At 51.0% G+C, this 57,671-nt stretch carries 47 protein-coding genes, 2 pseudogenes and 1 other annotated feature (2 of these 50 cut by a window edge); of the genes and pseudogenes, 37 read left to right on the forward strand and 12 right to left on the reverse strand.

Features of this window, described 5'->3' with window-relative positions:
* Positions 1 to 429 carry the end of an inorganic phosphate transporter gene (locus L6H98_RS26200; RefSeq protein ID WP_236420634.1) on the forward strand. Its footprint begins 570 nt before the window's first position, so only the last 429 of its 999 coding nucleotides appear in the window; its start codon lies off the left edge, out of view; its stop codon occupies positions 427 to 429.
* Between the two features lie 316 nt (positions 430 to 745).
* Positions 746 to 1,705, forward strand: coding sequence for a magnesium/cobalt transporter CorA (corA, locus tag L6H98_RS26205; protein WP_236420635.1), 960 nt, complete (start codon positions 746 to 748; stop codon positions 1,703 to 1,705).
* A 174-nt stretch (positions 1,706 to 1,879) separates the two neighbouring features.
* Here the strand turns inward: corA and L6H98_RS26210 are convergent, their stop codons facing one another.
* Complete coding sequence (locus L6H98_RS26210; RefSeq protein WP_236420636.1) at positions 1,880 to 2,965, reverse strand: DNA alkylation repair protein; 1,086 nt, start codon at positions 2,963 to 2,965, stop codon at positions 1,880 to 1,882.
* 165 nt (positions 2,966 to 3,130) lie between these two features.
* On the reverse strand, positions 3,131 to 3,742 hold the full coding sequence (locus tag L6H98_RS26215; protein ID WP_236420637.1) for a tyrosine protein kinase: 612 nt from the start codon (positions 3,740 to 3,742) through the stop codon (positions 3,131 to 3,133).
* Between the two features lie 456 nt (positions 3,743 to 4,198).
* On the opposite strand from L6H98_RS26215, the gene L6H98_RS26220 reads away from it, so the two are divergent.
* The gene (locus L6H98_RS26220; protein WP_017690665.1) at positions 4,199 to 4,489 is read left to right on the forward strand and encodes a YerC/YecD family TrpR-related protein; all 291 of its coding nucleotides are present in this window, start codon (positions 4,199 to 4,201) and stop codon (positions 4,487 to 4,489) included.
* A 4-nt stretch (positions 4,490 to 4,493) separates the two neighbouring features.
* Positions 4,494 to 5,273, forward strand: coding sequence for a CbiX/SirB N-terminal domain-containing protein (locus L6H98_RS26225; RefSeq protein ID WP_236420638.1), 780 nt, complete (start codon positions 4,494 to 4,496; stop codon positions 5,271 to 5,273).
* A 173-nt stretch (positions 5,274 to 5,446) separates the two neighbouring features.
* On the opposite strand, the pseudogene L6H98_RS26230 reads toward L6H98_RS26225, so the two are convergent.
* Positions 5,447 to 6,149: pseudogene (locus L6H98_RS26230) on the reverse strand (NPP1 family protein).
* A 485-nt stretch (positions 6,150 to 6,634) separates the two neighbouring features.
* On the opposite strand from L6H98_RS26230, the gene L6H98_RS26235 reads away from it, so the two are divergent.
* From L6H98_RS26235 to L6H98_RS26250, 4 genes are all read left to right on the forward strand, one after another.
* Entirely contained in the window at positions 6,635 to 7,516 is an 882-nt protein-coding gene (locus L6H98_RS26235) for a diacylglycerol kinase (protein ID WP_236420639.1), read from the forward strand.
* Between the two features lie 247 nt (positions 7,517 to 7,763).
* Positions 7,764 to 7,907, forward strand: a complete 144-nt coding sequence (locus L6H98_RS26240) for a hypothetical protein (RefSeq protein WP_236420640.1) — start codon at positions 7,764 to 7,766, stop codon at positions 7,905 to 7,907.
* Positions 7,908 to 8,305: 398 nt separating this feature from the next.
* The gene (gene rlmD / locus L6H98_RS26245) at positions 8,306 to 9,931 is read left to right on the forward strand and encodes a 23S rRNA (uracil(1939)-C(5))-methyltransferase RlmD (RefSeq protein WP_236420641.1); all 1,626 of its coding nucleotides are present in this window, start codon (positions 8,306 to 8,308) and stop codon (positions 9,929 to 9,931) included.
* Positions 9,932 to 10,283: 352 nt separating this feature from the next.
* Positions 10,284 to 14,732 carry an endo-1,4-beta-xylanase gene (locus L6H98_RS26250; RefSeq protein ID WP_236420642.1) on the forward strand — a complete coding sequence of 1,483 codons (4,449 nt, stop codon included), beginning with the start codon at positions 10,284 to 10,286 and terminating at the stop codon, positions 14,730 to 14,732.
* A gap of 35 nt (positions 14,733 to 14,767) precedes the next feature.
* Here L6H98_RS26250 and L6H98_RS31440 read toward each other — a convergent pair.
* Positions 14,768 to 14,875: pseudogene (locus L6H98_RS31440) on the reverse strand (IS3 family transposase); the annotation flags it as partial.
* 570 nt (positions 14,876 to 15,445) lie between these two features.
* Between L6H98_RS31440 and cysD the strand changes: the two are divergent.
* Together cysD and L6H98_RS26260 are read left to right on the forward strand one after the other, a co-directional pair.
* Positions 15,446 to 16,345 carry a sulfate adenylyltransferase subunit CysD gene (gene cysD, locus L6H98_RS26255; RefSeq protein WP_236420643.1) on the forward strand — a complete coding sequence of 300 codons (900 nt, stop codon included), beginning with the start codon at positions 15,446 to 15,448 and terminating at the stop codon, positions 16,343 to 16,345.
* Position 16,346: 1 nt separating this feature from the next.
* Entirely contained in the window at positions 16,347 to 18,020 is a 1,674-nt protein-coding gene (locus L6H98_RS26260) for a GTP-binding protein (protein WP_236420644.1), read from the forward strand.
* Positions 18,021 to 18,215: 195 nt separating this feature from the next.
* On the opposite strand, the gene L6H98_RS26265 is transcribed toward L6H98_RS26260, so the two are convergent.
* Entirely contained in the window at positions 18,216 to 18,422 is a 207-nt protein-coding gene (locus L6H98_RS26265; RefSeq protein WP_236420645.1) for a DUF2536 family protein, read from the reverse strand.
* Positions 18,423 to 18,667: 245 nt separating this feature from the next.
* Here L6H98_RS26265 and L6H98_RS26270 point away from each other — a divergent pair, with 245 nt between their 5' ends.
* The 3 genes from L6H98_RS26270 to L6H98_RS26280 all read left to right on the forward strand — a co-directional run bounded on the left by L6H98_RS26270 (position 18,668) and on the right by L6H98_RS26280 (position 21,097).
* Positions 18,668 to 19,195 (forward strand): hypothetical protein, encoded by a 528-nt coding sequence (locus tag L6H98_RS26270; protein WP_236420646.1) that lies wholly within the window; start codon positions 18,668 to 18,670, stop codon positions 19,193 to 19,195.
* Between the two features lie 60 nt (positions 19,196 to 19,255).
* The gene (locus L6H98_RS26275) at positions 19,256 to 19,825 is read left to right on the forward strand and encodes a hypothetical protein (RefSeq protein ID WP_236420647.1); all 570 of its coding nucleotides are present in this window, start codon (positions 19,256 to 19,258) and stop codon (positions 19,823 to 19,825) included.
* Positions 19,826 to 20,107: 282 nt separating this feature from the next.
* Positions 20,108 to 21,097: a tRNA-dihydrouridine synthase gene (locus tag L6H98_RS26280; protein WP_236420648.1), complete on the forward strand. Its 990-nt coding sequence runs from the start codon at positions 20,108 to 20,110 to the stop codon at positions 21,095 to 21,097.
* Between the two features lie 232 nt (positions 21,098 to 21,329).
* Here the strand turns inward: L6H98_RS26280 and L6H98_RS31445 are convergent, their stop codons facing one another.
* Positions 21,330 to 21,410, reverse strand: a complete 81-nt coding sequence (locus L6H98_RS31445) for a putative holin-like toxin (protein WP_356724473.1) — start codon at positions 21,408 to 21,410, stop codon at positions 21,330 to 21,332.
* 326 nt (positions 21,411 to 21,736) lie between these two features.
* On the opposite strand from L6H98_RS31445, the gene L6H98_RS26285 reads away from it, so the two are divergent.
* The 3 genes from L6H98_RS26285 to L6H98_RS26295 all read left to right on the forward strand — a co-directional run bounded on the left by L6H98_RS26285 (position 21,737) and on the right by L6H98_RS26295 (position 27,603).
* Complete coding sequence (locus L6H98_RS26285; RefSeq protein WP_236420649.1) at positions 21,737 to 22,897, forward strand: cobalamin-independent methionine synthase II family protein; 1,161 nt, start codon at positions 21,737 to 21,739, stop codon at positions 22,895 to 22,897.
* Positions 22,898 to 23,327: 430 nt separating this feature from the next.
* Positions 23,328 to 26,699, forward strand: a complete 3,372-nt coding sequence (locus L6H98_RS26290) for a HEAT repeat domain-containing protein (protein WP_236420650.1) — start codon at positions 23,328 to 23,330, stop codon at positions 26,697 to 26,699.
* Between the two features lie 94 nt (positions 26,700 to 26,793).
* Positions 26,794 to 27,603 (forward strand): AAA family ATPase, encoded by an 810-nt coding sequence (locus tag L6H98_RS26295; protein WP_236420651.1) that lies wholly within the window; start codon positions 26,794 to 26,796, stop codon positions 27,601 to 27,603.
* A 202-nt stretch (positions 27,604 to 27,805) separates the two neighbouring features.
* Here L6H98_RS26295 and L6H98_RS26300 read toward each other — a convergent pair whose 3' ends face one another.
* Positions 27,806 to 28,351 carry an NAD(P)H-dependent oxidoreductase gene (locus tag L6H98_RS26300; RefSeq protein WP_236420652.1) on the reverse strand — a complete coding sequence of 182 codons (546 nt, stop codon included), beginning with the start codon at positions 28,349 to 28,351 and terminating at the stop codon, positions 27,806 to 27,808.
* Between the two features lie 224 nt (positions 28,352 to 28,575).
* On the opposite strand from L6H98_RS26300, the gene L6H98_RS26305 reads away from it, so the two are divergent.
* Entirely contained in the window at positions 28,576 to 28,977 is a 402-nt protein-coding gene (locus tag L6H98_RS26305; RefSeq protein ID WP_236420653.1) for a helix-turn-helix domain-containing protein, read from the forward strand.
* A 257-nt stretch (positions 28,978 to 29,234) separates the two neighbouring features.
* Positions 29,235 to 30,413, forward strand: coding sequence for a DUF4317 domain-containing protein (locus L6H98_RS26310; RefSeq protein WP_236420654.1), 1,179 nt, complete (start codon positions 29,235 to 29,237; stop codon positions 30,411 to 30,413).
* 91 nt (positions 30,414 to 30,504) lie between these two features.
* Here L6H98_RS26310 and L6H98_RS26315 read toward each other — a convergent pair whose 3' ends face one another.
* The gene (locus L6H98_RS26315; RefSeq protein WP_236420655.1) at positions 30,505 to 32,310 is read right to left on the reverse strand and encodes a flagellin; all 1,806 of its coding nucleotides are present in this window, start codon (positions 32,308 to 32,310) and stop codon (positions 30,505 to 30,507) included.
* 357 nt (positions 32,311 to 32,667) lie between these two features.
* Between L6H98_RS26315 and L6H98_RS26320 the strand changes: the two genes are divergently transcribed.
* The 7 genes from L6H98_RS26320 to L6H98_RS26350 all read left to right on the forward strand — a co-directional run bounded on the left by L6H98_RS26320 (position 32,668) and on the right by L6H98_RS26350 (position 40,064).
* A complete protein-coding gene (locus L6H98_RS26320; protein WP_236420656.1) occupies positions 32,668 to 33,372 on the forward strand; it encodes an ABC transporter ATP-binding protein in 705 nt (234 codons plus the stop codon).
* Complete coding sequence (locus tag L6H98_RS26325) at positions 33,372 to 35,711, forward strand: FtsX-like permease family protein (RefSeq protein ID WP_236420720.1); 2,340 nt, start codon at positions 33,372 to 33,374, stop codon at positions 35,709 to 35,711. The genes L6H98_RS26320 and L6H98_RS26325 overlap by 1 nt, the downstream gene beginning before the upstream one ends.
* Before the next feature lie 112 nt (positions 35,712 to 35,823).
* Complete coding sequence (locus L6H98_RS26330; RefSeq protein ID WP_236420657.1) at positions 35,824 to 36,531, forward strand: DNA alkylation repair protein; 708 nt, start codon at positions 35,824 to 35,826, stop codon at positions 36,529 to 36,531.
* Between the two features lie 99 nt (positions 36,532 to 36,630).
* Entirely contained in the window at positions 36,631 to 37,512 is an 882-nt protein-coding gene (locus L6H98_RS26335) for an aminoglycoside 6-adenylyltransferase (RefSeq protein ID WP_236420658.1), read from the forward strand.
* A gap of 60 nt (positions 37,513 to 37,572) precedes the next feature.
* Positions 37,573 to 37,821 (forward strand) — a binding site (T-box leader).
* Between the two features lie 52 nt (positions 37,822 to 37,873).
* Positions 37,874 to 38,680 carry a class I SAM-dependent methyltransferase gene (locus L6H98_RS26340; RefSeq protein ID WP_236420659.1) on the forward strand — a complete coding sequence of 269 codons (807 nt, stop codon included), beginning with the start codon at positions 37,874 to 37,876 and terminating at the stop codon, positions 38,678 to 38,680.
* A 45-nt stretch (positions 38,681 to 38,725) separates the two neighbouring features.
* Positions 38,726 to 39,169: a GNAT family N-acetyltransferase gene (locus L6H98_RS26345; RefSeq protein WP_236420660.1), complete on the forward strand. Its 444-nt coding sequence runs from the start codon at positions 38,726 to 38,728 to the stop codon at positions 39,167 to 39,169.
* Between the two features lie 40 nt (positions 39,170 to 39,209).
* A complete protein-coding gene (locus L6H98_RS26350) occupies positions 39,210 to 40,064 on the forward strand; it encodes a GNAT family N-acetyltransferase (protein ID WP_236420661.1) in 855 nt (284 codons plus the stop codon).
* A 252-nt stretch (positions 40,065 to 40,316) separates the two neighbouring features.
* On the opposite strand, the gene L6H98_RS26355 is transcribed toward L6H98_RS26350, so the two are convergent.
* Both L6H98_RS26355 and L6H98_RS26360 read right to left on the reverse strand, forming a co-directional pair.
* Complete coding sequence (locus L6H98_RS26355) at positions 40,317 to 41,309, reverse strand: DUF4003 family protein (protein WP_236420662.1); 993 nt, start codon at positions 41,307 to 41,309, stop codon at positions 40,317 to 40,319.
* Positions 41,310 to 41,380: 71 nt separating this feature from the next.
* A complete protein-coding gene (locus L6H98_RS26360) occupies positions 41,381 to 42,322 on the reverse strand; it encodes an AraC family transcriptional regulator (protein ID WP_236420663.1) in 942 nt (313 codons plus the stop codon).
* A 231-nt stretch (positions 42,323 to 42,553) separates the two neighbouring features.
* Between L6H98_RS26360 and L6H98_RS26365 the strand changes: the two genes are divergently transcribed.
* The 3 genes from L6H98_RS26365 (at position 42,554) to L6H98_RS26375 (ending at position 46,609) form a co-directional block, all read left to right on the forward strand.
* Positions 42,554 to 43,576: a glycoside hydrolase family 88 protein gene (locus tag L6H98_RS26365; RefSeq protein WP_236420664.1), complete on the forward strand. Its 1,023-nt coding sequence runs from the start codon at positions 42,554 to 42,556 to the stop codon at positions 43,574 to 43,576.
* Positions 43,577 to 43,588: 12 nt separating this feature from the next.
* A complete protein-coding gene (gene gnpA / locus L6H98_RS26370; protein ID WP_236420665.1) occupies positions 43,589 to 45,790 on the forward strand; it encodes a 1,3-beta-galactosyl-N-acetylhexosamine phosphorylase in 2,202 nt (733 codons plus the stop codon).
* Between the two features lie 87 nt (positions 45,791 to 45,877).
* Positions 45,878 to 46,609: an SMI1/KNR4 family protein gene (locus L6H98_RS26375; RefSeq protein WP_236420666.1), complete on the forward strand. Its 732-nt coding sequence runs from the start codon at positions 45,878 to 45,880 to the stop codon at positions 46,607 to 46,609.
* Between the two features lie 340 nt (positions 46,610 to 46,949).
* Here L6H98_RS26375 and L6H98_RS26380 read toward each other — a convergent pair whose 3' ends face one another.
* Entirely contained in the window at positions 46,950 to 47,345 is a 396-nt protein-coding gene (locus L6H98_RS26380; RefSeq protein WP_236420667.1) for a hypothetical protein, read from the reverse strand.
* 568 nt (positions 47,346 to 47,913) lie between these two features.
* Here L6H98_RS26380 and L6H98_RS26385 point away from each other — a divergent pair.
* The 5 genes from L6H98_RS26385 (at position 47,914) to L6H98_RS26405 (ending at position 54,343) form a co-directional block, all read left to right on the forward strand.
* Positions 47,914 to 49,281 (forward strand): amino acid permease, encoded by a 1,368-nt coding sequence (locus tag L6H98_RS26385; RefSeq protein ID WP_236420668.1) that lies wholly within the window; start codon positions 47,914 to 47,916, stop codon positions 49,279 to 49,281.
* 381 nt (positions 49,282 to 49,662) lie between these two features.
* Positions 49,663 to 50,565: an SDR family oxidoreductase gene (locus L6H98_RS26390; RefSeq protein WP_290371495.1), complete on the forward strand. Its 903-nt coding sequence runs from the start codon at positions 49,663 to 49,665 to the stop codon at positions 50,563 to 50,565.
* 395 nt (positions 50,566 to 50,960) lie between these two features.
* Entirely contained in the window at positions 50,961 to 53,339 is a 2,379-nt protein-coding gene (locus L6H98_RS26395; protein WP_236420669.1) for an NdvB protein, read from the forward strand.
* 203 nt (positions 53,340 to 53,542) lie between these two features.
* On the forward strand, positions 53,543 to 53,962 hold the full coding sequence (locus tag L6H98_RS26400; protein ID WP_236420670.1) for a hypothetical protein: 420 nt from the start codon (positions 53,543 to 53,545) through the stop codon (positions 53,960 to 53,962).
* A gap of 33 nt (positions 53,963 to 53,995) precedes the next feature.
* Positions 53,996 to 54,343, forward strand: coding sequence for a hypothetical protein (locus L6H98_RS26405; RefSeq protein WP_236420671.1), 348 nt, complete (start codon positions 53,996 to 53,998; stop codon positions 54,341 to 54,343).
* Between the two features lie 148 nt (positions 54,344 to 54,491).
* Here L6H98_RS26405 and L6H98_RS26410 read toward each other — a convergent pair whose 3' ends face one another.
* Complete coding sequence (locus L6H98_RS26410) at positions 54,492 to 55,247, reverse strand: GNAT family N-acetyltransferase (protein WP_236420672.1); 756 nt, start codon at positions 55,245 to 55,247, stop codon at positions 54,492 to 54,494.
* Between the two features lie 185 nt (positions 55,248 to 55,432).
* Here L6H98_RS26410 and L6H98_RS26415 point away from each other — a divergent pair, with 185 nt between their 5' ends.
* The 4 genes from L6H98_RS26415 to L6H98_RS26430 form a co-directional block, all read left to right on the forward strand.
* Complete coding sequence (locus L6H98_RS26415) at positions 55,433 to 56,089, forward strand: SprT family zinc-dependent metalloprotease (RefSeq protein ID WP_236420673.1); 657 nt, start codon at positions 55,433 to 55,435, stop codon at positions 56,087 to 56,089.
* A gap of 85 nt (positions 56,090 to 56,174) precedes the next feature.
* Entirely contained in the window at positions 56,175 to 56,561 is a 387-nt protein-coding gene (locus tag L6H98_RS26420) for a DUF1801 domain-containing protein (RefSeq protein ID WP_236420674.1), read from the forward strand.
* Between the two features lie 55 nt (positions 56,562 to 56,616).
* The gene (locus tag L6H98_RS26425) at positions 56,617 to 57,150 is read left to right on the forward strand and encodes an isochorismatase family protein (RefSeq protein WP_236420675.1); all 534 of its coding nucleotides are present in this window, start codon (positions 56,617 to 56,619) and stop codon (positions 57,148 to 57,150) included.
* A gap of 171 nt (positions 57,151 to 57,321) precedes the next feature.
* Positions 57,322 to 57,671 carry the beginning of a glycosyltransferase family 39 protein gene (locus tag L6H98_RS26430; RefSeq protein WP_236420676.1) on the forward strand. 1,240 nt of this gene lie beyond the right edge of the window, so only the first 350 of its 1,590 coding nucleotides appear in the window; the start codon lies at positions 57,322 to 57,324; its stop codon lies beyond the right edge, outside the window.

Here is a 57,671-nt window from a genome sequence, read left to right on the forward strand (position 1 = left end):
ACAAACGATGCACAGAAAGCGATGGGGATTATCACATTTGCACTCGTGGCTGCCAAAGTCCAGGATCACCTGGAGGTTCCGCTTTGGGTCAAAATTTCTGCAGCTACCGCCATGGCCTTGGGTACGTCCATCGGGGGATGGAAAATCATCAAAACGATGGGAACGAAAATTTTCAAAATTGAGCCGATCAACGGTTTTGCTGCCGATTTGTCTGCCGCTTCCGTTATTTTCACCGCAACTTTGCTGCACCTGCCGGTAAGTACGACGCATGCGATTACGTCGGCCATTCTTGGCGTAGGTTCCGCGAAGCGTTTCTCTGCGGTCAAATGGGGCGTGGCCGGGCGCATTGTCGTAACATGGTTCATCACCATCCCGATCTCGGGCCTCCTTGCAGGATTGTTGTACTGGATCATTTTCGACGTCCTTTAAAGGTAGAAGCTGTGAACAAAAATTTCCGCATGCCGCGGAGCGGCTGTTCATAACCGTGTGAATATCGGGATATGTGGACAATTTTTCATCAAAAAGAACGAACGCCTGTGCATGAACGTGTGGACAGGCTGGATATGTGGATAGCCATCCGTGGAATGATAAACCAAAAGCAAATAGATCCTGTGGATACAGGACGCTGTGGATAGAAATGAGAGAAGCCAACAGGGTTGGCTTTTTTTGTTTTGGTTTCGCACGGGACGTGCGGCCGTTCACGTTGTAAAATAACGTCAAGCCTATGAATAAGGACGTGATCAGCATGATTCGTACACTCGCCATTACGCGGGAACACCAGGTCTCCGTTAATCAGCCCCTCACAGACCTTATACTGGAAGACTACGCCTGGGTCTGGGCCGATTTCAGCAAGCCGACGGAAGAGGAGAGCCTTTTGCTGGATACCTATTTTCATTTCCATCCGCTGGCGATCGAGGATTGCTTGCATGTGCTGCAAAGACCCAAGCTCGATTATTACGATAACCTGCAGTTTTTGGTATTGCATGCGCTGAATCCGCAGACGCTCGAGGCCGAGGAAGTGGATCTGTTTTTGGGCTCCAATTTTCTGGTCTCCTATCACCATGGCGAGCTGAAGGAAGTCGATGAAGCATGGCAGCGGATTTTGCAGCATGCCCACGAACGCACCATATGGGCACGGGGGCCGGTTGCAGCGGCGTATACCGTGATGGACAAACTGGTGGATCATTATTTTCCGTCCCTGTTTGCCATCGAAGACGAACTGGCCGAACTGGAAAACCGGGGCGGACAGGAATCGGTGGAAGAACTGATGAACCAGGTGTTCGACCTGCGCAGCCGCCTGCTGAAGCTCAGACGAACGATCGTACCCATGCGCGACTTGCTCTACCGGGTGGTCAACTCCCAGCATGTGCAGCGAACGGGTGAGCATACCGCGTATTTTACCGATATCTATGACCATTTGCTCAAGCTGACCGACATGATCGAGGCAGATCGGGAAATGACGGCAGACTTGCGTGACAGCTACATATCGCTGAATTCCAACCGGATGAACGCCATCATGAAAACACTCACGGTCATTACGACCATTTTCATGCCATTGACGCTGATTGCCGGGATTTATGGCATGAATTTTGCCTATATGCCTGAGCTGCAATGGAAATATGGGTATGGTGCCGTCATGCTGCTGATGTTTGTGCTTGGCGGAAGCATGGTGGCCTGGTTTGTGAAGCGCGGCTGGTTCAAATGAATATCCACATGTGGACAAGTCGAAACGTTCCTCAAAGATATGCAGTGTTGATAAATAAACGGAGTGTTGCCTGCTCCGGCGCGAGAAAGACATCTTCATAGACGAAGATGTCTTTTTTGTCGTCTGGATTTGTCGCGGTTGAGCCGTTTTTGGACGAACGATTACTGTACCACATTATTCGCCCAAGGTAAACGTGGTCGAAGCAGCGGGCTGTCCATTAACGAGGATCGTTAAGGTATGTTCGCCGGGATAGTAGACCCGTGTTGTAATAACCTTGAACGATTGTTTGGTGGCCACGCGGGTTTTTCCAGACGAGTAACTTTTGTCCGAACATTTGAAGCGCTTGGGCGCCTGTTTGCCGTTTGCTTTCATATAACCGATCTCATATTCGATGCGCAGCATCTGGGGCTGTCCGCTATCATTCAATACATGAAAGGAGAAATGAAGCTCATCCCCCACGGCGATGCTGTCCTTGGCAAGCTGCAGCTGTTCGATGCGAACGGCTTCCTGCTCATGGTAACCGAAGAGGGCCAGCGCTTTGGGGTGGCCCTTCTTCAACAGGGAACGGCAGGCATGCCGGACGATCCAATCCGTATGCGGATGCTTCCCGTGCCAGTCGGCGGCCAAAGCGAGAACAAGGTCCGGATGGTCCTTCGAAATGTCGTTCAGGTGATTGGCGACGCTTTTGCGAACGTATAACGATTCGTCCTGCTTCAGAGCGTTCAGAATAGGCAGGGCAGGTGTCGGATCGGCGATGAGCGATCGCAATTTGGAGCCCCAAGGCAGGCGGGGCCGGCTGCCCTCGCTGGCGAGCCTGCGAACATGCTCGTCGGCACTGCTCGTCCATTCCAGCATGCGTTTGAGCGTTTCTTCGGGGTACTTCTCGATAAACGGGCGCACCGCGAACTCCGAACTGGAATAGGGTGTGAATGTCGCAAGGTATTCCATGGACAGTTCGTAATGCTCGGGCGCAAGCCCGTTGACTTCGATGAAATCCGGCACGAACAGGCATTCCACGCCGCGCAAACGGGGGGCTGCCTGTTCGAGCACATGCAGCGCCTCGGCATAGTCGCCCGGCAGCACTTCGGTCATGGACAGGGCAACGCGCCGAATGCGCCCCTTGAATTCCAATTCGTCCCATCCTTCGGCGAATACCAGATCGCGGAAGCGATGCTGGTCCAATGCCGGGGCAAACTGCTTGAGCAGCATGCCTGTCCGTTCAATCAGGGCTGGGGTGTATTTGTCTTTGAATAGTTCCATGGGCCGCCTCCTTTTGCTTACCATCCAGTATAACCTAAAATCGGAGAAATGAGAACATCAGTTCTTTTTTGTTGAGATAGGATGGATTGGGAGAGGCGAGCTGGCGAGGTCCGTGCAGCAAAAGGCATCCCCTTTCCAGGAAAGAGAGATGCCTTGGTATTGTCGTTAACGTTTGCTGCTCTTGGGACGACGTTTAGCGGGATTCGATTTCTGCCGGCGCGTGGTGCCCGATGATTTCTTGCCCGATTTGCGCTTGCGACGGCGGGGCGATGTGTAATCTTCGTAATCTTTTTCCGCGGCTGAACTGTCGTTGGTGGTTTTGCTCTTGCCGAAGGGAAGCATGCCCATGAACAGCTTCACCATCGGGGCCATCTGCTGAATGCTGCCGACGACTTTTTGCATTTTGCCAATGCCGCTTATGATGCCATCGATCCCGCCGAAGCGGTCAATCATTCCTTTGAGCTCGCCAAGGTTGGCCAGCGAAAAGCCGGTGCTGCCGGAAGCCGAAGAGTTTTGCACGGGTACCGCAGGGCCGGAAGATCCGGAACCGCTACCGTAAAACGATTCTCCCGGCGCGTTCTGCCCATAAGGCACGATGCTTGATGCTTCCGCTTGGCCGAATGAAAATTGGGGTTCGACACCCGGATACATGGACTGGGTCTCGCCATCGGTCAACGCACGCTGCGCCGGCGCGTAAGCGGAGGTATTCGCCCGATGATGCTTGGAAGACGGACGCTGCCGTGGCGCTGGCGGACGGTGATAATAATGCTGTGGCATACATGATCACGTTCCTTCTGTTATGGATTTTGAAATTGCGTTCCGGCTCCTTGGCCCCAAGAGACCAAGGGGACTGTCGATGCGGAACTCCCTTTTGCTACAATGTATGTCATTCGCGGAGAGACGGCGTAGGCGGATACCCCGAGAAACGGGATATTTGCGGATTTGGGCGCATGAAGCGCCACAGGGAGAAAAGCGCCGGAAGAGCAGTTTTGACACAAAATTGTAACAAATAGGATGGATGAAATCCTACATAATTCATCGGGAATAAATGGGCCAAAAAAGGGCGAAATCCCGCCTATGGCCTTGTATGTCCACTGAGAGTGGACATTTGTATGTTTGTAAGCGATAACATGTATTTTTTCTCTGTAGTGCGTGAAATCGTTAACGCTTGAAATACCAACTCATGCTGAGTACAATGAAGGTACACAGTAACCGCTAGGGGATGATAATAAAATGCAGCTGAAGAAGCTAAATGATAAAAGTATTGAACAACTATTCGAAGCGATTTTGACGTTGAAGGATATCGAGGAGTGCTACGTCTTCTTTGACGACCTCTGCACCGTAAACGAAATTCAATCTATGTCCCAGCGGCTGGAAGTGGCGCGCATGCTTGGCAAAGGGAACACGTATAACCAAATCGAAGCAGAGACAGGCGCGAGCACGGCCACGATCTCGCGCGTAAAGCGCTGCCTGAATTACGGCAACGACGGTTACAAGATGACGCTGGAACGTTTGGGACGCTAAGACGATGAAACCGGGCGTTCTCATCATCAGCCACGGTTCACAGGAACAGAGCTGGGTGGAATCCGTCGATGAGGCGATCTCCCGGCTGCAGCTGCCTGCGGCGCTGCCTGTTGAAGCCGGTTTTCTTGAACTGGTGGAAGGACGATTGATCCAGGACGGTATCGACCGACTGGAGGCAGCCGGGGCAACGGATCTGTTGGTTGTTCCCCTGTTTGTGTCGTCGGGCAGCACGCATGTAGATGAGATCGAGTATGCCATCGGCGTCAAGCCGGCGCCGGAGCGGGAAACCGATCTGGAGCCGTTTCGGGTCTCGGCAAGGGTACATTTCGGTTATCCGGTCGATAGCGATCCCGACATCGCCGTCATGGTATGGGACAAAGTAAAGCCGTTGTCCCGGCACCCGCAGGAGGAAACGATCCTGCTTGTCGGACATGGGAGCGTGCATGACGGATTCCGCCAGCGCTGGGAAGAAGGAATCTCCTCGCTCGCTGGGCGGGTAAGGGATATCAGCGGCGTAGCGCATGCGGATGTTGCTTTGCTTAATCCGGACAGCGTGCACGCCAAGGCAAAGTACTGGAGCGAGGAGCGGGGATGCCGCGTCATTGTGGCGCCGCTGTTTTTGAGCGCCGGTTATTTTACGATGAAGGCGATTCCCAATCGGCTTAAAGGGCTGGACTGCGCATACAGCGGAGAGACGCTGCTGCCGCATCCGCTGCTTGGCGGGTGGCTGGAACGCCAGATTGGGATTTTGCTGCAACGATGCCAGGAGCATCGGGAGACATGATGGTTCAATGAATGAATGAATGAATGATCGAATGAATGGCAAGCTTTTTGTTTCGCAGGCGACATGGAATAAAGGCTTTTTACGATATACGCATACACAAGGAAAATCCCTGTCCTTCTCAAAGGCAGGGATTTTCCGCGTGCTCAGTATGGCGCGCTTCGGCGGCGAATGAGTCACTTGAACCAGGCTTTGGCCAGGTTGTTCACGAAATTGCTGTCATTCATGGGCACGTTGGCGCTGCCGAAGTCGGTAGTGTTCAGTGCATCTCTTGCTGCGGGGGTCAGGTCGTCCCAGCCGATTAGCGGCTGCTTTCCGCCAATGGTACCGTCCACGCCCAACTCGTGGTTAATGGGCCAAGTGCTGTTATACGTGATCAGGGGGCTGCTGCCGCTCATGCTGGTGCTGCTTGGTGCAACGTTGGTGAATTGGCCGTGGCCCGAATATGCGATGGACAGGACCTTCGGTTCGGGAACGGCGGGATTCGATGCCTTCCCAATCATGCCGATGGCCAAGGCCGGGAGAAGGCGAATCTTTGGGGAAGTACCAGGCATACATGATGGCCCAGACGCCGTTGTACCAAGCCGAGCGGGAGTATACTTGCCCGGTGCTTTGGCTGCACTGCCCATTGGATGCGCCGCTGGTTTGCAATCCGCCGCTGGTGTTGCCTGCTGCATCGACTGCAGGGAAGGGCACGCAGCCATGATACACCTTCAGATAGGGCTGAAAGCGCTTGGCTGCCTGCTGCGTGACGGTTGCCGGCGTCACTTCCGCAAAGCCGACGACCTGGTCGTGGCCGATCACGGCTGCGGATGCGGCAGGGATTACGGTGAAGGCAGCCACCATGGCTGCAAGAAGCAGCAGCGTTATTTTTTTCATGCACATCGCTCCTTCAATCTGCGTTATAATGTAAGATACTGTATTTCTACCGAAATCATAGCAACGATATGTCAATGGAGACGGGTAGTATTTTAAATTTAACGTAAATAAGACCGGGGGCTCAGGTTAAATCGCTGACGAGCGGGCAGAATGGATGATTGATTAAAGGATTTGAAAAAGGACGGTTCGGCCTGATTCATCGGGCTGGAAGAAGGTTTATGGTGTGGAGATACATATCGGATAACGCAGGGAGACGGAGCCTTGAAAGGCTAGGACATCTTAACATTTGATGATATGATATAACATATTGGCTTTGGAATCAGATGGAATTCCTTGTGCATAGATATAAAAAGAATGATATATATTCGAACGGCATGAACGGAAATGTGTTGTTTCGTAAAATATGCGAAGGTACGGAATCTCGTGATGACAACGATGAGGCTGAGATCAGCTTCATGGATTATGTGGAATAGGTGGCGTATGGAATGAAAAGAGCTCGATTAATATACAATCCGACCTCCGGCCGGGAGGAAATGAAGAAACGTCTGGCAGACATTTTGCAGCGTCTGGATGAAGGCGGCATCGAAGCCTCGTGCCATGCGACGACAGGCGAAGGGGATGCGACCCGGGAAGCGGCGCTCGCCGTCGAGCGCGGGTATGACATGATCATTGCCGCAGGTGGGGACGGAACGCTGTACGAGGTCATCAACGGCATGGCCGAACGCGAGAACCGGCCGCCGCTCGGCGTGTTTCCGCTCGGGACGACGAACGATTTTGCGCGTGCGCTGGGCATTCCGAGGCAGTGGGAAGACTATGTCGATCTGGTGGTCAACCAGCAGACGCGTCCGCTCGATCTGGGCAAGGCCAACGACAGGTATTTTATCAATATCGCCGGCGGCGGATCGTTGACGGAACTGACCTACGAGGTACCTAGCCGCTTGAAAACGATGATCGGGCAGCTGGCCTACTACATGAAGGGCATCGAGAAAATGGCGAGCCTGTCGCCCCAGGAGCTCTACATCCGCGCTGAAGGGCAGGAGGATCTGCATGACGAGTTCATGCTGTTCCTCATTACCAACACGAACTCCGTGGGCGGCTTCGAGAAGCTTGCCCCGGGAGCGACGATCGACGACGGGCTGCTGGATGTGATCGCTATTCGCAAATGCAACCTGGCAGACATGATCCGTCTCGTGACGCTGGCGCTGCGCGGGGAACATCTGCACGATAAAAAGGTCGTGCATTTCCAGACGGATTATATGGAAGTGACATCGCCGGGATACGTGCAGCTTAACCTGGACGGTGAGCTTGGCGGCACGCTGCCAGCGACCTTCTCGAACCTGCGCCATCATCTGATGCTGTATCGGTAAAGGTGTTGGCCTCCTTAAGATTATATTTACCTCCCGCCGCCACCGTATCTACACTGGCAATGGCATTATGCCGCATCTAACCCAAATTCGGTCTAACAAGCTTGGGGATAGGGGACAGGGTAGTGGCGGAGTCGGTTGTAGGGTGGAAAGGTGCAGGCGGGACCGTGGTGAGTGGTGCAGGGGTGTGTTGCGAGCAGACCGTGGTGCGAATGTCGCTTGTAGAGGATGCAAAGGATAGTTATGGAGGATGGAAGGTGCCAGCGTGCTTTTTCAGTTGCCGCGTGTGGCAAGGATCGCGTATAATCTCATGGTGCTGCGCGAGTGGAATATGCAAGATATACGCGTAAGTACGCATGAGATTGGCGTGAGAGTACGCATGAAGTACGTGTGAAGACGCATGATGTATGCATTGATGAATGTATGGGGTATGCGTGGCAGGAGAATGGAGTAGGCCTAGTCTCGTTCAAGACAGCCGGGAACGGCTAACTAACCTAGGAAGCTTTATTTTGGCGAAAACGACGTTGTTGCTGCACTAACGAACATCAGTGTCGCTATTCGGACGAAATTGGCTGGAAAACACGGTTGTGACGCGGAATAACGTGTCTAAAGTTCGTTAGAATATCAGAAGACGGTTTTAGGCGTGAATAAGGTGTGTCAGGTTCGTTACCCATTCGAGGACGTGAGATTTGCGTTGGGAATTGCCTTTAGGTTATCGCTGGAATAGTAATGATCGAATCCCTTTGCCTACAAAGGCAGGGTCATATATGGATAGAAAGAAGTGAATGTACGTTGTCAAACAGTAACCGCAGCGGTCGTGGAAAAAGCCGCCGGAATTCGGCTGGCCCGCAAGGTAAAGGAAGCGCAGCAGCGCCCCGCCAGCCGCAGAAAACATCTCGTCAGACTACACGCCAGCAAACGAAGGAGGTGCGGCAACAAGGCGCATCTCTTTCTGCCGTTCGTCCGAAGGGGGGCGCGCGGAGCGCTCCGATCGAAGGACTGCCTGTGAGCAAAAATGAAGAGACCGTCATTGACATCATCGGCATGAACCATGACGGCGAAGGCGTAGGCCGCGCGAACGGGTACATGCTTTTCGTGCAAGGTGCGCTTCCGGGCGAAACCGTGCGCGTAAAGGTGCTCAAAACCAAAAAGCAGTATGGCTACGCCAAACTGCTGGAGATCGTGAAAGCCAGCGCGGATCGCATCGCCGCCCCGTGCCCGATCTACGATCAATGCGGAGGCTGCCAGCTTCAGCATATGAGCTATGCCGGACAGCTGGCATGGAAGCGCCAGCTCGTCATCGACAATTTGCAGCGGATCGGCAAACTGGACGTGCTGGCTGAGGGAGCTGGCGCTGACAGCGAGAGTGAAAGCGGGACAGGCATTCGCGTGCTGCCGACGCTCGGCATGGAGGAACCTTGGCGGTACCGCAACAAGGCACAGGTGCCTATGGGTGCGGTGGAAGGCGGCCTTGTGGGCGGTTTCTATGCCCGTGGCAGTCACCGCATTATCGATATGGAAGCGTGCCTGATCCAGCATGAGCACAACGATGAAGTGGTTGCCAAGGTGAAGGAAATCGGCAGCCATCTCGGCATCAGTGCATACAACGAGGAGACAGGCCGCGGGCTGCTGCGTCATGTCGTGGTCAAAAAGGCATTCCGCACAGGCGAGATGATGCTGGTGCTGGTCACCAACGGACGCGACATCCCGCATCGGGACGAATGGATCGGCAGCATTCGCGAAGCTTTGCCGCAAGTCGCGAGCATTTGCCAGAACATCAACAAAAAACAGACCAACGTCATCTTCGGCGACGAAACCCGCGTCCTGTGGGGCCGTGACGTGATCTATGATTATATCGGCGACGTGCAGTTCGCCATTTCCGCACGCTCGTTCTACCAAGTCAACCCGGTGCAGACCGAAGTGCTCTACGGCAAAACGGTAGAATATGCCGAGTTGACCGGCAAAGAGACCGTCATTGACGCGTACTGCGGCATCGGTACGATCTCCCTGTTCCTGGCGCAGCATGCGGATCAAGTGTACGGCGTTGAGATTGTTCCCGAAGCGATCGAGGATGCACGCAGCAATGCCCGCCTGAACGACATGCGCAACGTCACCTTCGAGGTGGGCGCCTCCGAGGACGTAATTCCGCGCTGGAAAGAGCAAGGCATCGAAGCCGACGTCATCGTCGTCGACCCGCCGCGCAAAGGCTGCGATCCGCGTTTGTTGGATACGATCCTGCAAATGCAGCCGGAACGCGTGGTGTACGTGAGCTGTAATCCGAGCACGCTGGCCCGCGACTTGCGCGTACTGGAGGACGGTGGGTATCGGACGCTTGAGGTGCAGCCGGTGGATATGTTCCCGCATACGGTGCATGTGGAGAGTGTGGCGGTGTTGATATGGAATGAAACAGAGCACTAGAAAGAGAGCAATGTGCGAAAGGCTCTATGCCAGAAGACAGACGCATTAAAAGAAATGAAAGACGCTGGGTAAATTCCTTCCCAGCGTCTTTTTTGTCAGTTTGCTTCCTATGCACGCCAAAAAGATTCACGAATTTACTCCCGCAGCCTGATCTGCGGAACGAAGAGCATCGTCTCGTACCCGTATCAAACTTTGTATAATTCTGAAATAATCTAGGATTCACCTTTAATTTGGAGTAAGATTTCTCTTTCATGAAGTGGTATTATCTGGGGAGAAAGGAGGCTGGTTACAGTAAATTATGTAAGCGCTTTACATGGTTTATGAAAAATTTCGTGTGGGGGGAATGCTTCGAATGAGGAAATCATTTAAGCGGGTCGTTTCCGGGTTGCTTGCAGCGGCTCTGCTTCTTCCAGGCGGCTTGGTTGCTCCGACAATCAGTGCGGCTGATCCAGTGGAATCTAATTCACAAATCGTTTACCAGGAAACGTTCCAGAATGGTCAAGGCAAGGCAGCTCAATCAGGCGGTGCCCAGCTGAGCGCTGTAACTGGCAAGCCGTTTGCCGGAAATGATGATGGAGCTGCTTTAAAAGTGAATAATCGATCCAATAACTGGGACGGCGTGGACCTCGCATTCAGTGACCTTGGTTTGGCGGTTGACAAACAGTATACTGTAACCGCTTCCGTTTATGTTGATGAAGATTCTGACGTACCTGCAGCCGGGAAAGCCGTCCTTGAAATTGTAACCAACAAGGGTGTCGCTGGCTCAGAGGCATACAATGGAATCAGCTCTTCAGATTTTAAAGCAGGAGAAGGTGTTTTACTGTCTGCAGATCTCTCCGTTACCAGTGTGGTCAATACAGCTCTGCGAATCAAGTCTGATGAAGCTGGGAAGGAGGTCCCCTTCTATATCGGGGATATCACGATCACCCAAGTAGCAACACCTGTCCAACCTGCTGTGGTCCTTAACCAAAGCTTTGAAGACGGAAATACCGGAGGCTGGGGCAAGCTGGGTTGGGGATCGAGCGGGGATATTGCGGTCGTTGACGGCGTAGCCTCCGAAGGTACGAAATCTCTGAAGTTCTTCAACCGGGCTGATGAGAAGGCCGTTCCTGCTCTCGTACTTACTGGCAAGATGAAATCCGACCGTAAGTATGATATTTCCCTCAAGGTCAGACTCGGTTCAGGTGAAGGCGAGTACCATCTGGCTTCCAAGGTGGATTCGGAAATATTAGCCGATGATCAGAAGTATCCTTGGCTTATAGGGAATAAGCTTGTAACCGCTTCCGACTGGACGCTATTTGAAACGAAAGGCTACGAAGTCCCTTCTAGAACGAATGAGATCATCATCTATGTTGAACCATCGGGAAATACGTTAACCTCCGATATTTACATTGATGAAGTCATCATCACCGATGTGACCCCTGGTGAAACCGCACCAGAGATTGTGGATAAAACGGGCATCTCTGTAGACTTTGAGAATGGTCTGGATGGATTCAAAGCACGGAACGGCCGTGAAACGGTAGTCCTTTCCCAAGACGATAATCATACACCTGACGGCAAGCAAAGCTTGCTTGTGACGACTACGGCGCAATATGATGCAGCCTTGGTTGGTGCTGCCGGTAAAATGGCAAAGAATCACGAATACGAGCTGTCTGCATGGGTGAAAATGGCGCCTGGCCAAGCACCTACAACACTTCGTATCAGTGTTCAATATGCGGACAGCGGCTTTGCAAACGTTTCACAAAATGCAACCGTTACAGATCAAGAATGGGTACGCCTAACAGGCAAGTATACGCTCACCACTACTCCAAGCGTACTCAACGCTTATATTGAAACGGCAAACAACGACGGGGGCAGCCGTACCTTTTTCTTAGATGACTTTGCTCTAAAATATTTAGGACCTGTAGCAGTCGCGCCTCCGATTCAAGAAAATCTTCCTAATCTTAAGGATGTCTACAAGGATGATTTCCTGATCGGCAACATTGTTAATCCGTCCACCTTTGACGAGACAAGGCTTAAGCTTCTGAAGAAGCATCACAATGTCGTTACGTTTGAGAATGATATGAAGCCGGATTATGCCTATGACAAGGACAGAGAATTCGACTTCACCGCAGAAGATGCCCTTGTCCAAAAAGTACAAGATGCAGGTCTTGACTTGCACGGCCACGTGCTCGTCTGGCATGCGCAGTCACCTACATGGCTTCATACCGCAGCTAACGGCGAACCATTGAGCCGTGATGAAGCTCTGGCCAATCTAAGAACGCATGTTAAAACGGTCGTTGAGCACTTTGGTGACCAAGTCATTTCCTGGGACGTCGTCAACGAAGCCATGAACGATAACCCGCCTAATCCGGAAGACTGGAAAAATGCATTGCGTAATTCCGGCTGGCTGCAAGCCATCGGCCCCGACTTTATTGAGGAGGCATTCCTCGCGGCAAAAGAAGTCATTGACGAAAACGGCTGGGATATCAAGCTTTACTACAACGATTACAACGATGACAACCAGAATAAATCTACAGCCATCTACAGCATGGTGAAAGAGATCAATGAGAAGTACGCCGCCAATCACCCTGGCGAGAAACTGATTGACGGCATCGGCATGCAAGCCCACTATAATCTGGGAACGAGATTGGACAATGTCAAGATGTCGCTGGAGCGTTTCATTTCCTTGGGCGTAGAAGTCAGCGTGACCGAATTGGACATCATGGCAGGCACCAACTCTGCAATCACTGAAAAAGAAGCGAAACAGCAGGCATACTTGTATGCCCAATTGATGGATCTCTATAAGAAAAACAGCGAGCATATTCCGCGTGTCACCTTCTGGGGGTTAAATGACGGCACCAGCTGGAGAGCCGAGCAGAACCCGACCTTGTTCGATAAGAGTTTTCAAGCCAAAGAGGCGTTCTACGGGGTCGTTGATCCGGAGAAGTACCTGGCGGAAAATCCACCTGAAGAGCTTGAATACAAGAAATCAACCGCTCACTACGGGACACCGGCTATCGATGGCTCCGTAGACAGCATATGGAGCAACGCTCCTGAATTGAAACTGGATACGAAGCAAATGGCATGGTCCGGTGCGACGGGAACAGCAAAAGTACTCTGGGATGACGACAATCTGTATGTGCTCGTTCAAGTCAGAGACGATCAACTGAACAAGACCAACCCGAATGCATGGGAGCAGGATTCCGTCGAAGTTTTCGTTGATGAAAATAACGGAAAAACGTCCAGCTTCCAAGACGATGATGGACAATACAGAGTGAATTTTGAGAACGTCGCATCCTTTAATCCCGCGGAAATCGCAGCAGGTTTCGAATCCAAAGTCGCTGTTGCCGGTACCAACTACACCGTTGAAATGAAGATTCCATTCAAAAAGGTTAAACCTGCGAACAATGCCAAAATTGGCTTTGATGCGCAGATTAATGATGCCAAAGACGGCAGCAGAATCAGCGTGAACGCATGGAACGATGCATCCGGTCAAGGCTACCAGGATACTTCCGTATTCGGTGAATTGACGCTGACTGGCAAACCTTCTTCCGGCGGCAGCAACGGTGGAGGCAACAACGGTGGAGGTAACCATGGTGGCAGTGGCGGATCGAGCTCAGGGACTACTCCGCAGCCCCAGCCTCAACCACAGCTGCCAGGGAACGATTCGGTGGTTGTACCGGTAATTAAAGTCGAAAATGAAACAGCCACAGCAACCATTTCGAGCGAGAGCCTGAATAAAGCCATTGAAAAAGCTTCTCCAGGTGAAAATGGCAAGAAACAGGTTGCCATCGAAGTGCCGAAGCAAGCAAATGCACAATCCTATGTTGTGCAATTCCCGACTTCAAACCTGCAAAGCAACAATAATGTTGAGTTTGTGCTTAAGACGGACCATGCAACACTTCAAATTCCGTCCAACATGCTTTCTAATATCACGGAACAAGCAGGCCAAGTCTCTATTCAGATGAACAAAATCTCGGCAGATCGCTTGAGTGCAGATGTTCGCGCTAAAGTGGGCAGCCGTCCGGTGATCGATCTAAGCGTAAAAGCCGGGGACCGTGTTCTGGCCTGGAACAATCCTGCGGCGCCTGTAACGGTATCCGTACCGTACACACCAGCTGCGCAGGAGCTTGTCAATACAGATCAAATCGTGATTCTACGCATTGATAATCAAGGACAGGCAACAGCGATACCAAACGGACGCTATGATGCTAAGTCCGGCTCGGTTGTGTTCAAAACAACTGAATTGAGCACCTATGGGGTGGCATACGTAACCAAGTCTTTTGCCGATGTGCAACATGTCCTCTGGGCAAAACAAGCAGTCGAAGCGATGGCTGCGCGCGATATTATTAAAGGCGTTTCCGATGACAGCTTTGCTCCTGCGGCTTCCATCACAAGAGCAGACTTTATCACCTTGCTTGTTCGAGCGCTTGAATTGAAGGGCTCGGACACGAACACGGCAGCTTTCAGCGATGTACAGCCAAACGCGTACTATGCACAGGCCGTGGCTATTGCCAAAGAATTGGGTATCGCATCCGGATTCGCAGATAATACATTCAAACCAGGCAGCAGCATTTCCCGTCAAGATATGATGGTTCTGACGGCGAAAGCCCTGAAAGCAGCTGGTAAGCAAACTGTCGGCAACGGAAATCTGGTTCCTTATTCCGATGCTGCAAGCATTTCCACTTACGCTGTAGATAGTGTAACATCCCTCGTAGGAAGCGAAATCGTCAACGGCAAAGATGGCAAAATTGCACCAGCCGAACCATTGACCCGCGCTGAAGCAGCGATGATTCTCTACCGGATCTGGAAAATGTAAGTGATTTTAAAGGATATCTCGAAAAATTAGGCAACTCATTGAAGCTGCTGTCTGTACTTTACAGACGGCAGCTTTTTCAAATTCCATTGCCCTCGATTATGATTGTAATACGTCATATCATTTTAAGTTTCTCGTTTTACTTCTTCAATTTGCAGGTTTGGATCGTACGATGAGTTCAAATTTCAGATCTACTGCAACTTTTGGAACCTTCGATGTTTTGCTTCATCCATTTCATAATTTGCAACTACTCGACTTTATGCCAATATGGGGCGAACTGAATCCCGAGAGCCTATATAAACCGCACTAATCATTCACATTAGAGCACTGCGAGTGCAGTACCATCTTCCGATGGCTGTTATCCCCAGATTTTTTGGATTCTCCTTTTCTAAGGGGAAAATCCGGTGATAAGCCTATGCTTCCGATGCAGCTTTCTTTCAGAAAGCTTTTAGCGCACGCTTTGCTTCTCCAGATTGGTTCTGCCTCTCCGTTAACGTGTGTTTGTTTTTTGCGGTTTATATAGAAACCGACTCAAAATCAATCGTTTACGCGATTTTATTTAGGAGGGAGCCGCTACTCGATGCGGAATATCGTTGATCCAATACATAAACATCATAAATTTTACTTTTTTCCACTTTGCAATAAAGATGGAATCTGATAGGATAAGGTTATAAATACGATGGTTTTAGTAAGGATTAAAAGGAGGCCGCCTTGCCATGCAAGAACTAACACATCTGGATCAACTTGAGGCTGAAGCGATATACATTATCAGAGAAGTAGCAGCGGAGTGCGAGAAACCGGTCATGTTGTACTCCATCGGCAAGGACAGCTCGGTCATGCTGCACTTGGCCCTCAAGGCTTTCTACCCCGAGAAGCCGCCGTTCCCGTTCATGCATATCGATACAACCTGGAAGTTTAAGGAGATGATCGAGTTCCGCGACCGAAAGGCGAAGGAGTTCGGTATCGAGATGATCGTGCACTCTAATGAAGAGGCTATTCAACAAGGAATCAACCCCTTCGACCATGGTTCCGCATATACCGACATTATGAAAACCCAAGCCCTGAAGCAGGGATTGGACAAATACGGATTCACGGTTGCGTTCGGCGGGGGAAGACGTGATGAGGAGAAGTCGCGTGCCAAGGAGCGGATCTTCTCGTTCCGGAACAAGAACCACTCGTGGGACCCGAAGAACCAACGTCCGGAGATGTGGAAGCTGTTCAACACGCGAATCAACAAGGGAGAGAGCATTCGAGTCTTTCCGCTGTCCAACTGGACCGAGAAGGATATCTGGCAATACATTCGTCGGGAGAACATCGATATCGTTCCGCTTTACTCCGCGGACGTAAGACCGATCGTTAATCGTGACGGGCATATCATCATGGTGGATGACGAGCGGATGAAGCTTGAGCCTGGAGAGAAGGTAGAGATGAAGAAGATTCGCTTCCGCACGTTAGGTTGCTACCCGCTCACGGGCGGAGTCGAGTCCGATGCCGTTACGCTGGACGAGATCATTGAGGAGACATTGGGTGCGGTATCTTCCGAACGGACCAGTCGGGTTATCGACCAAGAAGCGGCGGGAAGCATGGAACGACGCAAACGGGAGGGCTATTTCTAACATGAAGAGTCTACTTAAATTCATTACCTGCGGAAGTGTGGATGACGGCAAGTCCACGCTGATCGGACATATGCTCTATGACGCCAAGCTGCTGTTCGCCGATCAAGAACGCGCGCTTGAGCTCGATAGCCGACTGGGAAGCCGAGGCGGCAAGATCGACTACTCGTTGCTCCTCGACGGCTTGCTGGCTGAACGCGAACAAGGGATTACGATCGACGTGGCTTATCGTTATTTTACGACGTCTCATCGTTCCTTCATCGTGGCGGACACGCCGGGACACGAAGAGTATACGCGCAACATGGCTGTAGGCGCTTCCTTTGCCGATCTAGCCATCATTCTGGTGGACGCTACCAAAGGCATCATTACCCAGACCAAACGCCATGCCCGGATCTGCGCCCTGATGGGGATCAAGCACCTCGTATTGGCTGTGAACAAGATGGATCTGGTCGGCTTCGACCAGAGGACGTTCGAGGCGATCAAGGAAGAGTTCATCCAAACGACGGCTGAATTGCAAATCAAGAGCATTCAGGTCATTCCCGTGTCCGCTACGGAAGGGGACAATATCACAACCAAGTCGCCGAATGCCCCTTGGTACGAAGGGTTAGCCTTACTGCCGTATTTGGAAAATATAGATATTCATACTGCCGATGATGCGAAGCCTTTCATGATGCCGGTTCAGCGTGTAAGCAGACCGGACCATACGTTCCGTGGGTTCCAGGGCCAGATCGAGGCTGGTAAGATTTCGGTCGGAGACGAACTCATGACTCTGCCAAGTCGGGAGAAAGCAAAGGTTAAACGGATTTTGGTGACGGACCAAGATCGGGATTCGGCTTATGCCGGCCAACCGGTTACGATACAACTGGACCGCGAAGTCGATGTCTCGCGGGGCTGCGTGCTCACGATGGACAATCAAGTTCAAGAAGCGGAAAGCTTCGTATCTACGATCCTGTGGATGGACGATTCCGTCCTGACTCCGGGCAAGCATTATTGGGTAAAGGTCGGAACGAAGACTCTTCCGGGCACTGTAACGGCGATTACCCATAAGATTGACATTAACACGGGCCATACCGTTCCGGCCGATCAAATTGTTAAGAACGAATTGGCCAAGTGTGAATTCACGCTGTCGGATCGCATCGTCTTCGATTCCTTCGAACACAATAAGAGCATCGGAGGTTTTATCCTTATCGATCGTGTCACCAACATGACGTCGGCTTGCGGAGTCATCGATGAAGCGTTGAAGGGAGACAGCCGATTTGCCACACCGGATACGGGGATCACGAGAGAGGTTCGCGCCCAGCAGAAAGGACAATCTCCGCTCACCGTCTGGTTTACTGGCTCGGATACGGCAGCTCTCGCCAAGGAAGTGGAGAAGCGACTAATGTCATCCGGTCACCATACGATGCTGCTTGAGAGCGTCGGGGGAGAATCGTTCCGCCGCACGGCGGAGGTGGCAAAGGTGTTGAACGACGCCGGCCTAATCACACTGGTATCCCATGATTCTATCAGTGCGGGCGAACTTGAGACAGCTCGAGAGATCATCGGGGGCAAAGGATTTATCGAAGTTAACGCGGACGAGATCGGCGGAACGTCCACCCAGGATGCCGCGAAATCCGTGGTTAAACGAGTCGTGCAATCCGTTATCGCTCACAGTCCTTCGAATAGCTACGATATTTAATAAGCATGTCAGATACAGCGGTTGCCGTCAGGCAGCCGCTTGTTGTTTCATCAAGATTCCTTTAGGTGGGGAGAGTGATCTCTGAATTTGCTTTATTCTGGGGAAGGAGATTTGAGCTGTTACAAAAACAATAAAAAAACCGGATTGCTATATTTCGCACAATTCGGTTTTTTTACTGTTCAACGTTCTGGTCCATCAATCTGCTGAAAAATGAACAACTGCACTATACAACATCTTGTCGCGAAGCGAGTCGAACGTCACTTGATGCTGGACCTGCTTCACCCGCAGCAGCAGAGCCTTATTCATTCCGATTCGGTCTTCAATCGCCCGTTCCAGTTCATGGAAGTCATAAGCCTGCAGGCATTCGACTTTGTCTTTGATCATATCCAATGAAATTTCCATATTATCGTTCAGACCTCCTCCATGTCACGATTTGCAGGTACAAAAGCCTGCCGAGCTTTTATTGTAGAGGAGCTTTTCCGGTTCGGCAAGAGTAAACGAAGCAAAGAAAACGATGGAGGCTGTTTGATTTCTATACTGAGGGTACCCAAGCGACAAGGTAGAATTATGCTTGAATAGTAAAAGTCGAATACTCCACCTTATGGTACAATGGACTTGGATCTAATATGAGGGTCGTGACTATAAAAATGATTGATTTTCTTAAGAATAAAGGATTAAAGGCATTTTACGAAATATCGGCGATTGCAAAGCACCCAAATCTGTTATTCTCTAACGATAAAGAACAATACCATTCCGAGGCGCAGTTTAACCTTTATACCATCCAACATTTGAATAAGCTGATTAAAAAGAACAATATATCAATAAAAGAATTACAACAGATTTTTGGCTTTATTGAGACGTCTTGGTCTGATTATTTGAGAAAATATTATCGAGGAAAATCGTTTGTCTATTATCTGTGGGCGGACGATCAGATTCCAGCATTCCGTTTTTCTGTCGTTTCTTATTATGAGGGTATAGAACTCCCCTTCAGATGTAGCTTAAACAAGGTAAATGACATGATTGAGGTTTTATCACTGTATGTCAACAAAGCTCAATTCGATGGAGTGACCACTCTTGAGTTAGATGATGCAGATGAAACGGATGAAGCTGGCCCTTCTTCCGGCTCAGACAACGTTTATACGCTTACGGTGTATTCCAAGAAGATCATTTGTTGAAAAAAAAACGCCTAACAGCCGAGAAATACAGATAATAGGTCTTAGAACATAGGAGGGACCATGTCCTGGAGTAAATTGAAGCAAAATTTGGAGAGTTTCATCTCTCCTGCGTTAAATGGAAGGGTCGAATTTCGGGCAACCAGTTACCGTTATCTACCTGATAAATCCGGAAGTTGTTATCTCACTGTAGATAAAAAGAACGTGCTTAATATGAGTGATGCAGCTAGCTCCATCCGTTGGTATAAGACCGAGCAGGAAATCAAAAGCGATCCAGAACTCTACATCCCGATTAGCGTTGAAGACATTGAAGCGGTCCGAAAAGATGCCAAAGGCACGATTCCCGAGGATCGTCTAAAAGTCATTGCGAGAAGTCGGAAAATTTCAGAGCTTGCTAAAGAGCTTTTAGCCGCGCAGACCGCGTTAAGCAAATCCAATTTTACCGTTACAGCGACGACGTTCTTGTCGACCTCAATCGAGGAAAGCCTGGAGAGCAACGATATTTTACTAAATATTTTGGCTTTGGTGGACAAGCGAGTTGGCAAAAAGCGAATTTTAAATATGTCGGATAAGGTAAAATTAAAACATCCCGCCGTGCAGTATTTTTATGAGCTGCGGCGCAGTACGTTATGACAACAAACGTCTTTCATTGACGAGGCACATCGTGTCATCCATCGGTGGTAAGCAGGGAGGGGCGGCGCCCTTCCTTTTTTTGCGAGTTCATTGGGAGTCTGCTGGTCTCTTAGGTATGATATACTCATTTAGATGTCTACCATATAACATATACCGTGACCGTCGTTTGAACTACGTTGCTAAAGCATGTTATAAGTGAAGATGAAGCAAGGGCATGAAGGGTTAATTTTATTATTTTCGAGGACAAAGAGTTGTCCTGATTTTTATAGAGGGGTTTTTGAGATGACGAACAATTTTTGGCGTGATTTGCCACGGCCTTTTTTTATACTTGCACCGATGGAAGATGTGACGGATGTGGTGTTTCGCCATGTCGTAAGCGCAGCAGCCAGACCGGACGTGTTTTTTACGGAGTTTGCGAATACAGAGAGCTATTGCCACCCGGAGGGGAATAAAAGCGTGCGCGGGCGTTTGACGTTTACAGAAGATGAACAGCCCATGGTCGCCCATATCTGGGGGGATAAGCCGGAATATTTCCGTGAAATGAGTATCGGTATGGCGAAAGAAGGCTTTAAGGGCATCGATATCAATATGGGTTGTCCTGTAGCGAATGTAGCCGAGAATGGAAAGGGGAGCGGCCTGATCTGCCGCCCTGAAACTGCAGCGGAAATCATCCAGGCCGCCAAAGCCGGAGGACTGCCCGTCAGTGTGAAAACAAGGCTTGGCTTCACTGCCGTAGACGAATGGCGCGACTGGTTGACCCATATTTTGAAACAAGACATTGTAAATCTGTCCATTCATCTGCGCACCAGAGAAGAAATGAGCAAAGTCGATGCTCACTGGGAACTGATTCCGGAGATTAAAAAACTTCGTGATGAGGTGGCGCCAGATACACTGCTGACCATTAACGGGGATATTCCTGACCGTCAGACCGGCTTGAAGCTCGCTGAACAATACGGCGTGGATGGCATTATGATTGGACGCGGTATTTTCCAGAATCCGTTTGCTTTTGAGAAAGAGCCGAAGGAACACAGCAGTGAGGAGTTGCTTGGTCTGCTGCGCTTGCATCTGGACCTCTACGATCAATACTCAGCACAGGAGCCGCGTTCGTTCAGCCCTCTTGCCCGCTTCTTTAAAATCTATGTCCGTGGATTTCGAGGCGCAAGCGAACTTAGAAATAGCTTAATGAATGCTAAATCAACCAGTGAGGTACGTGCGCTGCTTGATGAGTTTGGAAGCAAGGATGATGAAGGGGCGGAGGAACGTGGAAATTAAGTCTCCATTTTGAGATACGACGGACGATTATAAAGGCTCCTTCGTTTCATTGATGAGCACATCGAGATTGAATTCCTCTTCCATGATGTTATAATAAGGGAAAGAACAGCTTATAATGCAAAAAGAGCCGTGCTGTAACACGACTCTCCGCGCAATAGCCGCTTTTAAGGGCGGTGGGCTTAACAAGAGGAACACGATCAAGTAGACCGCAACCTTTGCATGGGAGGGCGGTCTACTTGTGTTTATTGGACAGCAGCGCTGCAATCAGCGAACCAAAGGTTAGCATCAGCATCATCGCTTCAAACACTGTCACAAGGCATCACCTCCCTTCAGGGAGATTAGCCGACCGCCCATATCAGCCTTTCTATCGCGTAACGATTATACCAAATATTCCTAGTCATTGAATAGATAAATAGCGCGAGTATAAATGTATTGTAATGTAATAAGAATTAATCAGGGGGATAACAGTGATCGGAAGATGGTACTGCACTCGCAGTGGCCTGATGGGATTTATTATAGATTTATATAGTCCTTTCTCGCTATAGCTTTTAACTATAACTAGTTATGTTTTTTAAGTAATCCTACTAACCCTACTCTGCGTGATATGATAGGCCATATACAACGAGGGGGTTTTTTTACATGACTGATAAGTTCCAGATCGTAGGCAGTTTGTTGCGTCCTGAGGAATTGTTGAAATATAAAACGCAAATTGAGCATCGTGATGATATCCAATATCCGTTCTATGAAAACTTTGAAGGGTATGCGCAGTGCGAGGCGCAAGCCATTGAGCAGGTTGTAAAGAAAGAAATCGAGCATGACCTGTCGGTGATTACGGACGGCGAGTTCTCCAAATCGATGTGGCATCTGGATTTTGTGTGGGGCTTTGATGGCGTAGAGCGTTATATCGCAGATCATGGCTATTTTTTCAGAGATGTGGACGGCACATCGAAATATGAAACACGCAAAGATATCGGTTTGCGCATTACGGGCGAGTTGAGCGGCAAAAATCATCATTTCATCCAAGTGTTCAAACAGCTGCAAGAGACGGCTGGCGACCAGCAAACCAAGCTTTGTGTACCGTCTCCTTCCCATATTTTCGGTGAACTCTCTTGGTCGGATAACATTGGCGGCAAGGATGCCGTTTACCAGAATAAACAGGAGCTCAAAGAAGGTCTGGTGCGTGCATATAAGGAATTCGTGGAGGAGTTCGCTGCGGCGGGCGGCAAAATCCTGCAATTCGATGATTGCTTGTGGGAGCTGTTTGCGGACGACAACCCGAACTCTCCGTTTACAGGCGAGCATATCAATCAAGAGGAAGTGGCGGGGCTGGCCACTGAATTTATTGACATTAACAATACGGTGATTGACTTCGGCCATAGCCTAGGCTTGAAAATGTGGACACATAACTGCCGCGGCAACTATGATTCCCGCAACATGGGCGGTGGATCTTACGCAAAAATCGCGAATCTGTTCCTGAAACAGTTGAAATATGACCGCTTCTTCCTGGAATGGGACGATGAGCGTGCGGGTTCGCTTGAAGCGCTGGAGGTGTTCAAGGACCGTCCTGAAACGGAGATTGTACTGGGGCTGCTGTCGTCCAAAACCAATACCCTTGACGATGAAGAGCGTGTACTCCGTCTACTGGACGAAGCATCCAAAATCATTGACAAGGACCGCCTGCTGTTATCCCACCAATGCGGATTTGCATCCTGCGATGGCGGTAACGAACTCAGCGAAGCCGAGCAATGGGCGAAAATCGACCAGGGTCAGAAGATTGCCAAGCAATACTGGGGCAACTAAGAAGCTGCAAAGAGATTTGTACCCTGCTGTTGCTGAATAAGTCTCTATGGTTGTAACACTTTCTTGATCTGTGTCTGAACTTGAATAGCAAACTTGTTGAGCAAATAGAGGTGACTCGAAGGTCCGTGAAAGGGGCCGGAAGTCATCTCTATTTTTTATGCAGCGTTTCGGTCTGTCTGAGCAAACTTCATTGCACGTCCTTACGTCATATATACTGCAAGGATTTATGGGAAAAACATTTGATCCGCCTATATGATTGAGGCTGCTCATAAGAGTCTAATCCAAGGCATAAGCCTTCGCGAAACAAGGCCTTTAAACAGGAGAAGCCCGCGCTTGCGCAGAAGTTATAACCTTTCGAGCTTCTGTGCGAAATAATTGCACGGGTGCTTTCATCCGGTTACAAGACATAGAAGGGAGAGATACACCCATCATGACATTGAACCATAATCCGTTTGACAAAGAGCAAGTACTCGAAGAACTGGATTCGCTCGGTTACTCGGAAAGAATGAAGCACATTGCGCTTTTGGGGCGTCAGCATCAAGACGAGGCGGCGTATTCTGCGCTGCTCATCGCTTTACTGGAAAGCGGCACCGCCTATGAGGCGCATCTGGCTTTAAGTGGTGCCAGCGTAGTGAAGGATGCCCAAGCTGTTTTGCTTGCCCTTGAGCATCCAAAAGCAGGCGTTAGAGGACGGGCTGCCGGGCTGCTGCCCGAAGTCGTTACAGATTCCAATTATTCGATCGAAGCCGCAATGGTTTCGCTGTCGTACCATGGCCGCCGTCAATTGCTGCGGAGCATCGTGAATACATATCGTCAGGATTGGGCGGAACGACTGCTGCCGCTCGTGCTTGCCCGCTGGGGCGCGCAAGAAGCTTCGTTGATCTTGTCTGTATGCAGCGAGGAGACGGTTCGCAGCCGGCTTCCGGAGCTTGGGTATGCGCTGCGAAATTGGCGGATCTTAACGGAGCGTTATCCCGAACTGGTTGCGGATTATTTGGAGAAATCTTTGCAGAACGCCACGCATCAAGAAAAGGCATATATATGGTGGAGACTTTCTTCCGCGATCGAAGTGTTAAGCGTCTCAAGACCGGCGGCCGTTCTGGAATGTGCGTTGAAGTACGGACCTACGGATACGATTCACCCCGTGCTCAAACGGCAATTGGGCATTCTGATTCAGACGAATCCCGAAGGCGTATTCGAGCTGCTGACCCGGGAGGAGGCACGAGGGTATCTTCTAAGTCATGGCGTGCCTGCAGGCGTTTTGAAAAAGAAAAAATGGTTCACCGCAGCACAATGGACAATGCTGACAGTATTGCTCGCCGATCAACCCCTGCATGTCGCCAAGGTGCTGGATGCACTTGCGCCGTCGTGCCGTGCGGCGATATTTGATGCGGCATATCCGGAGAACGAGCGCAAGACGCGCGTTTTCCCTAAACAGCTATTGGACGTGCTGCCGCATCGACTGCGCGATAAAGAAGCCGCCCGCATGCTGGAACTGCGCGATATTCGGGATGATCGGGACAACATGCTCGAAATGACGGCGCGCCGATTAATTGCTCATTCTAGGGAGAAGCTGGAGCAAGCCGTGCAGGTGTCCAATGCGGATGAGCGTGCTGCGGCCTACGGGCATCTCATTCGAAGCACCGCTTTATCAAGGCGCGGGATGGATGAAACGCTGCGTTTCCTGACCCGGGTCAAAAACGACCAAGACCCGGTACGCAGCACGGTTATGGCGGAACTGTCAAACTGCCCCACACCCATGTTTACGGAAGAGCATATCGACGACCTGACTTTGCTGGTAGATAGCGTGATCGAGGCCAGAGATACGTCATATGGGACCAGGTCTGCCACGGAGAAGCTGGCTTTTGCCATACTGCGAGAACACGCATTGGAACCGGAGAGCGATCTGTTCCAGTTCGCCTTGAGAACGTTTGGAAGATTGGCTATGCGGGACGGGCAGTTTGCGCTCTTCTCCATGGACTGGGACAGCATGCCAAGCCGTGCACTGGAAACGTTGTTCGAGACGATTTATGCCTTTGGCGTGGAAGCCAACAAGCGTGAAAACGATAATGTGGTCCTGCGGATGGCTGGTTCGTTCGGCAAAGCGGTGGAGCGATTGCCCAAGCTTCAGCTTTTGCTGGAGGAACTGGTGTATGCCAAAACGGTGTCGACTCAGGCAGTCCGCTATTGGCTGCTTCCGTATAAAACGCGGGATGAGAGGGTCAGAGAACTGCTGGACAGAGATCCATCCTTTATCTCGTTCCACGACGTATTTATGCATCTGCACCTGAAGCGCCAGGAATGGCTCGACCCCTTCATCTCGGGGAAAGTGATCAAAGGCAAACACTTGTCGGGTAAAACGATTTATGTTGTGCCTGCCCATAACGGGTTTCATCGGTGGCTGCCGCGCCAGCAAAAGGCGCTCGCATCCCTGCTGGAGCGGGTGGCACTGGATGGCAAACGGAGTTTCCATGAACGTGCATCCGCGATGCGCAGCTTGGCAAGCATGCCCGATTATTGCTCCGATCAACTGGAAGTCCTGTTGCAGGACGAGGAAGTGCATGTTGTAGAAGCAGCGCTTTATGCCTATTCGTTGTGGGAAGAGCCGGAGCAGGCCCTGCCTGTGTTGTTGGACAACCTGGACGGAGACCGTGCTCGTGTCGCCATGTATTCGATCCCTAGATGCATGCGCAGGGTGAGCCCGGTGTTGTTGACGTCGCTGCTTTCGGACCTGCTGAATCGGGAGAAATTGAAAATTACGGTCAGAAAAGAGGCCATCCGGCTGCTCGGTGCTTATAAAAGCAGTGAGAGCATGACGCTTCTCATTCGCGAATACGAGAAACCGAATGTACACAAAGATGTAGTCATCGCCATAGGCCATGCCGCAAGACAATGTCTGGACGATGAACGCAGCTGGACCATGCTGGGCACCATGGCTTCTTCCCCGCAGCGGGACATCGCACGAAGTCTGCTGAACCAGCATTCCGGGGAGCTTCCCGAAAAGGATCGACCAAGGTATTTGCAGTTGATTACCGAAATCGCAGACCATGACGATGCCGTTGTGGCAAAAGCCGCTTTCCAAACGATGAGCCTTTGGGTGAACGGAAACGAAGAGACGATCGCGGCCTCCGCGGGCAAAGCGATCATTGATTTGGAGGACAATGCCAGGTGGAAAACCGCGCTGGATACCCTCATTGCGGCCTGCCGTGACGGAAAAGTGAATGATCAGGTCATCGGCGTCGGCAGGCAGTTGGCCGACACGGAGACGAAGGCCGAATGGAACGCTGCCGCCGAGCGGGATGTTCCGGAGCGACAACGTTTGCTGGCATTGGTGGACAGGCTTGCCGCGCTGCCCCAAAATGCAAGGCGGGTGCTCATTCCTCTATATTTAGGCATGATCGATGTCCTCAAGTCCAAAGAAACGATGAAACCAGCCGTAATCAAGCTATATTTGGCGGTTGTCGAATGGAACCAGGCGGATAAAGCTGACGTACGGCTGGAACCGGTTATTCAAATGGCGGACACCCACCCGCATTTGTTGGATTACGCCTACAGACAAATAACGCAGGCAGTAAATGCCAGCAAGGCGTATTGGAGACCGGAGACGATTCTGGATCTCGTGGACAGATTGCGAGCACGGCAGTCATTTGCGGCTCAGTATATCGGGCTTTCTTTGCTGAAGGCTGCCGGAACGGCGCTATTGTGGGATGAGGCTTGTGCTGACCGTTTGAGAGCTTACCGGAATCATGAGCATGAGGCCATTCGTTTGTCGGCATTGGATATTTGGACTGTGCTTGAGTAGAATGAACGGTACTTGGGCGGAACGGTTACACCATAGAATAATGGCCAACACGAGTGCCAAACTCGCATGATTTTCCGAAAGGGGGAGCGAGACGATGCTGTATCTAGGGAGCTTCAAACTTTCCCCGTATATCTCCAGCAATCCCAATATCTATCCCGATCATGTGTTCAAGCACATTGCAGGGGAGGTTCTTTTGTTTGACCGGATTACCGTATTATATGGCAGCAACGGCTCCGGCAAATCAAGCCTGCTGAATTTAATCGCTAATAAATTGGAAATTACGGGCTCTGAGCGAATGACCAGTTACGGCCACAATATTTATGCCCAGCGCTTTATTGAGGAAAGCAGCTACGAACTCGGGCATGATGATCAGGAGCGTCGCATATACAAGCTTCCCGATGGGAGCCGGTACATCAAGTCAGAGGATATATTGTATGAAATCAAGAAAATACAGCAGTCCAGCGTGCTGCGCGAGGGATTGTTATATGAGCAGGCCGTACAGGGGAAGAGCAGGGAAGAGGTAGAGAAACTGGAGCAGTCGTATGAATTCAAAAAGCAAATGGCCAACATTCAATTCGCGCAGGAGAAATATTCGAATGGGGAAACCTCGATGCAGTTTTTTGAGGAATATTTGCTTCCCGGGCAGCTGTATTTGTTGGACGAACCGGAAACGTCGCTTTCTCCGGCGAACCAAATCAAGCTGGCAGAGCAGATGAACGATCTGGCGCGGTATTTCGATTGCCAATTTGTCATTGCTTCGCATTCTCCCTTTGTTCTCGGAACGCTTCATGCGAAGATCTACAATCTCGATGCCAAGGTTTTGCAGACGGCAGAATGGTACGAACTGGAAAATGTACGATTTTTTTATCAATTCTTTCATCAGCATCAGCGATTGTTCGAATGAAAAGGACCCGGGTACACATGGTCGGCGGGTTCCTCGCATAACGGTGCTTGAAACGGTAAAAGGCGCCGAAACAGAGCAACATAAAACATGGAGTTGCGGAGCATTTCCGTACCTCCATGTTTCATTCGCAATCATGGCTTTCCTGCAAATCTTGGATCAGATGAGCAGGGAGCTTTTTTTTATCACAAATATCGAAAATGAATCAAGAAACGCTATATTGCTGGTCTTTCAAAATATGCTGGACATACTGTTCGGCGCTTTGGTCGATGTGCTCATCGCTGGCCTGAAACGAAGACCCAAAGACGGCGAAATAGGGGAGCACCGACGCGCCCACATGTTTTGCGCTGGCTTTGAACGGAGCGATCACTTCATCCACGGTAAACGAAACCGAGCCCTCTGGACGGTAATTTTCCTCTTTGTCGCCGATGGACAGGGCAAGCCCGAACCGTTTTCCTTGGAGCTTGTCGCCTTTCGATCCGTAAGCCCAGCCGTGCGCGAACACATCGTCGAACCATTTTTTCAATAACGGGGGATAACTGTACCAATAGACTGGGAATTGAAAGACCACATGGTCGTACCCTTCCAGCAGCTCTTGTTCTTTCGGAACGTCAACGTTCCAGTCGGGGTATGCTTTGTAAATTTCATGTATGGCAATATCGTCCGAATACTTCAGCAGCTCTTCTTTCCAGCGCCGATTGACCCTCGAAGCCTCTATATTCGGATGTGCCAAAATCACCAGTGTTTTCATCGTTCAAATCCTTTCACAGGCCAAAATTCAAATGTGTATTTGGATGTGCCTTGCCTCGTTTATTTGGAATAACCCCATTATGTTGCAGGTCCGTAGAAAAGAAAATACACACAATGAAGTAAGGTAGTTACCTCAAGGTATGTACTCGACTAGGGTGGTCAAATATGCAACAATAGAGGATCAGGCCCATGCGGTTAAGACCAGAATGAACGAGGTGTCCGTGCATGAAGCAATACCATTTAGGCATCGAGGCCACGCTGGAAATCATCGGGGGAAAGTGGAAGGCGCTGATCATCTGTTTGCTGATGTCCGGCGTCAAAAGAACGAGCGAACTGCAGCGGGGCATTCCGTGCATTTCGCAAAAGGTATTGATCCAGCAGCTGCGCGAGCTTGAACAGGACGGCATCGTCCAGCGCTACGTGTACCAACAGATGCCGCCCAAAGTCGAATATCGTCTCACGGAATACGGCGTGACCGCCAATCAGATCGTCGAAGTGATGTGTTCCTGGGGCAGGGAGAACATCCATATCCGGCAGCAGCGGGGCGAGCAGATCGTTTTGCTGGAGGATCAGGAGCAGAAGAATGGAGAGCCCGGACGCAGCGTTGTCAAGCCGCAAGATCGTTAACAAATTTTCGCTCAATAATTTATACTATATGAGTTGGACCAGACATTTACACGATAACGAAGAGGGCAGAAAGAATCTGGAGAAGCGAAGCGTTCGCATTTATCACCAGATTTTCCCCTTGAACAAAGGGGATCAAAAAAATCTGGGGATAACAGCGATCGGAAGATGGTTCTGACCACGTAGTGGCTCCGTGTAAAAATCATTCGTTCAACTTATACGATAAGCAAGAATATTTCTAAGGAGCTGCCAAACCTCATATGAACAAAAAAGAAATCGCGCATATTCGCAAGCAATTTAAGCTGGATCACGATTTACTGAATATTTACGATATTCTCAATGTCTATATTACGAAGGAAACCAATGAAATCTATCACTGGGAGCGCCTGCCGTTCGAGCTGGTAGATCGGGAGAAGCAAGAGCTGTACATGGGCAATTTCAAAAAACTGCTGACCGGCGAACTGGATCAGAAGTTGTTCGAGTTGAAGTTTCAGGAAGATGCGGAAGAACCGGCGCAAGTATTGCTCCACCAGGCACTCGTGACCGGCGATCCCGAGGAATGGCAGGACTTGATGCTGATGCTCGTGGAGAGAATGTTGGCGGATGCCAAGTATGAGCGGGATATGGTGGTCACATTCGTGAAGGGACAATACTATTTGCCGACCAAGGCCAGAAACGAGGCAACCGAAGAGAGCGAAAAGAACGAGGTTTTTGCCCATCCCTTCATTCTGTCCAGCGTGAACTCGACGGAAAAACAAAAGAAGACGCTCTTGTTCGATTATGTGGAGCGGGAGTTCAGATATAATGTCATCGTGGATCCGATTATCAAGCTGAGCACGCCGGAGCAGGGGTTCCTGTATCCTAGCGTGACGGACAACTATTCCGACGTGAATCGCATTTTGTATTGTACGGGCAAATCGAATTTCCCGGACCCGCACTTTGTCGAACAGGTGTTGAACGGAGAAAGGTCCGTGACGGCCCTTGAAGAACGGGCGATCTTCGAAGATATCGTGAAGGAAGTAGCCGGCGAAGAGCTCGACGCAGCGACCATTGCACAGGTGTACGAGGAGATCAACCGGGTCATCGAAAGCAACGAAGAGGCGCATGAGGAAGAACCTGCGAAGCTGGATTTTAAAGACGTGGAGCGCGTACTGACCGCAAGCGGCGTAGAAGACGTGACGAGCGAAAAGGTGGAGCGTGCCTTCGAAACGATCGTGGACGACAGAAACTACGAAATGAAAGCGACCAGCGTCATGCCTAAGTTTACGTCCAAATCCATTAAAATCGAAACGAAGGTTGCTACGATCTCGGTGAGCCCGCAGGATTTAAGATATGTGAAACAGGTGAACTTTCAAGGAAAACGCTGCATCATGATCGAAGTCGACGAGGATGTCGCGATCGAAGGGTTTACGCTTGCTTCGGAGACGCTTTTAAGTTAGATGCTTTTAAGTTAGACGCTTTTAAGTTAATGGAATAGACAAATGCCCCTTCCAACAATGTGGACGGGGCATTTGTGCGTAAGATGTTCCGTTATTTTAATAACTGCAGCATGGTTTGGGGATTCTGATTGGCTTGCGCCAACATCGCTTGGGCGGCTTGAGTTAAAATATTGGATTTGGTCATACCCAACAATTCTTTGCCTATATCGGCATCGCGAATACGTGACTCCGCCGAGATCAAATTGGTGGTGGAAATGTTCGTATTGTTTAATGTATGTTCCAACCGGTTTTGTAGAGCCCCGTATACGCCGCGATAACTCGTCACTTTCTCCAGAGCACGGTCGGTTTGGACCAAAGCTTGATCAGGATCTGACGGTGGTAACAGTCCTATATCGGTGAGCCCCAAGCCTTCGGCATCTACATTGAAGAGAGGGATGTTTACGGATTCACCTTCGTTGGCTCCCGTTTGAATGTCAATCTTGGGCGGTATATAGTCGATATCCGTAATATCCGTAACTACGGTTCTTTCGATATGTTGGGTTACTTCCGTTTCACGGGTGAATTCGAACACATCCATGTTTAAGGAAAAAGGTCCGTATGAGAAACCCAAAGTGATGCTTGAACCGCCAGGGATCGTCAGATCCCAGTCAAAATGAACTTGAGGCTCTCCCCCCGCCGGATTATTTACCGTCAGCCCCGTCGGGGAGGTAAAACCAAGTGAATCGTCAAACGTGATGGATGCGTTGGCATCCGTTCCCGTCATAGTAAGCGTGTTACCGGACGGGGGAGTGATCACACTCGTGCCGGCCAGAAACGGATTTCCGTTTGCATCATAGACAACAGAATCCACCGGAGGATTCATTGCGTTGCTCAGTTTAAAACTGGAGTCCGATGGATCGCCATTATTAATGACATATTTAATTTCCATGGAGTTATCGGGCAAAACGGTTCGGAATCTCGTTATGGACAGATTGGTCCCGGGAAACGACATATAGTCCCAAGCCGGAACAGTTCGGGGGTTACTGCGTGAGGTATATTCCAGGGCTCTCGTGCTGCCGTCGACTTCAACGTTTTCGAACAATGAACCATATACATCGGCAAAGCCTTCCGGACCGAAGCTGGTTTGGTTCGTGCCAACGGAATGCCAATAACTGGGTTCCGAATATTTAGGGTCATTGGACAGCATCAGGCTTTCATGGATCGTCGTTGTTGTATCTGTGACAGTGGTTGTGTTGGTGTCGACCGTATATTCGTTATACCCCTGTCTTGAATCCGGTGAAACGATCGGCGTAATGGTGCTGGTATTGGAATGTGTGCTGCTTGTTGTGGATGTCTGCGTACTGCTTACAAGATGCCTTGGTTCTTCGGCCTCCCCCGGTCGTTTGTATACCACGGACTTATGTATTGTTGTTGTTGGAGGCGGATCGCTGACGGTATGGACGGTATTGCTGCTGGAACGATCGGCAAGTATTTCGTAATCGTCTCTCGCCAATAAGTTGATGGTATTAAACTCTGTGTTTGTCGAAATGCTGTCGATTTGATTCGTAAGCTGACGTAATTCCTGGTCAATCATTAGCCGATCCTGATCGGTGTATGTATCGTTTAAGCCCTGTATGATCAGTTCTCTCTGCCTTTGCAAAATGCTGGTGATTTCATCCATCCCCCCCTCGGCAGTCTGAATGAGTGAAGTACCGTCCTGAATATTTCTGGAGGCCTGCTCCAAGCCCCTGATTAGCGCCCGCATCTTTTCGGATATCGCCAATCCTGCCGCATCGTCGGCTGCTTTATTGATCCGCAATCCCGAGGATAATTTCTCCATTCGACTCGAACCGGCCTTCGAGCTTTCCTGCAATCTTCTTAGCGTATTTGAAGCTGCTAGATTATGTGAGATGATCATTTTTTTATACCTCGTTTTGAAATGGATATTCGAGATCTATTTTACCATAGAGCCATAAAATACGTCTAATGATTCATGAAGATGAATGCCCGCAATCCCTTGGTGGATGGCGGTCTTTTTGCGTCCGACATAAACTGCCAAATGTTCACACGTTAACGGAGAGGCAGGACCAATCGGAAGAGGGGGCTGTACTCGCAGTGCCCTAGTGTGATTGATAAGTGGGGTTTCAAACGAAATCCTTCTTGGGGCTGATGGAGGAATACATCCCTTGCCGGGTGCCTCATTTACCATAGAGTGTAACATGGAGATAAAGCACATCGAGGCCGACAGAAAATTCAATGCGAGGAGAGGGATGCAGTGAAAACGTTCATCGAATTCAAGAAGGTGAGCAAGGAATACCACATCGGGGAAGTGCAGATCAGAGCTCTGGACGGGGCGGAATTTTCCATCGAGGAGGGAGAGTTCGTCATTATTTTGGGCGCAAGCGGTGCCGGTAAAAGCACGATTCTGAATATACTCGGCGGCATGGATACGGCTACCTCGGGTCATGTGATCGTTGGCGATCAGGATCTCACCCAATCCAGCGAGAGAGCATTAACGGCCTATCGGGGCCAAAAAGTCGGCTTTGTATTTCAGTTCTACAACTTGATCCCGAACCTGAATGCGCTGGAAAATGTTGAGTTTGCCACTGAAGTAGGCAGCAACGGGCTGAATGCCGCCGATCTTTTACAACAAGTCGGATTGAAGCATCGCATGAATAACTTTCCCTCCCAGCTCTCCGGAGGAGAACAGCAGCGCGTCGCGATCGCCAGAGCTGTTGCGAAAAATCCGCTGCTCCTGCTCTGCGACGAACCAACCGGCGCCCTGGATTACGTAACAGGCAAATCGGTCCTCAAGCTTCTTCAAGACGTGAACAGGAATATGAAAAAATGCGTCGTTCTGGTCACTCATAATTCAGCAATCGCTCCGATGGCGGACAAAATCATCCGGGTCAAGAGCGGGAAAATCGAAAGCGTAACGATAAACGGCAATAAACAAAGCGTTGAAAGCATCGAATGGTGATGATGATGACGAAATTAGCCGTGAAGCTGCTCAGGGACGTTAAACAATCATTCGTTCAATGTACAGCTTTGGCGTTGGTGGTCGCGGTGGGGGCGTTTTTCTATGCGGGGTTAAACAGCTATAGCACAGAGCAACGTGCGTATATCGAAGCTTATTTCACGCAGCATAATCGAAGTGATTTGAACGTGGTTTACGATCATATTTCCCAAGAAGACGCCGCTCGGTTAAGCCGAGTGGAAGGCATCGAGCGTATCGAAGCACGGTACACTATGGACGCAACGCAGCATGTCGAAGGGGATAAAACTTCGTTGAAGATCCATTCGATTCCCGCGGACAACCGGATCAATACCCCTAAGATCATCGAGGGGCGCATCCCCCAACAGAAAAACGAGATCATCGTGGATGCCCACTATGCCCAAGCGCATCATTATCAGGTCGGCGAGACGATTCATTTGGTGGCGAACGAAAGAGAGCTTGCGTTTACGATCAGCGGTTTGGTCGAAAATGTGGAGTATGTGAAAAAAAATGCGACGCAAGACCATACCGCCTACGGATTTGCTTATATTCCAGAAGAAGCGATCGCCGAGGCTTCGGGTACAGGCCGCCTGTATTATAACGAATTGCTCGTTGATGCCAGCGAAGGCTATGACGTGGATCAGTTGGGCCAGGTCATCGAAGGACAATCCCAAAATCTTTCCTACTTGGACCAATTAAGCAAAGAGCGATCATTCGGTTACGCTCAGATTCATCAAACGATTTACAACAATGGCATGATGAGCAAGGTGATCCCTTTAGTCCTCTTTTTGATCTCAGCCATCATTCTGTTTCTTACGATGTCCAGGACGATCGATTCGCAGCGGCATCAAATCGGGATTATGAAAGCCTTGGGGGTCAAGGACAGAAACATCATGCTTCACTACATGGGATACCCCGTGCTCATAAGCATTGCAGGTTCGGTCATGGGGTGTGTCATCGCCGCTGCGGTGTTCATTCCATTGGTAACGGCGTCCAGTGCAAGGTCTTATGCATTGCCTGGCATCTCCTATTCACTTTCATTCTTCTCGCTTATACCGCCCATGCTGATCTCCGCTTTGTTCGGGCTCCTGTCCGTGTACTTCAGCGGTAGAAGCATCCTGAGAGAGCGTGCAGCCCAAGCGATGCGTCCCAAACCGCCAAGAACGATGAAAAAGCTGTTTATCGAACGTTTTCCGGGGTTGTGGCGCCGGACGTCCTACAGCCATAAGCTCATTTTGAGAAATTTGTTTTTAAATAAACGAAAAGCGCTGGCCAGCTCCATCGGCATCGTTGCAAGCACCGTGCTGTTAATCACTGCATTAGGGACGCAGGCTGCCTTGCAAAAAATAGCCGACCAAATCGAAAAGGTACACACCTATGACTTCAAGGTCGATTATAAGGCGGATTCGTCTGCGGATACGGTGCAGCTGCCCTCCGGCATCAAACACCATTATTTTTTGTCCGCCCTGCCTGTTGAATTGGTAAAAGGGAATGAGAAGGAAAATGCCACGTTGATGGCAACGGAGAAAGAGAACTCTCTCATTCATTTCTATGACGAACACGGCAATGAAATTTTTCTGGAGGATCACGGGGCGCTTGTGCCCAAATCCTATGCAGATCGTTATAACATTGCAGAAGGAGACACCATCCAGCTCAAGCTCACAGAACCGAAGTATCGGAACCAGACCGTGGATATGCAGGTTCTAAAGATTTCAGACCAATATAACAACCCATCCTTTTACGTCACGCCAGCGTATTTGGACAGTTTAAACATCAGCTACAGCCCGACCTCGCTTTTGGTTCAAAGCGATCATATTTCGAATCTTGCCGGCATCCGCAGCTTCTTTGAACAGAATCAGCAGGTGGAGAGCATTGCGGACAAGACGGACTTAAAGACATCGGCGGAATATATCATCAAACAAAACCGCTTTATGTTCATCATGTTTATCATCAGTGCCGTTCTGCTCTCCTTCGGCGCCGTATACACGATATCTTCCATCAACATTTACGAGCGGAAACGCGAGCTTGCCACGCTGAAGGTATTGGGTTACCCCAAACACAAAATAAACAGGCTTATCTTTGCGGAAAACGGGATATTAACCGCCTTTGCGGTCATTGCCGCCCTGCCTGTGGGCATTTATTTTTATGCCATCGTGGTAAAGGCGCTGTCGAGCACCCATCAACAAATTCCAGATCAGTTGAGCCCTTCCGTTATACTGGTCTCCGTCCTCTTTGCCTTTTTGTTAACCGCGTTATGCAGCTTGTTGCTCAGGGTAAAAGTGACGAAGATCAATATGATTGAATCGTTGAAAAGTATCGAATAGAATGGTGAAAAGAAGAGCATACAAGGTCTGGACCAAGCAGCTGCATGTGGAAACAGGGAAGTGCGGCTGCTTGATTCGTTTTTTAACTATATCAATCAAGGAGCGTGGCTGCATGAATTTGGAAGAAGTGATGCAGGAGCTTGAGGCGCTGGGAAAGGAACGCACGAAAAAAATATATATGTCGAACGGTGCACACGAACCGCTTTTTGGCGTAGCTACGGGAGCGATGAAACCGATTGCCCGCAAAATCAAAAAGGACCAGGCATTAGCCGAGCAGTTATACGCCACAGGGAACTATGACGCAATGTATTTTGCGGGCGTCATTGCCGATCCCCAAGCGATGACGGAGGCGGATTTCGACCGCTGGATCGCGGACGCTTATTTTTATATGATCTCCGATTACATCGTGGCCGTGACGCTGTCCGAGACGGATATTGCGCAGGTAGTGGCGGACAAATGGATTGCCAGCGGCGAAGAGCTGAAAATGTCGGCAGGCTGGAGCTGTTACTGCTGGCTGCTCGGCAACCGCCCGGACAGCGAATTTTCGGAAAGCAAGCTGAGCGGGATGCTGGCCAATGTGCAGGAGACGATCCATCAATCTCCCGAACGAACCCGGTATGCGATGAACAATTTCGTATATACCGTGGCCGTTTCCTACGTTCCGCTGCATGAGAAGGCTGTGGAAACGGCGAAAGCCATCGGTCCGGTCGAAGTTCAAAAGGACAAGCCCAAGAGCAAGTTCCTGAATGCTTCCGAAAACATCCAAAAAGCGGTGGACAAAAATCAGCTTGGCTTCAAACGCAAATATGTAAGATGCTAAGCGCAAATGAGCGCATAGATCGTGAATGTAAATGAATGTGGATAAATACGCGCCGGGGGCGGTTCTGCCTCACCCCATTTCCGAAAGGAGGGATATCTCGTGAGAACGGAACAGGAGATGTTTGACTTGATTTTGGGCGTTGCCCGAAAGGATGAACGGATTCGTGCCGTGTACATGAACGGATCGCGTACGAATGCGAACGTGCCGAAAGATATATTCCAGGATTACGACATCGTGTACGTCGTCACGGAAACGTCTTCTTTTATACAGGATGTCACGTGGGTCGACGTATTCGGCGACCGTATCATGATGCAGGAGCCTGACAAAAACGACCTGTCGATCGGCATGGACCTGGATGTTCAACGTTCATACGGATATTTGATGTTGTTTGCGGACGGCAACCGGATCGACCTTCACATCGAAACGAAAGAAGCGATGCTTGACCGATACGGCAGCGACAAGCTGACCGTCCCGCTGCTGGACAAGGATGGTTGCCTGCCGGCCATTCCTGCTCCGACGGATCAGGACTATCATGTAAAGAAGCCTACGGAGGCGTTGTATCTGGGCTGCTGCAATGATTTCTGGTGGTGTCTGCAAAATGTGGCCAAAGGCATCTGGCGTGATGAATTGCCCTATGCGAAACAAATGTTCGAAACCGTCATCAGACCACGCTTGGATCAAATGGTGTCTTGGTGGGTGGGCACGAAACAGGATTTCCAGGTCTCCGTCGGCAAAATGGGGAAATACACGAAAACGTATTTGCCGGCATCGTATTGGCAGATGTACGAGCAGACGTATTCAAACAGCGACGATGAGAAGATGTGGGGGTCCGTCTCTGCGGCATGCGCATTGTTCAGGCTGCTTGCGAGAGAAGTGGCCGGGCATTTGGGCTACGTCTACAACGAAGCGGATGATATCCATATGAGCAAGTACCTGGAGCATGTAAGAAATTTACCGCGGGATGCGAAAGGGATCTATTGAAAGAAGTTGGGATTGACAGTCATAATATGGCAATTGTATACTTGCGTAAATTTCACATCGCAAAACGCTTGGATCGGGAATAGTACGGAAACATGCCGTTCAGAGAGCTGCCGCATCGGTGCGAGGCAGTCGGGGGGTTCCGGAAGCTCGCCCGGGAGCGGTAAGGCTGACCTCCGCAGGAGCAGGTCTTAACGGCTGCCGCCGTCATCGGCATGGAGATGATTCGCTGCTTCCCGGTGACTCGAAGGTTCGGGAGAACGGCGAATCGAAGAAGAGTGGTAGCGCGAAGGGAAACCTGTCGCCTCTTTAAGAGGCGGCGGGTTTTTGTTTTTCCAACAATCTAAAAAGGCGGTAGAGGAGCATGAGCAATATTATCGATTATTATTCGCAATTTGACGAGTGGGGCAGGCTGGAGCGCGAGCCGCTGGAGTTTCGCATCAACTGGCATTACATGAGGCAGTTCTTGCCCGAGTCGGGACGCGTTCTCGATAATGGCGCAGGGCCGGGAAAATATGCGATGGAGCTTGCCCGTCATGGCTGCCAAGTGACGCTCTGCGACTTGACGCCGCGGCTGGTGGAGATCGCGGAAGCGAAGGCCGACGAACTGGGACTCCGCGAACGGTTCGATGGTTTCCTTGTCCGCAATGCCGTCAACCTTGAAGGGCTGCCGGATGAGCGCTTTGATGCGTCGTTGATGATGGGGCCGCTGTACCATTTGCAACAGGAAGATGACCGTGCCCGGGCCGTGCAGGAATTGTACCGCGTCACCAAAAAAGAAGGCATCATATTTGCGGCGTTCCAGAGCACGATGCGCATGACGCTGAACGCGCTGCAGCAGCCGCAGCATTGGAAGCCGCTTGAACGGATGGAGCCCATCCGGGCGTTCCGCAGCTCAGGCGTTTTCGATCATGCCGATGAAGGGCGCTTCACCGGCGCTTATTATTTCGACGTGCATGAAATTCGGCCGTTCATGGAGAGCCATGGCTTCGAAACGCTGGAGCTGATTGGCTCATCCAGCATCGGCCATCTGCTGAGCCGGGAGCAGCAGCAATATTGGGAGGAACGCGGCGAATCCGCCGAGCTGCTGGAACTGCTGGTCGAAGCGGCGAAAGATCCATCCATACTGGGCGTGTCCTCCCATTTGCTGTACATTGGTAGAAAGAAATGAGGATCGTTTGCTGATCTATATATCACCCAAAAAGGAGAATGAACGATGCATTACAAACAAGCGATGCCGCATGATTACGATTTGATTATGGAGCTGTGGAGCAAGTCGGTACAGGCAACGCATCCATTTGTACGTGCGGAAGACCTTCAGCAAATACACGGGGAAATCCCTGCATATCTCCCTCATCTTGATGTACGGCTATGGTATGCGGACAACGATGTTTGCATCGGGTTTTCCGGCGTACAGGGACATCATCTGGAGATGCTGTTTCTGGACCCGGAGCACACGGGTAGAGGATATGGAACGCAGATCATGCGACATTTAGTCGGGGAATCCGGCGTGACGAGCGTCGATGTGAACAAAGACAATGGTCCTGCGATCGCGTTTTACAAGAAAAACGGATTTGCCGTGATTGGTGAGGAGCCTACCGATGGAGAGGGACGCCCTTACCCCATATTGCATATGAAACGGATGACGGGCATGGAATAAGGCGGGACGCAATGGAAAGAAACCAGAGGAGAGTGGGAGTATGATTACGTACCGTTTTCTCGCAGGGACAAGCATTGAGGTTCTGCATGAGGCGTTTCTAAACGCTTTTGCCGATTATCAGGTGAACATGGACATGCCCTTGGGCAAATTCGGCGAGATGCTTCGCAGAAGAGGATACGAAGAAAATGTATCGATGGGAGCCTTCGCTGGCGAAACGTTGGTGGGGTTCGTGTTAAACGGGCTGCGGAACTGGCACGGGCAAACGACCGCCTACGATTTAGGCACCGGGGTACTGCCGGAATACCGCAGGCAAGGCTTGACCAACGAGATGCTGAAGCGGGTGAGCGCCAGGTTGAAGGCCGATTCCATAGGCGGTTACTTGCTGGAGGTGCTGACCACCAACGCGTCTGCAGTTGATTTGTATGTCAAGCAGGGTTTTGTCAAGACCAGAACGTTGAGTTGTTACCGTTTGGAGCGAAGCAGGTATATCGTACGAGCGACATGGGCGATCCGCGAGGTGGAGCCGTTTGATCCGGAGCGATTCGCGCCATTTGCTGATTTTGATCCTTCCTGGCAAAATGCGTCTGGCTCCATTAACGCCGTCCCGGAAATTTTCCGTTATGCCGCGGCGATGGATGGGGATAAGGTCGTTGGTTACGGGGTCATCGATCCCCGGTCGGGAGATGTTCCCCAAATGGCGGTACATCCGGATTACCGGCGCCGGGGGATTGGCGCGAGCCTGCTGGATTGGCTGGTCCACATCGCGGAAGCGCCAAGGATCAGCGTGCTGAACGTGGACAAGGATTGCTGCTCCATGAACGTTTTTTTGAAGGCGGCGGGATTTGAGGTATTTGCGGAGCAGTACGAGATGCTGCGGACCGATCCGCAAAAATGAATCCAGGCTGATCAAGGATTGATCAATAGAGACTGCGTACGTTCATTACGACTTCGAGCACTCGACTATGGAGAGGATGGGCTGAACGACTTCGTGGAGGAATTCCGCAGTACGAATATCGTGCAGGAGCCAGGTCATTCAAACCCGTTGAGCTAAAGCAACAAATAACCAGAAATGCCCCGGGTGCCGTCCCGGGGCATTTCTGGTTTCATATGCTGTCCGAGTTACGGCCTGAACATTGCCGATTCCACATCAGTGGCTGCTGGACGATGCTGCCGCAGCTGCAGCCCCGGCGGCTGCGGCAGCCATGGCGGCCTGCTGCGCGATGAGCATGGTCGTAATGCTGGTCGACAAGCTTGTCGCAAGCACGCCGCTGCGCAGGTCTTCGACATGGTTGACGGCCGCGAGGGCAGCCGAAAACAGCAGCAGTTCCTGCTTGGTGACCGACCAGGTGCCGAACCCTTTCCGCGTGCGCAGCTCGTCAAAGGTCCGGCTTACGTCATCCACCAGCGTATCCTGTTCAACCGGCAGCAGAGAAAGCACGCCCAAGGTAGGCAGCAAATCTCCTTTATCCATCCGCAAGCTGCGCTGGCGGAAAGCGTCTTTCAATTCGAGCAGCCGGGTTCCGGCATGCGCCGAATCTTCGCCAAGCGTCAATACCTGGGTCAGGGCCTGCAGGCCATTGCCGATCGGGAACTCGCGCCGCAGTTCGGCATACAGCTCCTCCATGCGCATCACGGAGGCTTCAGGCTCAAGCTCGGAAAGGGCAAGCATGGCCGCGAAAATGTAATCGTCCTGTCCCGTGAGGAAGGCATGCTCCGCTTTCATCCGGTCATAGAACGTTTTGGCCCGCCGGATGACGGCATCGAACCGCTCCTTCGGGGCATGTGCGGCAATCTGGTGGGCTGCGATGACCAAATAATCCGACGTTCTGAATTTGATTTCCTTCATCTGGTCGTAGACCGATAACGTATCGGTTAGCCGGGTTTTCTGATCCGGCGCAAGAGAGAGAAACGCGGCTAGCGTTAGCGACGAATTGCCCCTGAATGCCGAGAACAGGCGAGTGCTTTCCTTGATTCGCTCCAGATTGTGCCGGATGGCTTCGCAGTCGGCGGTTCTGTTTTCGGAAGCAAATAACAGGGCAGCCAAGCGATGAAGAATCGCGTTCTGCCATTTGAACTCTTTTTTGATGGCCTGGGTATTGGAAACGAACAGCTCGACTCGCGCCTCATGCTGCTGCTGCATGTGCAGACCTCCATTTCAAGGATGTTGTGTTGTAACCAGTGTAAAGGATATTCGGGTTTCGTACCATGATTTTACACCCAGCCCGTGAATTCCAGAATGGACGCTTTCGCGGATTGCGCTTCGGATTGGGCCCCTTTGCGCCATTGTTTGGGCGATTCGCCCATAAGCTTGGAGAAGCAGCGGTTAAAGCTGGAAATGGAACGAAAGCCGACTTGCTCGGAGATCGACAGAATGGAGGCGTCCGAGCTTTTCAACTGTTTGCACGCCTCTTCGATGCGGGTGCTGTTGAGGAAATCAAGCGGCGCCGTGCCCATGATGTCATGGAATTTTCTGCGGAAATGGGTCGTGCTCAAATGGCAGAGGTCAGCCAGATCGTCGACGGTCATGGGAGACATGTAGTTTTTGGCGATGTGTTCGAGCGCTGGAGTAATGACCAAATCGCCCTTCGGGCGGGATTCCGATTCGTGCTCTGTCCACGGGCCGCTGCTGGAATGGATGCGAAGGAGTTCGATGTACAAGGACAGCAACAAACCGTAGGCGCTCTCCTGGTAGTAGGCATTCCGCTGCTTCAGTTCCTCCACGGCCGAGGTGGCGAGCGCATGGACTTTGGGATATCGGTCTTTGCTCAAAATGCAGTTCGTTCCTTGCACCGCCCACAGATTCGGCTCGAAGTCGCTGTAGGCGTTTTTCAATGAGTGCTTGAAGAGGTCTTCAGGCGAAAAAAAGATGTAGGACCAGAGGCTGGCCATGCCCTGCGAGCTGTACGTCGTATGAGGAAGGTATCTGGGAATGAAGGTGACATCGCCGGCTTGGAAGGGAACGGATTCCCCTTTGATGTCCATGAAGCCGCCATCCGAATAACAGATGCCGATCTCGAGATGGTTATGGAAATGGAGATGCTCGCTTCGGATATCGGAAATCTTCCAGCGTTCCCCGCTTAACAGCAGAACCGGAAAGTCGATGGGCAGGCTATAGTGGCGATATTCGATGACGGGTTTTTTCGGTTTGGGCATGTTCGGCTGCTCCCATGACGTTGATTTGGGTGAATCGTGTGCAAATGAACGTGATGTCAGATGAAACCGTGAAATCAAGATAAATGGTCGAAATTGCGCAGTTTTGTTGCGAATATGCTTAGATGGAGACTATTTTACTGCGTACAATGAAAGAAGTAAAGCGTTTACAAATATGGACGGACAGCTCTCAAGCGCCATTTGAGGGCGTGTGCGCATGAGAGGGGAATCACGATGATTCAATTGAAGTATGACCGCGAGCAAATTCTGGGTGTCATCGACAGCGTCGCCAAAAAAACGCTGGCGATGGATTTAACGTGGGAATGGCCATGCGGGGTTGCGTATTACGGCGTATCGAGAGCCTACCAGACGACAGGGAACCAGGAGTATTTGGACAAGCTTGTCCAGTGGACGGACGAATACATCGAGCTGGGATTGCCGAGCTGGACGGTCAATACGTGTGCGATGGGCCACATGCTGATCACGCTGTACGAAGAGACCGGTGACGAAAAGTATTGGAATATCGCGCTGAGCAAAGTGGATTACATCCGCAACCATGCTCTCCGTTTCGGAGACAGCGTGCTGCAGCACACCGTTTCGGTTGCCAACGATTTTCCGGAACAGGCTTGGGCGGACACCTTGTTCATGGCGGCGTTTTTCCTGCTTCGCGTCGGCAGCAAATTGAACGATCAGGACATCATTCAGGATGCCTTGAACCAATATTACTGGCACATCAAATATTTGCAGGACCCGGGCACCGGCTTCTGGTACCATGGCTACAACAATGTGAACAAAGACCACATGTCCGGCTTTTTCTGGGGAAGAGCGAACGCTTGGGGCGCCTACACGATGTCTCAAGTCAAACCGCTGCTGAAGGACTGGTACTTGTATCCGCAATGCATGGACGTGGAATGCTCGCTGCGGGACCAGCTGGCCGCCCTGAAGACGGTTCAGACGGAGAACGGGTTGTGGCGCACCGTATTGGATGACGAAGAATCCTACGAAGAAGTATCCGCTTCTTGCGGCATCGCGGCTGCGATGATCAACAACGGCAATCCATTGCATACGAAGTACGTGCAAAAGGCGCTGGAAGGCATTTTGAACAACATTACCGAAGACGGCCGCGTACTGGGCGTATCGGGCGGAACGGCCGTAATGAAAGACCGGGAAGGCTATCGCAACATTCCGAAAGACTGGATTCAGGGCTGGGGACAGGGCCTGGCACTCGCATTTTTGTCCGACATGCTGAGAAAATAGGAGGGGTTCGCGATGTCCAAGCCGACCAAAGGGGCCTTTACGCTGCCGGGAGAATCCGGTTACGAGGCGCTGACGCTGGAATTGGCCGAACGCTGGGGCGCCGATGTCATTCGCGACAGCGACGGCACGCAATTGTCCGATGAAATCATCAACGCCGGATACGGCATATATTCGACGATCTGCATCATCAGGGATCATAACGAATGGGCCTCCCGCCATTTGGATAAGCTGCAGCAATGTTTCTTGATCACGCATCCGAAGGTAGCCGTTCAGGATTACTTATCGATTTATATCATGGAGGATTTTTTCGTTGAGCAATTCAGGGTGAACGACTCCAAAGAGGCGTTTAAGTACTGGCAGGTCTATGACCGAACAACGGGTCAGGAGGTGCCGCGAGAACAGTGGAATTACGAGCGTGAATCCGGAAACGTCGTGCTTACCGGCATTGTGCCTTGGCATAAATATACGGTCAGTTTCATGGCATACCGGATCTGGGAAGAAATTTCGATGTACAATCACACGACGAACGATTGGGACAAAGAGCATTTAATGCAGATCGATCCGATCTATCCCGAAACGCAGGCATATTTGCTGAAATGGATGGAGGATTGGTGCGTGCAGCATCCGGAAACGACGGTTGTGCGGTTCACCTCCCTGTTCTATAATTTCGTCTGGATTTGGGGCAGCAATGAGCGCAACCGCCATTTGTTTACGGATTGGGGCTCGTACGATTATACGGTAAGCTCCAGGGCGCTGGATTTGTTTGCCCAACAATACGGGTATGCGATGACGGCCGAGGATTTCGTTAACGGCGGCAAATACCGCGTCAGCCACATTCCGGCCGAACGGCGCAAGCTGGACTGGATGGCGTTCATCAACGATTTCGTGATCGGCTTCAGCAAACAATTGATCGACATCGTGCATAAACACGGCAAGCTGGCGTACGTTTTCTACGATGACAGCTGGGTCGGCATGGAGCCGTACAACGATCGTTTCGAGGAGTTCGGCTTCGACGGCATGATCAAATGCGTGTTCTCGGGGTACGAGGCAAGGATGTGTTCGGGCGTCAAGGTGGATACGCATGAAATCCGTCTGCATCCGTACTTGTTCCCTGTTGGTCTGGGCGGGCTCCCGACCTTCAAGGAGGGAGGCAATCCAACGCTGGACGCCAAAAAATATTGGATTCAAATCCGGCGTGCCTTGCTCAGGGAACCCATCGACCGGATCGGACTGGGCGGATATTTGCATCTGGTGGAGCCTTACCCGGACTTTTGCGATTATATCGAGAAGATTGCCGACGAATTCCGGGAAATCAAAGCGCTGCATCGTCAAGGCAAACCTTATCGGATCCAAACGAAGGTTGCCGTACTGCATAGCTGGGGCAAGCTGAGATCATGGACGTTGTCCGGCCATTTCCATGAAACGTACATGCATGATTTGATTCACGTCAATGAGGCATTGGCGGGACTGCCGGTGGACGTGCAGTTCATCGATTTCGAGGATATCCGCCAGGGTGCGCTGGAGCATTGCGATGTCGTGATCAATGCGGGTACGGCCGGTTCGGCATGGAGCGGCGGAGAGCATTGGAAGGACAACAAGGTAGTCGATTTGCTGACGAAATGGGTGCATGGAGGCGGCAAGTTTATCGGCATCAACCAGCCTTCGGCGGTGGAAGGGTACGATACCTTTTTCCGGATGGCACATGTGCTCGGTGTGGATGAGGATACGGGGGCCAGGGTAGCTCACGGAAGATGGACGTACGAGGTAGGCGACGAGCAAGGTTTGGTTCCTGAAGGAGCTCATATCGCACCGAAAAACAACATCTATCTTACCGACGGATCGGCGTCGGTCATCCATGAAACGAACGGTAAAATCGCGCTGTCCACGCATGCTTTCGGTAAAGGTAAAGGGATCTACCTGTCTTCGTTTGAATTCGGCTGGGAAAACGCAAACATGCTCTTCAACATCATTCGCCATGCCGGCAATGAGCCCATCGAGACGAAATATATGACGGATAACGTTTACACAGAATGCGCCTACTATCCGGACAGCAGCATCCTGGTGGTCATCAACAACAGCGACCAGGTTCAACAAACGACCGTGGACACCGAGCATGGCTCACAGACGGTGAAATTGGAACCGTACGATACCCTGATCACCCGGTTGACGGGCAACATGGTTGGTGTGGGAAAGGGAACGGACTCGCGGTTATAATAGAAAAGAGGCTCAAGCTTAAGGCTTTCTGCCACGGCTTGGGTTCTTTTTGCTATGATGGCGATTTAATCCGTTGGGGGGATGAACTTGAAGGCGGCATTCGACGTATTGAACCGTGTGCTGGAAGGACACGTAGGTGCGGATGATTTCATTTCGGAGCAAGATCTATGCGAGCAGGAGCAGCGTTTGGGCATCCGGTTTCCGGACGTTCTGCGAGAATACTATAAAAGATTCGGGAACTGTCGATACATTACGCAGCATTGCAACAATCAGTATGAGCCAATGAGACTGCAGGAGACGTTTGTGCCAGGTCCCGATTTCTTTACGACGGACAAAGCGTTCCTGGTGTTCTATCAATGCGAGGAATCGGTGATCTACTGCGGTATCCGCTTAAGCGATGTATCCATGGAAGACCCGCCCGTGTATCTCTGCGCTTGGAACAATCCCGACTGGTCGCGGGAGAACGAATCATTGTCCAACTTTTTGGTGAGCAAAGCACTCGTACAGATGGCCGTGGAGGACAGATTGCCCTTTTGGGTTATTTTCGATGAAAACATGTGGCGGTTATCGGATTACCTAAGCTGCTGGGAGATGGAGGGTGACGCATGCGAAATCAAAGAGACGTCATCCGTGCAGGCGTGGCGTATCTTCTATAGAAATCATGTCATCGTTCTGTTTGAAATGTCCCTTGGGGATGACGATGAGGAACTGTTGGCCGTGTATCTGGCATCGTTCGATCGGGAAAATATAGCTCGCATGGTGGACACGACCGGGCGGGCTCAAACGCTGCCTGAATACCGGAGCAATATCGTCGTATAGTGGAGTAATGTATTGCGGATTTTCGACGGAGGATCGCGGCTGAGTTGAGCTGGATGTAGTATATTTCGTCTCGGGAACATAGGAACCAGGAATGTGTATCATGTGTAACGAACATGAGCAGCCTTATTTGGAGGGAAATTCTCGAATACGGAGGCGAACGAACCGTGGGCACGCTATTTTGCAGCAATGGCATGTGTATGGCTCAATGGGCGGCGTTTAGCTTGCCTGATGTTCGTTAGCCCTCCATATTTGGCGAAATCATGCAATATAACGTGTCTGAGATTCGTTGGCGAGAGACGTAAACTTGCCATGGGGGAAGGTACAGCCCCGCTAGCTCGGATCAATTGAATGTAATCGTGTAGGATACCGAAGGATATGCGGCTTCCGAACCAGGCACGCGTTCAACCACGGTGATCAATGTTCCCGGTTCATAATAGCCGGAGCCGGTGTTGTAACTGGTACTGCTTATGACGACCGTACCAAGGTCCAGGGTGGTATTGTTGTAGCTCCAGTAGTAATGCAGTCGAAGCGTGTTTGGCGCAGACGTCGTTACTTTTATGCTTGTGCCGGATGTTTTAGCATTAGGGAGTATGTAGGCATACCCTTGGCCGGCGGTAAGTGTATTGGAATAGCTGCCTCCGTAACTGACAATGGCGGGGTTGGCTGATGCGGTCAGACTGAACATTAGCGACATGCTCATAAACAATGCAAACAAAGCGGTGCTCCACTTTTTCATCAAACGCTCATCCTCTCCAAATAAGTGTTTCAAGTTTAACCAGGTGTAAACCAAAAACCTTTTCGAAACGGATCGGAGCAGCCTCCTTTTTTCGTTTTTTGATAGCGCTGACATGTTGACGTCTATAATATATACCATAAAATTACAGCTGTAAACAGGAAATGCGAACAGCAGAAAAAGACCGCGATTTGCGGTCGGGTTATGGTAAATCTCGTTAAATTTGCATTACAAAATGAGCATTACCATATGCATTGCGGCCACTCCCCCCAATGGATATACAATCGATCTGGAGAATACGTTTTTGAATTCATTGTGGGCATGCCCATTGGCTGACCTCGATCGGCTCGAACAAATGCGAATTTCATATGAAATGAGACTGTATTAGGTTCCAAACATTGGGAATGATTGTGGAAAGGAGGGGGTGCATGTACGCTTCCTCACATTCCTTGTTGTATTTCTCCGGCACATCTCGTACAATTTGGTGGAGCAATTCTGCATTGCGTTAAAACATAATAATGAGAAAGCAACATTACACCAAGAAAATGCACAAGAGAAGGGGAGTTTCGTTTTGGAATCGAAGGAGCTTTCACGCGGGCTGAAGCCCCGGCATGTGGAGCTGATCGCGCTGGGCGGCACGATTGGCGTTGGATTGTTCATGGGATCGGCGAGCACGATCAAGTGGGCAGGTCCTTCCGTGCTGCTGGCCTATTTGCTGGCCGGAATCATTATCTTTTTTGTTATGCGCATCATGGGGGAAATGCTGATCCAGGAGCCTGTGACAGGTTCGTTCGCCACATTCGCCCATAAATATATCGGACCGCTCGCCGGATTCCTGACGGCCTGGAGTTACTGGTTCCTGTGGGTTACCGTCGGCATGGCCGAAGTAACGGCGATCGGCATCTACGTCGGGTATTGGTTCCCGGACATCCCGCAGTGGATTCCCGCGCTGGCCGGCGTGCTGATCATTGCGGCGGCCAACCTGGCGGCGGTGAAATTTTACGGAGAGTTCGAATTTTGGTTTGCGTTGATCAAGGTGGCAGCCATTTTGTTCATGATCGTGATCGGCACCGGGCTGATTTTCTTCGGCTGGGGGAACGGCGGAGAACCGATCGGGCTGTCGAACCTGGTCAGCCATGGCGGGTTTTTCCCGGGCGGGCTGAAAGGGTTCTTGTTTGCGCTATGCATCGTGACGGCGGCGTATCAGGGCGTTGAGATGGTCGGCATTACGGCGGGCGAAGCGGAGAATCCGAAGCATACGCTGCGCAAAGCGATCAAAAACATCGTATGGCGCATCCTGATTTTCTACGTGGGCGCCATCTTCGTCATCGTGACGCTGTACCCGTGGAACGAGGTCGGACAGACGGGCAGCCCGTTCGTGTTGACCTTTGCCAAGGTCGGGATCGTGGCTGCCGCAGGCATTATCAACTTCGTGGTGCTTACCGCGGCCATGTCGGGCTGCAACAGCGGCATTTACAGTGCGGGACGCATGCTCTACACGCTGGCGGAGAACGGTCAGGCACCGGCTTTTTTCAAAAAGCTGTCGAAAGGCGGCGTGCCGCGCAACAGCATCATCGTCACGATATCCCTGCTGCTGATCGGCGTGGTGCTGAATTATTTGATGCCGGACTCCAAGCTGTTCCTGTACATCTATAGCGCGAGCGTTCTGCCTGGCATGATGCCATGGTTCGCGCTGGCGATCAGCCAGTTTGGGTTCCGCAAGCGGTGGGGAAAGGACCTCAAAGAGCATAACTTCAAATCGAAGTGGTTTCCGATCAGCAACTACATCATCATCGTGTATTTGGTGCTTGTCATCATCGGCATGGCGTTTAATCCGGATACGCGCGTTTCGTTGCTCGTCGGTGCCGTCTTTATCGCCATTGTATTTGTAGGGTATTTTGTATTCGGCCTGGGCCGGAAAGGGCAAGACCGCTCTTAGAATGTTCAACGTCAGGGGCATTTCTATCGTCTCGCGGCAATGGGCGGGCCTCGCGTATGTCGCAATGCATAACCGCAACCGTATAAGCATTCCTCGAATGCACTTTGGGAACCTCTTCGGGCCCAGGTGCCCTTCCGGGAATGCTTTTTTTCGTTCCAATGACATGTTGAAGGACTCACCTAAGTTCCAATGATGCTAACTCCGCAGCTGTGGATACTTGGCAGCGACTTGCTCTAGGATCATAGGACATAGGAAATGCTCCCCGAAGGGTTTAGATTTTTCGGATCAAGGTTACAAAAGGAGAGAGTGAGAACCTTGGAAACGTCACATTGGAAAAAGACCCCGAATACGAACACGTTATCAGTTTAGGAGGAATGGATCATGGCGAATCAGGATCAGTATACGATGCAGGACCCGACTACCCAGTATCCGAAGGCGACGAAAGAATGGAAGCAGCAGCAGGATGAACCCGGACTGCAGCGGGAGATGACGCCGATCCCCGATTGCGGGGAGAAAAGCTACCGGGGCAGCGGACGCTTGACAGGACGCAAGGCCGTCGTAACGGGAGCGGACAGCGGGATCGGCCGTGCGGCGGCCATTGCGTTTGCGCGGGAAGGAGCGGACGTGCTGTTGTCCTATCTTCCGGAAGAAGAGGCCGACGCCAAAGAAGTCGTTGCCTTGATCGAAGAAGCAGGGCGCAAGGCCATCGCGATGCCGGGGGACCTGAAGGACGAGGCTTACTGCGAGCAATTGATCGAAGCTGCGGTGGAGAAGCTGGGAGGCATCGATATTTTGGCCAATGTAGCCGGCAAACAGCAGTACGTTGAGCAGATCGCCGACCTGACGACGGAGCAGTTCGACGCGACGTTCAAAACGAACGTGTACTCCATGTTCTGGCTCTGCAAAGCCGCGGTCAAACATATGAAGCCGGGCAGCTCCATCATCAATACGTCTTCCATCCAGGCCTACAAACCGTCGCCGATCCTGCTGGACTATGCGACAACCAAGGCGGCGATCAATACGTTCAGCAAGGCGCTCGCCCAGCAGGTCGGCAGCAAGGGCATCCGCGTCAACGTGGTTGCGCCTGGGCCCGTCTGGACGCCGCTTCAGGTGGTCGGCGGTCAGCCGGTCGAGAAGCTTGCCGAGTTCGGTTCCAACACGCCGCTTGGCCGTGCGGGCCAGCCCGCCGAAATGGCACCCGCATTCGTATTTCTGGCGAGCCAGGAGTCCAGTTACGTCAGCGGCGAAACGCTGAACGCCAACGGCGGAACGGTAAGTCCTTAAGGCCGTTCTCCCCAAGCGACGCATGAGTTTGAATCCGGTTCACCACAACTCCCCTCTACCATAAAGGCAGAAGGGAGTTTTTGGTTGCGTCCGTATGCATGTCCAACAATCAAGGTTCAAGAACAACGGGAATTCCTTGGTCGGCAATGAATTTTGTACCTAAACTTTTTGGTGTTACTATCGATCGGCTGGGGATGGGAGAAAACGGGAACCGAACAAGGGCGAAAGCAATGGATTTTATTTTTTTGTAGGTGACTGTAAGCGTTAACGTGGTATAATGGACAATAGTTGTATACAAGTATTCTGAGCAATTTCTAAAACGTTTTCCGCCAGTTCTTGTTTATTTCCGTCTGTAAATCCGTTCATCTTATCCAAGCCGAAAGAGAGGAATTTCCATGATCAGACCATCGGAAGACCAGCAATATTACGAGTTGACCAGCCCAACGAGCCTGCCCAAAGCTTCGGGATTTTTGTGGAACGAAAAAATGATGATCCACATGAATTGCCGCGGGTACGCCGTAGCGCAATTCATGCAGCCGGAACCGGCCAAATATTCGCATGCGCCGAACCTGGAGGCCAAGACGTTCATGCAGCCGGAACAGCCGTATTATGCCCACCATCCCGGACGGTTCGTGTACGTAAAAGATGAAGTAAGCGGGGGCGTTTTTTCGGCACCGTATGAACCCGTGCGCAAACAGGCGGACATATATGTCTTTTCCATCGGCAAGCATGATCTGCGTTGGCAAGTTGTAAGCGGTGACATCGAAGTGGAGATGGCTTTGACGCTGCCGAAGGCGGAGGCGATGGAGCTGTGGAGCGTGAAAGTGAAGAACCTGTCGTCCACGACGCGTAAGTTAAGCGTTTATCCGTATTTTACGGTGGGGTACATGTCCTGGATGAACCAGTCTGGCGAATATGCGGAGTCGCTGCAAGGCATCGTGTGTTCCTCGGTGACGCCATACCAGAAATACCAGGATTACGACAAAATCAAAACCTTTGCAGACAAAACCTTTTTGCTCGCAGATGAGCGGCCTGTCGCGTGGGAAGTTAACCAGGAAGCTTTTGAGGGCGAGGGTGGACTCCATGCCCCGTCCGCTCTTGAGGCCGACACGCTGGCTTGCGGAGACGCAAGATATGAGACGCCGACATGTGCCCTACAGTATCGACTGGAACTCGAAGCCGGGGCAGAGAAGGCGTATCGTTTCATCTTTGGCGCCGCCCACAATGAACAGGAGATTGGGCAGATTCGTCAGAAGTACTTTGTGGATGTGAACGGTCAAGGGATGAACGGTTTTGCTGCGGCCGGGCTGGAATATGCCGCCTATGTTGCGGAAGGTCAGGGAAATATCGAGATTAAGACACCCGATGAAGGGTTGAACAACTTCGTTAACCACTGGTTGCCGCGCCAGATGTACTATCACGGCCAGACGAATCGTTTGACGACAGATCCCCAAACCCGGAATTATCTGCAAGACAATATGGGCATGAGCTATATTCAGCCAAGCGTTGCGCGAGGGGCGTTTCTTACGGCACTTGAGCAGCAGAATGTCAGCGGCGCAATGCCTGACGGCATTATTTTGCACCCGGACGCCGAACTCAAATATATCAACCAGGTACCGCATACGGATCATTGCATCTGGCTGCCGGTATGCATGAGCACGTATCTGGATGAGACCAACGATTACGGCATTTTGGATGAACAGGTCGGGTTTGCGGACAGCGAAGAGACGGCCACCGTTCTTGAACATATGCATCGTGCCATGCGTTGGCTAATTCAGGATCGCGACGACCGGGGACTGAACTACATCAACCAGGGCGACTGGTGCGATCCGATGAATATGGTCGGGTACAAGGGAAAAGGCGTATCCGGCTGGCTTACCATTGCTACGGCGTATGCGTTCAAGGTGTGGGCAAACATTTGCGAACAGGCAGGGCATGCGGAAGCAGCAGCCGAATTCCGGGAGGAAGCGGACAGAACCAACGAAATTGCCAATACGTATCTGTGGGACGGCAACTGGTATGCACGGGGGATAACCGACGACAACGTCGTATTCGGCATCAGCAAAGACAAGGAAGGGCGCATCTTCATCAACCCGCAAGGTTGGGCCCTGATGAGCGGCGCGGCCGATCCGGACAAACGGGAAAAGCTGATTCGCGCCGTGGAGGAACAATTGGAAACGCCATATGGCGTGGAAAAGCTGGCACCCTCCTTCACGGCGATGCGTGAGGATGTTGGACGCGTGACCCAGAAACATCCGGGCAGCGCGGAGAACGGAGCCGTATACAACCATGCTGCGGCGTTCTACATTTATGCATTGTATCTGGTCGGGGAAAAGGAGAACGCCTATCGTTTGCTGCGCAAAATGATTCCCGGTCCGGACCTGGACGATATCGTTCAACGGGGACAATTGCCTGTATTTATCCCGAACTATTACCGCGGTGCCTATCGCCAATTCCCGCGTACGGCAGGCCGGTCCAGCCATTTGTTCAACACGGGAACCGTCCCGTGGGTATACCGCTGCCTGATCGACGGGCTGTTCGGTTTGCAAGGCCATGCGGAAGGTCTGCTAGTGCGTCCGCAATTGCCAGCAGACTGGAACGAGGCATCCGTGACGCGCAAGTTCCGCGGAGCGGTGCTGGAGGTGCAGATGAAGCGAAGCGAGAGTGTTCGCGAGCGGCAAGTATATGTGAACGGTAAGCCGATTGAAGGAGATGTGATCCGGGGGATTCAGGCCGGTGCCACGTATGACGTGTTGGTCAAGCTTCCGTTGTAGAGCGTCAGATTTACGTTATAAATACCCCAATGGGAAACATGGTGCACTTGGTGAAGACCAGATGGATTCATCAGGTGCACCTGTTGGTATTCGACATTATTTTCGGACATTTCCGAATGAAGGTAAATTATTGAAGTGAAGCAGGGTTTCACATATAATCAAAGAGATTCAAGAATTCGCATACATATTGGGGGAGATCATTCATGTTCGTAGGAAAAGGTTCAGTTCGTGAAATGTCCAATGATATCGACCGAGTCATTCGGGAAATCGACCAGATTACGCAATCCAAAATCGACCGGGTATCCGACAAAATCGACTCGGAATTGAACTCATGCGGCCGCGAGCTGTCCAACGCAGCAACAACCTTGACCCAGATTCGCCCATTGATCGACAGACTCGTTGCACAAGTGGGTCAGGATGCGCCGGATCACGTGCAAGTACTGGTTACATCCATCGCCCAAGAAGTGATGTCCAAAGTGATTGCGGCAGGCGGGAACATTGAAGAAGTCCAAAAGAACATCAAAGACGTGGACAAGCTCACCGATGAAATTGACAGCTTGACGGACGAAATCGATAAACTGACGAATAAAATCGACGAAATTACGGATAAGTATCAGAAATAAGCGGACATTTGAAAATGAAGGAGTGAATCCCTGATGAGCGAATATACTCCACCTGTGAGCCAGCCCAACTACATGTCCAATGGTTGGAACAATAAACAGGCCAAAGAAACGGCGATCAAAATCGATCACATTGCGGACAAAGCCAAGTTTGGCATTGAAGTACTCAGTACGGGACTCGTCGGCATCGATGCCCTGGAGAAGGAACTGATCGAGATGTCCCATGCTTCCCAGCCGCCTACCCAGGAGCAGATTCGCTCCTTGGCACATCGGCTGGATGCCCATCAGAAGCAGATTCAACAAGGTTTGGATCGGATTAAGGACATGATGACCGACATCGAAAAGGAAACGGATTCGTTTCAGCAGCCTCGTACGTCCTGGTAGTCGATGAAACGAAGATAAATAGAAGATAACGAAGAGAAGGTTATGTCGACCTTCTCTTTTTGATGTGGCGCGAAGAGAGGCCGCCGGTCTACGTAGGCCCAAATTTTTTATGAAGGAGCCGCCAGAAACCGGCCGAGGTCAATCAGAGCTATTTTTTTACCCGATACCAATAACGGTAGATCTCCTCGTATCCCAGCTTTTCGTATAACCGCCAAGCCGGCGCGTTGTTCACAACGACCGCGAGGTAACTGAACTCGGCTCCTTGGGCTTTGCCCCAGTGAAGCAGGTGCAGGATCAGCTGCTCGGCCAGCCCTTGATTTCTGTGCTGTTTATCTGTCACGATATCATACAATCCGATATAACCGCGTTCGACGACTCCCAAGCCGCAGGCAACCACTTGATCGTTCACCAAAAGAGAGATGTACCCCGTCGTCGTGCGGATATTCGAGAGCATGCGTGTCATCGTAGAACCTTTTTTCTCGTCAACCGAATTGATTCTGCAAAAGGAATTCAGCCACGAATTTGTTGAATAAGTATCGATCCGTACATCAGAGTGCTGTGGCGTCTTGAGTCCGTCCAGGCTGCGAGTTTGAATGCTGGTCCGATCCAATAAGGAATACCCTTTCTCATCCAAAATGTTATCCAGATTTTCAGGATGAATAAATGGGGTGATTTTAAAGACGGTGGGTAACCCATTACGCTCGTACAATTGCTCGCATGTTTTTATTTTTTCATGGATGTCGAGCGTGGAGGTGTATATGGGCTGTATGGAGTTGGCGCGTTTGGTGCATCCGTCCGCAAAGCGAAGCACCCATCCGTCAACAAACAGGGTGGACAAGGAAGGCCAGTGGCCAAGGGACAATTCCTCGATCATTTTGTGGGATGATGCGGCAGCGGGAAACATGGGATCGGCATACCTCCTGTTTTATAATGATAAATATACTAGTAAATAATAATACATATTATTGCATAAAAATTCAATTATGTGTACAAGCAGCTTTGAGTGCGAGGGCACGCGATATGAGGTACAATCAGGGTAGTCAGTACAGCGATGTGAACGGCATATTATGAACAGAAGTGGAGAAAACGATGTTTACGATTGAAGTGAAGGGCCAACTCATTCAGTGCCATCTGGAACTGGGCAAACGCAAAAAGGTATCCATCAGCCTGGACCTGCCCTACATGGTGACGATCAAGGCACCCAATGGCATCACGGAAGAGAAGATCGGAGAACTCGTGCGGCAGCACGGGGATGTCATTTTGCAGCGATCGGCCTTGATGCAGGAAGCGCTGGACGGACCGCAGCCTCGGACCTATCAGGACGAAGGAACGTTTATGTGGCTTGGCAAGGAGCATGCCTTGCATGAACTCATTGATGTGGAAGGTTTGGAAGAGGACGAGCTGCGGGTGCGTTTGAAAAAGTTTTATTTTGCCGAATGTAAACGGGTCATTGGGGAACGCATCGGTGCGTTTCAACAGGCGCTGAAGGTAAAGCCGAAGTCCATGGATATCGTGGAGTCGGCCACCAAATGGGGGAGCTGTAGTTGGGACAAAAAACTCACCTTTAACTATCGGCTTGCTATGGCTCCTGTAGACGTCATCGATTATGTCATCATCCATGAGCTGTGCCATATTCATCACATGAATCATGACCGTTCCTTTTGGCGGCTGGTAGGCAGCATAATGCCCGATTACGAGGAGAAGGAAGCGTATTTGCGAAGAAAAGGCCAAGCGATGACGCTCTAATAAACGGTATGATGGCATGTGGGGGAGTCAGTAATAAATGACCTAAGTTTGATCCAATCACACTTTGTTAAGGAGGCACAGGCACATGACAGGGAAAAATCCAACCTCGGTTGAAGTCGACGAATATATTGCGGGATTCCCGCCAGAAGTGAAGGCCAAATTACAAACGATGCGTGAGCTGATCCGGGAGATTGCCCCGCAGGCGGAAGAAAAAATAAGCTACAAAATGCCGACGTATGCCCTGCATGGCAATCTGGTTCATTTTGCCGGATACGCGAAACATATTGGATTCTACCCTGCGCCGAGCGGGATTGAAGAATTCAAACAGGAGTTGTCGGCCTATAAAGGGGCCAAAGGCTCCGTGCAATTCCCGTTGGATCAACCATTGCCGGAAGCGCTGATCCGCCGCATCGTGGCGTTCCGGGTGAAGGAAAACGAAGAGAAGGCCCGGCAGAAGAAGCAGGGCAAGTAGTCGTCAAACAGACAGGTTGAGGATGGACAAGCAGTTGCATAAAGGGGCTGGGAGCATGAACAAAGCGTTGATCGTGCTGGATGTGCAGGCAGGCATCGTATCGCAGAGGGACGTGACAGGTACAATCCATGCCATAGAAAGCGTCATCCGCGATTTCGAAGCGAGAAACGAGCCGATGGTCTTCATCCGGCATCTGGACTACGAGCAAGAGGGATCGCCGTTGTTCCATACTAAAGTGGACAATCTGAGGTTTGTGGTGGATTCGGGACAGCATCAGGTCGTGGATAAAAGCAAACCAAATGCATTCAGCAATCCGGCGCTCAAATCCTGGTTGCGAGATCATCAGGTGGAGCACATCTTTATCATTGGGTTCAACACGGAATATTGCTGTTTGTTTACGGCTATTGCGGCCGAGCATGAGGGTTTCAAGGTTACGCTGATCGAAGATGCGACAGGTACGGTAAATACGGCGGAGACGTATGAAATGCCGGGGCTCGACATTCAGGATTTCATCGGCTCGGTTCTGAATTGGTCCGGCTGCATCGAGGTTTTGTATGTAGACGAGTACCGAGAGTTGTACTCCAAATAATATCCGTTACATCAGGAATCGTTGGATCGGATCACTGGATAAAGACGAAATCCGGACTGCCTTCTTTCGTTGCGAAGGTGGTCTATTTGTGCATGGCGCTGATTCAGCGATTTTTCAGCTTGAGCCCTTATAATACGTACCGAAATCCTGCATTCGAAAAGGAGTTTTGGCATGGCTAAGGTGATCCATAAGGGGCTCTATCTGATTCTTGCTTTGTTTATCGGACTGTTTATCGCATCAACCTTTGTCGTTCGGGCGCAGTACAATTATGCCGCTTACGGTGACAATCCGATTCTGGGATCGCAGCAATGGGGCATTTTCATCCCGCTCCTGATTGTGCTGTCGCTCGCCAGTGTGGTTGTGTACCGACTGTGTCTGAAGCTGAACCGGTTTCGTCCAGTGGTCGTTATTCCTGTCGTGCTGCTGGCGTCCTTCGCCGTTCAGACCGCGATCATTTTTTGTTTTCCGCGCGTGCCGACGGACGATTCGCAGACGGTGCTCTCGCTGGCGATGGACATGCT

The sequence above is a fragment of the Paenibacillus sp. JJ-223 genome (assembly GCF_927798175.1).
GTDB lineage: Bacteria > Bacillota > Bacilli > Paenibacillales > Paenibacillaceae > Paenibacillus > Paenibacillus hubeiensis.

Coding starts and splice junctions, on each gene's coding strand:
- L6H98_RS26210 (WP_236420636.1), bottom strand. CDS start 2,965: ATGGAACTATTCAAAGACAAATACACCCCAGCCCTGATTGAACGGACA.
- L6H98_RS26340 (WP_236420659.1), top strand. CDS start 37,874: ATGAGCAATATTATCGATTATTATTCGCAATTTGACGAGTGGGGCAGG.
- L6H98_RS26355 (WP_236420662.1), bottom strand. CDS start 41,309: ATGCAGCAGCAGCATGAGGCGCGAGTCGAGCTGTTCGTTTCCAATACC.
- L6H98_RS26330 (WP_236420657.1), top strand. CDS start 35,824: ATGAATTTGGAAGAAGTGATGCAGGAGCTTGAGGCGCTGGGAAAGGAA.
- corA (WP_236420635.1), top strand. CDS start 746: ATGATTCGTACACTCGCCATTACGCGGGAACACCAGGTCTCCGTTAAT.
- L6H98_RS26410 (WP_236420672.1), bottom strand. CDS start 55,247: ATGTTTCCCGCTGCCGCATCATCCCACAAAATGATCGAGGAATTGTCC.
- L6H98_RS26420 (WP_236420674.1), top strand. CDS start 56,175: ATGACAGGGAAAAATCCAACCTCGGTTGAAGTCGACGAATATATTGCG.
- L6H98_RS26425 (WP_236420675.1), top strand. CDS start 56,617: ATGAACAAAGCGTTGATCGTGCTGGATGTGCAGGCAGGCATCGTATCG.
- L6H98_RS26365 (WP_236420664.1), top strand. CDS start 42,554: ATGATTCAATTGAAGTATGACCGCGAGCAAATTCTGGGTGTCATCGAC.
- L6H98_RS26305 (WP_236420653.1), top strand. CDS start 28,576: ATGAAGCAATACCATTTAGGCATCGAGGCCACGCTGGAAATCATCGGG.
- L6H98_RS26275 (WP_236420647.1), top strand. CDS start 19,256: ATGTCCTGGAGTAAATTGAAGCAAAATTTGGAGAGTTTCATCTCTCCT.
- L6H98_RS26215 (WP_236420637.1), bottom strand. CDS start 3,742: ATGCCACAGCATTATTATCACCGTCCGCCAGCGCCACGGCAGCGTCCG.
- L6H98_RS26310 (WP_236420654.1), top strand. CDS start 29,235: ATGAACAAAAAAGAAATCGCGCATATTCGCAAGCAATTTAAGCTGGAT.
- L6H98_RS26300 (WP_236420652.1), bottom strand. CDS start 28,351: ATGAAAACACTGGTGATTTTGGCACATCCGAATATAGAGGCTTCGAGG.
- L6H98_RS26285 (WP_236420649.1), top strand. CDS start 21,737: ATGACTGATAAGTTCCAGATCGTAGGCAGTTTGTTGCGTCCTGAGGAA.
- L6H98_RS26380 (WP_236420667.1), bottom strand. CDS start 47,345: ATGAAAAAGTGGAGCACCGCTTTGTTTGCATTGTTTATGAGCATGTCG.
- L6H98_RS26235 (WP_236420639.1), top strand. CDS start 6,635: ATGAAAAGAGCTCGATTAATATACAATCCGACCTCCGGCCGGGAGGAA.
- L6H98_RS26315 (WP_236420655.1), bottom strand. CDS start 32,310: ATGATCATCTCACATAATCTAGCAGCTTCAAATACGCTAAGAAGATTG.
- L6H98_RS26395 (WP_236420669.1), top strand. CDS start 50,961: ATGATCAGACCATCGGAAGACCAGCAATATTACGAGTTGACCAGCCCA.
- L6H98_RS26260 (WP_236420644.1), top strand. CDS start 16,347: ATGAAGAGTCTACTTAAATTCATTACCTGCGGAAGTGTGGATGACGGC.
- L6H98_RS26415 (WP_236420673.1), top strand. CDS start 55,433: ATGTTTACGATTGAAGTGAAGGGCCAACTCATTCAGTGCCATCTGGAA.
- L6H98_RS26280 (WP_236420648.1), top strand. CDS start 20,108: ATGACGAACAATTTTTGGCGTGATTTGCCACGGCCTTTTTTTATACTT.
- L6H98_RS26350 (WP_236420661.1), top strand. CDS start 39,210: ATGATTACGTACCGTTTTCTCGCAGGGACAAGCATTGAGGTTCTGCAT.
- L6H98_RS26270 (WP_236420646.1), top strand. CDS start 18,668: ATGATTGATTTTCTTAAGAATAAAGGATTAAAGGCATTTTACGAAATA.
- L6H98_RS26250 (WP_236420642.1), top strand. CDS start 10,284: ATGAGGAAATCATTTAAGCGGGTCGTTTCCGGGTTGCTTGCAGCGGCT.
- L6H98_RS26345 (WP_236420660.1), top strand. CDS start 38,726: ATGCATTACAAACAAGCGATGCCGCATGATTACGATTTGATTATGGAG.
- L6H98_RS26360 (WP_236420663.1), bottom strand. CDS start 42,322: ATGCCCAAACCGAAAAAACCCGTCATCGAATATCGCCACTATAGCCTG.
- L6H98_RS26325 (WP_236420720.1), top strand. CDS start 33,372: ATGATGATGACGAAATTAGCCGTGAAGCTGCTCAGGGACGTTAAACAA.
- L6H98_RS26405 (WP_236420671.1), top strand. CDS start 53,996: ATGAGCGAATATACTCCACCTGTGAGCCAGCCCAACTACATGTCCAAT.
- L6H98_RS26295 (WP_236420651.1), top strand. CDS start 26,794: ATGCTGTATCTAGGGAGCTTCAAACTTTCCCCGTATATCTCCAGCAAT.
- L6H98_RS26400 (WP_236420670.1), top strand. CDS start 53,543: ATGTTCGTAGGAAAAGGTTCAGTTCGTGAAATGTCCAATGATATCGAC.
- L6H98_RS26220 (WP_017690665.1), top strand. CDS start 4,199: ATGCAGCTGAAGAAGCTAAATGATAAAAGTATTGAACAACTATTCGAA.
- L6H98_RS26240 (WP_236420640.1), top strand. CDS start 7,764: ATGGAAGGTGCCAGCGTGCTTTTTCAGTTGCCGCGTGTGGCAAGGATC.
- L6H98_RS26265 (WP_236420645.1), bottom strand. CDS start 18,422: ATGGAAATTTCATTGGATATGATCAAAGACAAAGTCGAATGCCTGCAG.
- gnpA (WP_236420665.1), top strand. CDS start 43,589: ATGTCCAAGCCGACCAAAGGGGCCTTTACGCTGCCGGGAGAATCCGGT.
- L6H98_RS26225 (WP_236420638.1), top strand. CDS start 4,494: ATGAAACCGGGCGTTCTCATCATCAGCCACGGTTCACAGGAACAGAGC.
- L6H98_RS26290 (WP_236420650.1), top strand. CDS start 23,328: ATGACATTGAACCATAATCCGTTTGACAAAGAGCAAGTACTCGAAGAA.
- L6H98_RS26390 (WP_290371495.1), top strand. CDS start 49,663: ATGGCGAATCAGGATCAGTATACGATGCAGGACCCGACTACCCAGTAT.
- cysD (WP_236420643.1), top strand. CDS start 15,446: ATGCAAGAACTAACACATCTGGATCAACTTGAGGCTGAAGCGATATAC.